This is a genomic window from bacterium, from assembly GCA_024742285.1.
Taxonomy (GTDB): Bacteria; Myxococcota_A; UBA9160; order UBA9160; family UBA4427; genus UBA4427.
In genome coordinates this window covers 57,672-114,099 of record JANSYR010000010.1, presented here as the reverse complement: position 1 = coordinate 114,099, position 56,428 = coordinate 57,672, and the positions used below count along the sequence as shown (strand labels likewise).

General features: G+C 69.4%; 53 protein-coding genes (2 of these 53 only partly in view). 25 read left to right on the top strand and 28 right to left on the bottom strand.

The features are described from left to right. Positions 1–104: the 5' portion of a DUF3820 family protein gene (locus NXI30_18290; protein ID MCR9096180.1), read on the bottom strand. It extends 199 nt beyond the left edge of the window; the window shows 104 of its 303 coding nt (coding positions 1–104); its start codon is at positions 102–104; its stop codon lies beyond the left edge, outside the window. A gap of 144 nt (positions 105–248) precedes the next feature. Here NXI30_18290 and NXI30_18285 point away from each other — a divergent pair, with 144 nt between their 5' ends. Next, on the top strand, positions 249–1,724 hold the full coding sequence (locus NXI30_18285) for an FAD-dependent oxidoreductase (protein MCR9096179.1): 1,476 nt from the start codon (positions 249–251) through the stop codon (positions 1,722–1,724). Between the two features lie 22 nt (positions 1,725–1,746). Here NXI30_18285 and NXI30_18280 read toward each other — a convergent pair whose 3' ends face one another. Further along, a complete protein-coding gene (locus tag NXI30_18280; protein MCR9096178.1) occupies positions 1,747–3,585 on the bottom strand; it encodes a carboxylesterase family protein in 1,839 nt (612 codons plus the stop codon). A 170-nt stretch (positions 3,586–3,755) separates the two neighbouring features. On the opposite strand from NXI30_18280, the gene NXI30_18275 reads away from it, so the two are divergent. Then, a complete protein-coding gene (locus NXI30_18275) occupies positions 3,756–5,075 on the top strand; it encodes an acyl-CoA dehydrogenase family protein (protein ID MCR9096177.1) in 1,320 nt (439 codons plus the stop codon). A gap of 122 nt (positions 5,076–5,197) precedes the next feature. Then, positions 5,198–5,938 carry an outer membrane beta-barrel protein gene (locus NXI30_18270; protein MCR9096176.1) on the top strand — a complete coding sequence of 247 codons (741 nt, stop codon included), beginning with the start codon at positions 5,198–5,200 and terminating at the stop codon, positions 5,936–5,938. A gap of 138 nt (positions 5,939–6,076) precedes the next feature. On the opposite strand, the gene NXI30_18265 is transcribed toward NXI30_18270, so the two are convergent. The 5 genes from NXI30_18265 to NXI30_18245 form a co-directional block, all read right to left on the bottom strand. Then, positions 6,077–7,153, bottom strand: a complete 1,077-nt coding sequence (locus tag NXI30_18265; GenBank protein ID MCR9096175.1) for a phosphotransferase — start codon at positions 7,151–7,153, stop codon at positions 6,077–6,079. Between the two features lie 5 nt (positions 7,154–7,158). Next, a complete protein-coding gene (locus NXI30_18260) occupies positions 7,159–8,058 on the bottom strand; it encodes an NAD(P)-dependent oxidoreductase (protein ID MCR9096174.1) in 900 nt (299 codons plus the stop codon). A 56-nt stretch (positions 8,059–8,114) separates the two neighbouring features. Then, positions 8,115–9,869, bottom strand: a complete 1,755-nt coding sequence (locus NXI30_18255) for an amidohydrolase family protein (protein ID MCR9096173.1) — start codon at positions 9,867–9,869, stop codon at positions 8,115–8,117. 133 nt (positions 9,870–10,002) lie between these two features. Continuing rightward, a complete protein-coding gene (locus tag NXI30_18250; protein ID MCR9096172.1) occupies positions 10,003–10,665 on the bottom strand; it encodes an NIPSNAP family protein in 663 nt (220 codons plus the stop codon). Positions 10,666–10,672: 7 nt separating this feature from the next. Then, positions 10,673–11,215, bottom strand: coding sequence for a nitroreductase family deazaflavin-dependent oxidoreductase (locus NXI30_18245; protein MCR9096171.1), 543 nt, complete (start codon positions 11,213–11,215; stop codon positions 10,673–10,675). A gap of 113 nt (positions 11,216–11,328) precedes the next feature. Here NXI30_18245 and NXI30_18240 point away from each other — a divergent pair, with 113 nt between their 5' ends. Next, entirely contained in the window at positions 11,329–12,078 is a 750-nt protein-coding gene (locus NXI30_18240) for a Coq4 family protein (protein ID MCR9096170.1), read from the top strand. 21 nt (positions 12,079–12,099) lie between these two features. Here NXI30_18240 and NXI30_18235 read toward each other — a convergent pair whose 3' ends face one another. Genes NXI30_18235 through NXI30_18225 form a run of 3 tightly spaced genes read right to left on the bottom strand, consistent with a single transcriptional unit; the run spans position 12,100 to position 14,220 of the window. Next, complete coding sequence (locus tag NXI30_18235; GenBank protein MCR9096169.1) at positions 12,100–12,459, bottom strand: transmembrane 220 family protein; 360 nt, start codon at positions 12,457–12,459, stop codon at positions 12,100–12,102. Between the two features lie 18 nt (positions 12,460–12,477). Continuing rightward, entirely contained in the window at positions 12,478–13,398 is a 921-nt protein-coding gene (locus tag NXI30_18230; GenBank protein ID MCR9096168.1) for an isoprenylcysteine carboxylmethyltransferase family protein, read from the bottom strand. Positions 13,399–13,449: 51 nt separating this feature from the next. Next, complete coding sequence (locus NXI30_18225; GenBank protein MCR9096167.1) at positions 13,450–14,220, bottom strand: SDR family oxidoreductase; 771 nt, start codon at positions 14,218–14,220, stop codon at positions 13,450–13,452. A gap of 283 nt (positions 14,221–14,503) precedes the next feature. On the opposite strand from NXI30_18225, the gene NXI30_18220 reads away from it, so the two are divergent. Next, positions 14,504–14,998, top strand: a complete 495-nt coding sequence (locus NXI30_18220) for a hypothetical protein (GenBank protein MCR9096166.1) — start codon at positions 14,504–14,506, stop codon at positions 14,996–14,998. A 338-nt stretch (positions 14,999–15,336) separates the two neighbouring features. Here the strand turns inward: NXI30_18220 and NXI30_18215 are convergent, their stop codons facing one another. Then, the gene (locus NXI30_18215; protein MCR9096165.1) at positions 15,337–17,445 is read right to left on the bottom strand and encodes a sodium-translocating pyrophosphatase; all 2,109 of its coding nucleotides are present in this window, start codon (positions 17,443–17,445) and stop codon (positions 15,337–15,339) included. A 691-nt stretch (positions 17,446–18,136) separates the two neighbouring features. Beyond that, positions 18,137–19,762, bottom strand: coding sequence for a caspase family protein (locus NXI30_18210; GenBank protein MCR9096164.1), 1,626 nt, complete (start codon positions 19,760–19,762; stop codon positions 18,137–18,139). A 201-nt stretch (positions 19,763–19,963) separates the two neighbouring features. On the opposite strand from NXI30_18210, the gene NXI30_18205 reads away from it, so the two are divergent. Continuing rightward, positions 19,964–21,460 (top strand): AMP-binding protein, encoded by a 1,497-nt coding sequence (locus NXI30_18205; protein ID MCR9096163.1) that lies wholly within the window; start codon positions 19,964–19,966, stop codon positions 21,458–21,460. A gap of 35 nt (positions 21,461–21,495) precedes the next feature. Here the strand turns inward: NXI30_18205 and NXI30_18200 are convergent, their stop codons facing one another. Continuing rightward, positions 21,496–22,113: a hypothetical protein gene (locus NXI30_18200; GenBank protein ID MCR9096162.1), complete on the bottom strand. Its 618-nt coding sequence runs from the start codon at positions 22,111–22,113 to the stop codon at positions 21,496–21,498. Positions 22,114–22,226: 113 nt separating this feature from the next. Here NXI30_18200 and NXI30_18195 point away from each other — a divergent pair, with 113 nt between their 5' ends. Beyond that, on the top strand, positions 22,227–22,610 hold the full coding sequence (locus NXI30_18195) for a DoxX family protein (GenBank protein ID MCR9096161.1): 384 nt from the start codon (positions 22,227–22,229) through the stop codon (positions 22,608–22,610). A gap of 10 nt (positions 22,611–22,620) precedes the next feature. Next, positions 22,621–23,097, top strand: coding sequence for a cell wall hydrolase (locus tag NXI30_18190; protein MCR9096160.1), 477 nt, complete (start codon positions 22,621–22,623; stop codon positions 23,095–23,097). 30 nt (positions 23,098–23,127) lie between these two features. Here the strand turns inward: NXI30_18190 and NXI30_18185 are convergent, their stop codons facing one another. From NXI30_18185 to NXI30_18175, 3 genes are read right to left on the bottom strand one after another with little or no spacing between them, the layout of a single operon-like run. Next, positions 23,128–24,264 carry a sodium ion-translocating decarboxylase subunit beta gene (locus NXI30_18185; protein MCR9096159.1) on the bottom strand — a complete coding sequence of 379 codons (1,137 nt, stop codon included), beginning with the start codon at positions 24,262–24,264 and terminating at the stop codon, positions 23,128–23,130. Next, the gene (locus NXI30_18180) at positions 24,264–26,045 is read right to left on the bottom strand and encodes a biotin attachment protein (GenBank protein ID MCR9096158.1); all 1,782 of its coding nucleotides are present in this window, start codon (positions 26,043–26,045) and stop codon (positions 24,264–24,266) included. Before NXI30_18180 ends, NXI30_18185 begins: the two co-directional genes overlap by 1 nt. A gap of 23 nt (positions 26,046–26,068) precedes the next feature. Beyond that, complete coding sequence (locus NXI30_18175; GenBank protein ID MCR9096157.1) at positions 26,069–26,296, bottom strand: OadG family protein; 228 nt, start codon at positions 26,294–26,296, stop codon at positions 26,069–26,071. 246 nt (positions 26,297–26,542) lie between these two features. On the opposite strand from NXI30_18175, the gene NXI30_18170 reads away from it, so the two are divergent. Beyond that, the gene (locus NXI30_18170; protein MCR9096156.1) at positions 26,543–27,589 is read left to right on the top strand and encodes an aldo/keto reductase; all 1,047 of its coding nucleotides are present in this window, start codon (positions 26,543–26,545) and stop codon (positions 27,587–27,589) included. Positions 27,590–27,617: 28 nt separating this feature from the next. On the opposite strand, the gene NXI30_18165 is transcribed toward NXI30_18170, so the two are convergent. After that, a complete protein-coding gene (locus NXI30_18165; protein MCR9096155.1) occupies positions 27,618–28,103 on the bottom strand; it encodes a nitroreductase family deazaflavin-dependent oxidoreductase in 486 nt (161 codons plus the stop codon). Positions 28,104–28,216: 113 nt separating this feature from the next. Here NXI30_18165 and NXI30_18160 point away from each other — a divergent pair, with 113 nt between their 5' ends. Further along, positions 28,217–29,446 (top strand): cytochrome P450, encoded by a 1,230-nt coding sequence (locus NXI30_18160; GenBank protein MCR9096154.1) that lies wholly within the window; start codon positions 28,217–28,219, stop codon positions 29,444–29,446. On the opposite strand, the gene NXI30_18155 is transcribed toward NXI30_18160, so the two are convergent. Continuing rightward, positions 29,443–30,894 (bottom strand): FAD-dependent oxidoreductase, encoded by a 1,452-nt coding sequence (locus NXI30_18155; protein MCR9096153.1) that lies wholly within the window; start codon positions 30,892–30,894, stop codon positions 29,443–29,445. The two genes, NXI30_18160 and NXI30_18155, sit on opposite strands and share 4 nt — an antisense overlap. A gap of 243 nt (positions 30,895–31,137) precedes the next feature. Between NXI30_18155 and NXI30_18150 the strand changes: the two genes are divergently transcribed. The 9 genes from NXI30_18150 (at position 31,138) to NXI30_18110 (ending at position 39,321) form a co-directional block, all read left to right on the top strand. Beyond that, the gene (locus NXI30_18150; protein ID MCR9096152.1) at positions 31,138–31,551 is read left to right on the top strand and encodes an OB-fold domain-containing protein; all 414 of its coding nucleotides are present in this window, start codon (positions 31,138–31,140) and stop codon (positions 31,549–31,551) included. A gap of 167 nt (positions 31,552–31,718) precedes the next feature. Beyond that, entirely contained in the window at positions 31,719–32,879 is a 1,161-nt protein-coding gene (locus NXI30_18145; GenBank protein MCR9096151.1) for a thiolase family protein, read from the top strand. 140 nt (positions 32,880–33,019) lie between these two features. Beyond that, positions 33,020–33,955, top strand: a complete 936-nt coding sequence (locus NXI30_18140; protein ID MCR9096150.1) for a hypothetical protein — start codon at positions 33,020–33,022, stop codon at positions 33,953–33,955. A 7-nt stretch (positions 33,956–33,962) separates the two neighbouring features. Then, positions 33,963–35,165 (top strand): thiolase family protein, encoded by a 1,203-nt coding sequence (locus tag NXI30_18135; protein MCR9096149.1) that lies wholly within the window; start codon positions 33,963–33,965, stop codon positions 35,163–35,165. Between the two features lie 10 nt (positions 35,166–35,175). Next, positions 35,176–35,616, top strand: coding sequence for a Zn-ribbon domain-containing OB-fold protein (locus NXI30_18130; GenBank protein ID MCR9096148.1), 441 nt, complete (start codon positions 35,176–35,178; stop codon positions 35,614–35,616). Continuing rightward, positions 35,613–36,044, top strand: coding sequence for a nuclear transport factor 2 family protein (locus NXI30_18125; GenBank protein ID MCR9096147.1), 432 nt, complete (start codon positions 35,613–35,615; stop codon positions 36,042–36,044). Before NXI30_18130 ends, NXI30_18125 begins: the two co-directional genes overlap by 4 nt. A 146-nt stretch (positions 36,045–36,190) precedes the next feature. Next, positions 36,191–37,873, top strand: coding sequence for an acyl--CoA ligase (locus tag NXI30_18120; GenBank protein MCR9096146.1), 1,683 nt, complete (start codon positions 36,191–36,193; stop codon positions 37,871–37,873). Positions 37,874–37,927: 54 nt separating this feature from the next. Further along, a complete protein-coding gene (locus NXI30_18115) occupies positions 37,928–38,623 on the top strand; it encodes a hypothetical protein (protein MCR9096145.1) in 696 nt (231 codons plus the stop codon). Further along, a complete protein-coding gene (locus NXI30_18110; protein MCR9096144.1) occupies positions 38,557–39,321 on the top strand; it encodes a DsbA family protein in 765 nt (254 codons plus the stop codon). Before NXI30_18115 ends, NXI30_18110 begins: the two co-directional genes overlap by 67 nt. On the opposite strand, the gene NXI30_18105 is transcribed toward NXI30_18110, so the two are convergent. Further along, positions 39,318–40,268: an LLM class flavin-dependent oxidoreductase gene (locus NXI30_18105; protein MCR9096143.1), complete on the bottom strand. Its 951-nt coding sequence runs from the start codon at positions 40,266–40,268 to the stop codon at positions 39,318–39,320. The two genes, NXI30_18110 and NXI30_18105, sit on opposite strands and share 4 nt — an antisense overlap. A gap of 91 nt (positions 40,269–40,359) precedes the next feature. Here NXI30_18105 and NXI30_18100 point away from each other — a divergent pair, with 91 nt between their 5' ends. Then, the gene (locus tag NXI30_18100; protein ID MCR9096142.1) at positions 40,360–41,724 is read left to right on the top strand and encodes a beta-lactamase family protein; all 1,365 of its coding nucleotides are present in this window, start codon (positions 40,360–40,362) and stop codon (positions 41,722–41,724) included. 30 nt (positions 41,725–41,754) lie between these two features. Here the strand turns inward: NXI30_18100 and NXI30_18095 are convergent, their stop codons facing one another. Continuing rightward, complete coding sequence (locus tag NXI30_18095; GenBank protein ID MCR9096141.1) at positions 41,755–42,573, bottom strand: thioesterase family protein; 819 nt, start codon at positions 42,571–42,573, stop codon at positions 41,755–41,757. 52 nt (positions 42,574–42,625) lie between these two features. Then, entirely contained in the window at positions 42,626–43,813 is a 1,188-nt protein-coding gene (locus tag NXI30_18090; GenBank protein ID MCR9096140.1) for an LLM class flavin-dependent oxidoreductase, read from the bottom strand. Positions 43,814–43,924: 111 nt separating this feature from the next. Between NXI30_18090 and NXI30_18085 the strand changes: the two genes are divergently transcribed. From NXI30_18085 to NXI30_18070, 4 genes are all read left to right on the top strand, one after another. After that, on the top strand, positions 43,925–44,464 hold the full coding sequence (locus NXI30_18085; GenBank protein ID MCR9096139.1) for a VOC family protein: 540 nt from the start codon (positions 43,925–43,927) through the stop codon (positions 44,462–44,464). A 1-nt stretch (position 44,465) separates the two neighbouring features. Continuing rightward, positions 44,466–45,320, top strand: coding sequence for an SDR family oxidoreductase (locus NXI30_18080; protein ID MCR9096138.1), 855 nt, complete (start codon positions 44,466–44,468; stop codon positions 45,318–45,320). A gap of 100 nt (positions 45,321–45,420) precedes the next feature. Continuing rightward, positions 45,421–46,896 carry a GMC family oxidoreductase N-terminal domain-containing protein gene (locus NXI30_18075; GenBank protein MCR9096137.1) on the top strand — a complete coding sequence of 492 codons (1,476 nt, stop codon included), beginning with the start codon at positions 45,421–45,423 and terminating at the stop codon, positions 46,894–46,896. After that, on the top strand, positions 46,893–48,152 hold the full coding sequence (locus tag NXI30_18070) for a cytochrome P450 (GenBank protein MCR9096136.1): 1,260 nt from the start codon (positions 46,893–46,895) through the stop codon (positions 48,150–48,152). Before NXI30_18075 ends, NXI30_18070 begins: the two co-directional genes overlap by 4 nt. Positions 48,153–48,162: 10 nt before the next feature. Here NXI30_18070 and NXI30_18065 read toward each other — a convergent pair whose 3' ends face one another. Next, positions 48,163–49,947, bottom strand: coding sequence for a hypothetical protein (locus NXI30_18065; GenBank protein MCR9096135.1), 1,785 nt, complete (start codon positions 49,945–49,947; stop codon positions 48,163–48,165). Positions 49,948–50,180: 233 nt separating this feature from the next. Between NXI30_18065 and NXI30_18060 the strand changes: the two genes are divergently transcribed. Further along, positions 50,181–51,464: an ATP-binding protein gene (locus NXI30_18060; protein MCR9096134.1), complete on the top strand. Its 1,284-nt coding sequence runs from the start codon at positions 50,181–50,183 to the stop codon at positions 51,462–51,464. Here NXI30_18060 and NXI30_18055 read toward each other — a convergent pair. The 6 genes from NXI30_18055 to NXI30_18030 all read right to left on the bottom strand — a co-directional run. Further along, positions 51,461–52,543: an aminoglycoside phosphotransferase family protein gene (locus NXI30_18055; protein ID MCR9096133.1), complete on the bottom strand. Its 1,083-nt coding sequence runs from the start codon at positions 52,541–52,543 to the stop codon at positions 51,461–51,463. The two genes, NXI30_18060 and NXI30_18055, sit on opposite strands and share 4 nt — an antisense overlap. Next, on the bottom strand, positions 52,540–53,451 hold the full coding sequence (locus NXI30_18050) for a sterol desaturase family protein (protein ID MCR9096132.1): 912 nt from the start codon (positions 53,449–53,451) through the stop codon (positions 52,540–52,542). The genes NXI30_18055 and NXI30_18050 overlap by 4 nt, the downstream gene beginning before the upstream one ends. A 52-nt stretch (positions 53,452–53,503) precedes the next feature. Then, entirely contained in the window at positions 53,504–54,379 is an 876-nt protein-coding gene (locus tag NXI30_18045; GenBank protein ID MCR9096131.1) for a TIGR03619 family F420-dependent LLM class oxidoreductase, read from the bottom strand. An 83-nt stretch (positions 54,380–54,462) separates the two neighbouring features. After that, the gene (locus tag NXI30_18040) at positions 54,463–54,762 is read right to left on the bottom strand and encodes a hypothetical protein (protein MCR9096130.1); all 300 of its coding nucleotides are present in this window, start codon (positions 54,760–54,762) and stop codon (positions 54,463–54,465) included. A 99-nt stretch (positions 54,763–54,861) separates the two neighbouring features. Next, complete coding sequence (locus NXI30_18035) at positions 54,862–55,497, bottom strand: gluconate 2-dehydrogenase subunit 3 family protein (GenBank protein ID MCR9096129.1); 636 nt, start codon at positions 55,495–55,497, stop codon at positions 54,862–54,864. Continuing rightward, positions 55,497–56,428: the 3' portion of a GMC family oxidoreductase gene (locus NXI30_18030; GenBank protein ID MCR9096128.1), read on the bottom strand. 724 nt of this gene lie beyond the right edge of the window; the window shows 932 of its 1,656 coding nt (coding positions 725–1,656); the start codon falls outside the window, past its right edge; it ends in the stop codon at positions 55,497–55,499. Before NXI30_18030 ends, NXI30_18035 begins: the two co-directional genes overlap by 1 nt.

Here is a 56,428-nt window from a genome sequence, read left to right as displayed (position 1 = left end):
CGCCGCCCCTGGTAGCGCCCGAAGGGCATCTCCATCCGCGCGATCTGGAGGAGCACCTCCGGGTCCGGCTCCACCGGCGTCCCTCTCGCTCGCTCTTCGTCCATCCGCCCATTCTGTCGCAGCTCGGTCCCGCTCGCTCATCGAGAACCGATCCGTCAGGTGGATCCCGCTCCGCGCGCTCGTCGGCTAGAATCGTCGCCCGCCCGCCGGGACGGACCGTCCGATCCGAATCGAACCGAGAGAACCAGATGAGCCAGATCAGCCCGACCCACCCCCGCCGACTCGCCGACGTCGCGAGCTTCGACCTCGAGACCGACGTCGCCGTCGTGGGCTTCGGCGGTGCTGGCGGCTGTGCCGCGATCGAAGCGAGCGACAACGGCGCGGAGGTCACGATCTTCGAGGTCGCCAGCGCGAGCGGCGGCTCGACGGCGCTGTCGAGCGCCGAGATCTACATGGGCGGCGGAGGCGGCACCCGCGTGCAGCAGGCCTGCGGCTACGACGACTCGACCGAGGCGCTCTTCGAATACCTGAAGCTCTGCATGGGCGACGTCGGCGACGAGGAGAAGATCCGCTGCTACGCGGAGGGAAGCCGCGACCACTTCGACTGGATCGTCGGCCTCGGCGTGCCCTACAAGGATACGGAGTACAAGGACAAGGCGATCGTCGCGATGACCGACGACTGTCTCCTCTACACGGGCAACGAGAAGGCCTGGCCCTTCCGGGACGTCGCCGCGCCCTGCCCTCGCGGCCACAACCTCGAGATCGAAGGAGACAACGGTGGCCCCCTCTTCATGGAGATCGTCACGCGGAACGTCGAGGAGCGGGGGATCCGCGTCGAGTACGACGCGCGGGTCCTCCGGCTGATTGCCGACGAGGAAGGCGCGATCCACGGCCTCGTCGTCCGGATCGACGGCGAGGAGAAGAACGTCCGCACGCGCCGCGGCGTGATCCTCTGCACCGGCGGATTCGCGATGAACCAGGCCATGTGGGAGCACTACAGCCCCGGGGTCGCGAAGCGCGCCCAGCCGATCGGCAACCCCTTCGACGACGGGGGCGGCATCCGCATGGGCCAGGGTGCGGGGGCTTCGACGCTCCACATGAACCAGAGCTTCGTGACGATCCCGTTCTACCCGCCGTCGAGCCACACCTTCGGCATCCTCGTGAACAGCCAGGGCCAGCGCTTCATCAACGAGGACGTCTACCACGCGCGGATCGCGTCGAACAACCTGAAGCAGCTCCAGACCGGAGAGAAGGTCTTCCTGATCATCGGCGAGAAGCACTGGAAGCAGCCCAACATGCTCGGCGGCGAGATCGCGAGCGCGGCGGAGACGATCGAGGAGCTGGCCGAGGACATCGGCCTCCCCGCCGCGAACCTCGCGCACACGTTCCACCACTACAACGAGTACGCAGCGAAGGGCGAGGACCCGCTCTTCCACAAGCAGGCGGAGTGGATGGAGCCGATCGAGGGAACGATCGCGGCGGTCGACATCACCCCCGGCGAACACGGGATCTACGTGGGGTTCACGCTCGGCGGGCTCGAGACGAAGCCGACCGGCGAGGTCCTGACGATGGACGGTGACGTGGTCCCCGGGCTCTACGCCGCCGGACGCGCGACCTGCGGCATGCCGCGCACCGCCGAAGGCTATGCGTCGGGCATGTCCGTGGGCGACGTCACGTTCTTCGGGCGCAGGGCGGGACGACAGGTCGCCGAACGCAAGGATTGATGCGCGGCGCGAGCGCCCCTCCTCACTCGGCGGGGTCGTGGGAGAGGGACGGGAAGTCCAGCCGCGAGCCGATCGGGAAGGGCTCGCACATCCCCTCTCCGATCGTCGTGTAGGCCTCCGGCGTGAGCGCCTCGCTCCACTGGACCATGTTCTTGTAGACGCGACAACGCTCTTCGTCGCTCAGCATCCGCGGATCGGTCATCGCGCGCGAAACGACCCAGGCCTGGTCGATCTGGTCTCGCTCCATGCGGAGCCCGTCGCCCGCGTCCGTGTCGAAGACGATGTACTTCGGATCCTTCGACCCGTCGCCCCAGGGTGCCCAGTCGGGGAGGTCACCGCCCTGCCCTCGTCCGGGCCGGTACGTGTAGGCGAAGTTCGCCCAGTAGGAGCGCATGCGTTCGGAGAGGAGCGTCGCGGATTCGGGGTCTTCGAAGATGAAGCGATTCGCGAAGCCCAGATCCGTCAGGCCGAACACGAAGAAGAGCTCCATCGCGTGGGCCGCCCCGAGCAGCTTCGACAGATCGGTCCCCAACACGACCGGCTCCTCGTCCCAGTCGAACCGGTAACCCCAGACGGTCGGTCCCTGACTCTTCCGCATCGCCGCGAGCGGCTCGTCCGCGCCCATCGCCCGCCACACCAGCCCTCCGTACTCGCCTTCGACGTCGTACATCCGAAGGTTCGAGAAACCGCTCGGCAGCCCGAAGGTCCGCTCGACGTGCGGCGAGTCGAAGGCGACGAAGAGCTTCGACTCTTCGCGGTTCGTCCCCGCGATGAAGGGCACCGCGTTGTAGGCCCCCGGCGTCGCGAAGAGGTCGATCGGCTCGCCCCGACGAACGACGTGACCATCCTGGAAGATGTTGGGCACGATGTACATCGGCATCGACGCGTCGCCGACCTCGTCGACGAAGGGCTGGAGGAGCTCCGCCGCCGAATGACCGCGCAGGAACGCTTCGATCTCGCCGAGCTCCATTTCCGCCGCGACCGCCTTCGCCGAGGCACGATCCTCTGCGCGACCGGCCTGCTGGAGGAGCGCGATCAGGAGCTCCCCCGAAGAGCCGGGCAGCCCGGGCGCCTCGGCGTCGTCCGTGTAGTGGTCCGATTCGTCCCGCGTCATCGTCGTCGGCGAACCGCTCTGCGCGATCGCCGCGTGGAAGAGGTCCTTCGCGATCGGGGAAACGAGCATCGAGAACACGTTCAGGCCGCCGGCGGACTCGCCGAAGATCGTCACGCGTCCGGGGTCGCCTCCGAACTGCGCGATGTTCTCCTGGACCCATTCGAGGCCGCGGATGATGTCGAGGGTCCCGAAGTTTCCGGACGCGTCCTCGGGTCCGGACGCCCCCGCGCGGAGCGCGTCGTGGGAGAGCCAGCCGAAGAGCCCGAGGCGGTAGTTGATGGTCACGAGGACCACGCCGTTGTCCCGCGCCAGCGCCTGCGGCGGCATCATGTCCCCGGAGCCAAGCGTGTTCCCCCCACCGTGGATCCAGTACATGACCGGCAGGAGGTCGGCGCCCTCCTCGGCCACCGCGGCCGGCGCGAACACGTCGAGATAGAGGCAATCCTCCGAGCCCTGGAGCGGGTCGCCCCCGAGCTGCGTACACACCCCACCCGAAGCCAGCGTCTCCCGAACGCCCTCCCAGGACGCCGGCGGTCGGGGTGCACGCCAGCGGAGGTCGCCCGTCGGCGGCGCCGCGAAGGGAATCCCCTTCCAGGCGAGTACGGCGCCATCGTCGATCGAGGCACCGACGATCTCGCCCTGCGCGATCGTGCGGCGGGTCGCCGGATCGGCTTCCGGCAACGACTCGCCGCAGGCGGCGAGCAGGAAGGGAACGAGGGCGACGAGCAGGCGGGGGAACCGGGTCATGCGACGACTCCTGGATTGAAGCGCGCGGCGCTCCTGGCGCTCGGCGCGGGCGTTCCAGCGCGCGGGTTCGCGCGAACGGCGGCCGACGCTAGCACAGGGCCGCGAGCTGCTTCGGGCACTTCGCCGTCGCGAACCGTACCATTCGCTTCACGAAACCGAGGGAGCAGATCATGGCCTGGGACTTCACGACCGAACCCGAATTCCAGAAGAAGCTCGATTGGATCCGGGAGTTCGTGGACGAGACGATCATTCCCCTGGACCTGCTCTGTGATGGTCTCGACCAGGCGCAGCTCGACGCACTCTGGGCCCCGCTCAAGGAAGAGGTCAAGAAGCAGGGACTCTGGGCGCCCCACCTCGAGCCCGAGGACGGCGGACAGGGAATGGGACAGGTCCATCTCGCCCAGATCCACGAGATCCTCGGCCGCCACTCCCTCGCCCCGGAGATGTTCGGCTGCCAGGGGCCCGACTCGGGAAACATGGAGCTCCTCGCGGTCGGCGCGACGCCGGAGCAGAAGAAGCGCTGGCTGGACCCGCTGATCCGGGGCGAGGTTCGCAGCACGTTTTCGATGACCGAGCCCTTCACGGCGAGCTCGAACCCGACGGAGATGACGACCACCGCCATCCGCGACGGCGACGACTGGGTGATCAACGGTCACAAGTGGTTCGCCTCGAACGCGTCGGTCTCGGACTTCACGCTGCTCTTCGCGGTCACCGACCCCGAGGCCCCTCCCCACCAGCGCGCGTCGATGTTCGTCGTCGAGAAGGGCACGCCGGGGATGACCGTCGTTCGCGACGTCGGTTCGATGTCCCACCCCCACGCATCCGAACCGGGCCTGCTCTACGACCGGATCGGCGGCCACTCGGAAGTCGTGTACGAGGACTGTCGCGTCCCGGACGAGCACATGATCGGCGCGCCCGGCGAGGGCTTCCTGCTCTCGCAGAAACGACTCGGGGGCGGACGGATCCACCACGCCATGCGCTGCATCGGACAGGCCCGGTACGCCTTCGAGATGATGTGCGAGCGCGCGGCGTCGCGGCAGACCCGCGGTCGGCCCCTCGGCCAGATGCAGATGGTCCAGGACATGATCGCCGAGTCCTACACCCAGCTCGAGACGGCGCGCCTCGTCGTGATGCGGGCGGCCTGGGCGATGGACCAGGGCAAGGACCACGGGTCGAGCGCGCGGACCGAGATCTCGATGATCAAGTACTACGTCCCGAAGCTGACCCTCGAGATCATCGATCGTGCGATCCAGATCCACGGCGCCCTCGGTTACACGACCGACATGCCGCTCGAGCACATGTACCGACAGGGACGCGCGCTCCGGATCGCCGACGGCGCGGACGAAGTCCACAAGCAGGCGATGGCGCGTCAGATCCTCAAGGACGTCGCGCCGGTGGAGGGATGGCCGAGCGAACACCTCCCCACGCGCCGCGAGGCCGCGCGCGCGAAGTTCGGTGCACTCGTCGACGCGGTCCGGGAGCGAGGCTAGGCGGCCCCGATTCGTCCGCCTCGCGGCGAAATGACGCAGAGTCGGGGAGTCGGACGAAGCCCGGGATCTCGCCTATCCTCGGAGGTTGCCGAGCGTCCCCGCCGGCCTACCGAGGAATCCACGTGACCCCGACGCGCCCCGCCCAGCACCCGCCCGTCCGCCACCTGCTGCCCACCCTGGCAGGCCTCTTCACACTCGCCCTCTTTGCTGGTGTTGCCCTTTCCGCCGGCGATGCCCTCGCCGACGACCACGAGGAAGAGGGAACGCTCTGGTACTTCGAATTCCAGACCGGCGTGGCCCACGTGCCGAACCAATCGATCGACGCCGGCTCCGCCGCGACGGGTCTCGGCAGCGTCCAGCCCGACGAGGTCGGCGTCCACTTCGGCGGCGCACTCGGTCGCAAGATCACCGACCTCTTCCGCGCCGAGATCGCGATCACCCATCGCGAGGCCGACATCGACCAGGCCGGCCTCGTGAGCGGCACCCAGGCCGACGGCGACCTCTCGCTCTTCGCGGTCATGGCGAACGGCTACGTCGATCTCGACCTCGGCGACGACTTCTTCGGGATCACCCCGTGGATCGGCGCCGGCATCGGCGGCGGTAGCTACAAGATCGACGTCTACCAGACGACGGACGGCGCCTTCGAGATCGACGACGGCGACCCGGTCTTCGTGTACAACGCCATGGCCGGCGTGATCGTCCCGGTCTCCGACGTCGTCGCCTTCAACTTCGGCTACCGCTACATCGCGATCGCTGGCGAGAAGGGCTCGGGCGCGGTGATCGCCCCGTCGACCCGGACCCAGGAGGTCGAAGACGAGTTCGACGCGCACGAGGGCATCATCGGCATCCGCTTCAACTTCTGACTCATCCTTCGCCTGCGGGCGCTCGGCTCATCCTTCGCCTGCGGGCGCTCGGCGAGCTGGGTGCCGAGAAGAAGCGCCGAGCCGGATCCGCCGCCTGCGGGCAATCGGCTCATCCGTCGATCGCGGACGCGCGGAGGGTCAGGCGCCGAGGGTGCGCGCGTACTCCAGCGCGCGATCGGCCAGGGGAATGGCGGAGGCGCCGAGGGCCTTCGCCTGATCGCTGGCGGCCGTCCCCGCCTTCGCGCGACCGGCGATGCCGAACATGATGCCGGCCGTCCGGAAGAGGTGGAAGGCCAGGTAGAAATCGAGGTCGGGAAGGTCGTCCAGACCGGTCCGCTCGCAGTAGCCCTTGACGTACTCCGCCTGGGTCGGCAGTCCCGCCGCGCGGAGCGCTGCATCGTCGACATCCTGGAAGGGGCTCGTCGGGAAGAGCCGCGCCGACAGGTGGTAGGTCACATCGGCGAAGGGGTGGCCGAGGGTCGAGAGCTCCCAGTCGAGGACCGCCGCGATCCGAGGCGCCGTCGGGTGGAGCATCAGGTTGTTGAGCCCGAAATCGCCGTGGACGATCGTCGTCGTGTCGTCCGCGGGCACGTTCTCCGGGAGCCACTCGATCAAGCGCTCCATCGACGCGCAACGTTCTTCGGGCGCCGTGTGGGACGCCGCGTACTGCTTGCCCCAGACGTGGATCTGACGCGCGAAGTAGTTGCCCCGCTTGCCGTAGTCCCCGAGACCGACGGCCTCGAAGTCGACGCGGTGGAGCGCGGCCAGCACGTCGAGCTGGGAAGCGTAGAGGGACCGTCGCTCGTCCGGCGTCCAGTCCGGCAACGTCTGGTCGACGAGGATGCGCCCCTCGACCCGGTCCATCACGTAGAACTCGGTCCCGATCACCGATTCGTCGTCGCAGTAGAACCGCACGCGCGGAACCGGTACGTCGGTCCCCGCGAGCGCGGAGAGGATCCGGAACTCGCGATCCGTCGCGTGGGCGGAGGAGACGAGCTCGCCCGGCGGCTTCCGGCGGAGCACCCACGACCGCGTACCATCGGAGAGCAGGTAGGTCGGGTTCGATTGCCCACCGACGAACTGGCGGACCTCGAGAGTCCCGTCGAACTCGTCGAGCTCTTCGCGCAGGCGATCCTCGAGCCTTGCGACGTCGAGGGCGTGCCGGGGATCGACGTCCTCGATCCCCGTGCGCAGCGTCGGCCGGGCGGGCGCCACGTCCGTCAGACCAGCCAGTCCGGGTGGCGTTCCTCCACCATGCGCCGCAGACCGTCCCTCCAATCGACCTCGCACGGACCGACCAGCGCCTGCATCTTGGCGTTGTCGGTCTTCACGCTCTCGAGGGTCGCGTCGGTGAAGTCGAACTTGGGCTCGACGCCGATCAGCTCGCCGAGATAGGCGCACCAGGTCTCGATGGCGACGTGCTCCTGACCGCTCCAGTTCACGATCCGAGCCGGGATCGTCGCGGACTGGACGAGTCCCGACACGGTCCGGTTGATGTCGTCCTGGTGGATCAGCGTGTACTCGGAAGGCGCGTTCGTGTGGACCGGAATCGGCGTGCCGTTCTTGATCATCATCAGGTGGTAGTAGGGCCAGCCCCCGTTCGACCCGTAGGGCGTGTTCAGCCGGGTGATGACGGTGGGCAGGTCGAACTCCTTCGCCGCGAAGCGGGCGACGACCTCCGCACCGATCTTCGAGATGCTGTAGGTCGGTGCCATCACCCGGTGGTTGTCCCCGAGCGGGCTCTCCTCGGTGAACGGATTGTGGTCGTCCGCCTCGTAGACCCCGGTCGTCGAGCAGGCGAGGAAGCCCTTGGCCCGACGGCAATGACTCATCAGGCGCCCCACCCCCTCGCCGTTCGCGACCAGGTCCGTCTCGAAGTCGGGGGTCCGCGAGCACGCGAAGTGGAGCACGTAGTCGAAGTCCTCGGGCAGCTCGGAGAAGTCTCCGGTCCCGAGGTCGCTCTTCACGCAGGTGATGCCGGTCGCCTCGAAGGGGCCTCGCTTCGAGTCGTCGGTAAAGCGCGAGGTCGCCCAGACCTCGTTGTCCTGGGCGAGGTGGTGGGCCACCGGCCCGGCGACCTGACCGGTCGGTCCGGTGACGAGGATCTTCTGGTCCTTCACGAAACTTCCCTCCGAGCGCCGATCTCTCGACGCGATTCATGGCGATGTCGAACGACCTAGGCGGGCGCCGGCTGGCTCCCGCGGATCAGCTTGCCGCCGAGCACACCGGTCGGCTCGCCGCCCTCGAAGGCGACCTTGCCGGAGACGATCGTCTTCTCGTAGCCCGTGGCCCGCTGAACCAGTCGCCGACCGTCGGCGGGCAGGTCGTAGACCACCGTCGGCGGATGGAGCGTGAGCCCCTCGAAGTCGATCACGTTCACGTCGGCCTTGTAGCCGGGCGCGAGGACGCCGCGGTCGAAGAGACCGACCAGCTCGGCGGTCTCCTTCGTCTGCATGCGGACGAGCCGCTCGAGCGGCAGCTTCTTGCCGCGGCTTCGATCGCGCCCCCAGTGTTGGATCAGCGTCGTCGGAAAGCTCGCGTCGCAGAGCACGCCGCAGTGAGCGCCGCCGTCGGAGAGGCCGAAGACCGTGTGCGGGTGTTCGAGCATCTTCTCCACGTAGTCGAGATTTCCCGGCAGGTAGTTGAAGAGCGGGTGGTAGAGCAGCGCCTGCCCCTCGTTCTCGAGCATCAGGTCGTAGGCGACCTCCTGCGGCGAACGGCCTTCCCGCTTCGCGATTCCTTCGACCGAGTCTTCGGGCGCGGGCTCGTAGTCGACCGGGTCGCTCATCGGGAAGAGCTTGTGGAAGCTCGACACGATCTCTCCGATCAACGGATTCGGGGCCTCGGCCTGCGGGACCTCCGCCAGGATCGCAGCGCGAACCTCGGGCTTGCGGAGGTTTTCGACCCGCTGCTCGAGGGGGAAGGCCTCGAACTTCTCGAGATCGAAGATCGCGTCCCGGAACGACGTGCAGAACGAGAAGGGGTTGAGGGTGGCGGTGAGGCCGAGGAGCACGCCCGTCGCACGGGGCGGAACCTGTCCCCGCATCTCGAGACCATCGGCCTGCGCCCGGGTGACGGCGTCGAGCAGCTGATGCCACCAGTCCGGGCGCGCGTCCTGCTGCTCGACCGTGATCGAGCATGGCCGCCCGGCGGTCTCCGCCATCTTCCGGAACATCGAGAACTCCTCCTCGAAGTCGTAGAAGTCGGAGATGCCCTGGAGGACGCCCTTCCCCGCGTCGCGGAGCGCCGTCGCGATCCCCGTCAGCTCGTCGGCATGCGCCGTGATCGACGGCGTGACCTCGCCGTCGACGTCGCGGTGCTTCTCGGTTCGCGAGGTCGAGAAGCCGAGGGCGCCGGCGTCGATCGCCTCGCGCACGACCCGCTTCATGCCCTCGATCTCTTCCGGCGTCGCGACCTCGCGGGCCGGGCCACGCTTGCCCATCACGAACGCCCGTACCGCGCCGTGGGGCACCTGCGTTCCGACGTCGATCGCGAGCGGCGTCTTCTCGAGCGCGTCGAGGTACTCGGGGAAGGTCTCCCAATCCCACTGGATGCCGGCGTGGAGCGCCGTTCCGGGAATGTCCTCGACGCCTTCCATGAGTCCGATCAGCCAATCGCGCTGATCCGTGCGGCAGGGGGCGAAGCCGACGCCACAGTTCCCGGTCACGATCGTGGTGACGCCGTGGTAGGTGGACGGCGAGACGAAGGGATCCCAGGTGATCTGGCCGTCGTAGTGGGTGTGGGCGTCGACGAAGCCCGGGGTCACGATCCGGCCCGTCGCGTCGATCGTCTCCGTATCGGGTCCGACGAGCGCGTCGTCCAGCGCACCCACCGCGACGATCCGGTCACCTTCGATCGCGAGATCGCCGTCGAAGGCCGGCGCGCCCGTTCCGTCGTAGATCTCGCCGTTGCGAATCACGAGGTCGTACATCGAAGGGGTCTCCTGGAGGCTGCGGATCGCAGGCTCCGCAGTCTACCACCGGTGACGCCGGCCGCTGCGAGATCGCCGCCCCCCCGATCTGCCGGCGGATTGCCGATCGCCCCGGCCCCGGGGCGCGCACGGGTCAGCGCAGCTTCGAGAAGCGCGTCGGCTCGATTGCCCGCCGCTCCCGCTCCGGCGCCAGCCTCGCGAGCTCGGCCACGAGCGCCGGGTCGACGTCGTCGATGGGGCAGACCCCGCGATCCGCGGGTACCCGCCAGATCTCGACGAGATCCATGACCGGGCCGACGATGTACTCGAAGCCCACCACGAGGGTCCCGCCGCCGGCCTTTTCCGCCTCGTCGCGCTGGCGTTCGAGGAGGGCGAAGGCCGCGGGCCGCTCGTTTCCGCCGCAGCGCCTCACGTGGCGGACGAAGCGATGCGCGCCCTCCCCGCCCGGCGCGGCGATCGCGTCGTCGAGGCGCGACTCGGGTGCATGGGGGAGATGGAGCGCGATCCCCCGCGTCTCCTCGATTTCCAGAGCCGAGAACGTCTCGAGAGTCGCCTGGAGCGCCTCGCCGTCGACGGCGTAGCTCCGCATCGACGCCTCGATCTCCGCCATCGACGGATAGCGGTAGAGCGCGAAGTCCTCGTTCGTGGGGCCGTCGAGGTAGCGGAAGCCCGCGACGACCTCGAAGTAGTCCGAGGGCGGCGCGACCACGTAGCGCGCGTAGTAGTCGAGGAAGCGAGCGTGGGCTTCGGGGGTGAGCGGGTGGGTCCGGTGCCAGACGTCGATGTAGACGCTCAAGGCGAGCTCAGATCGGTCGCAGGACGACGAGGGGCAGCTCTCGCGGCGCGCACATCCGCTGGTACTGCCCCGTCGAAGGGCTCATCGCGTCGAGCTTCTTGAAGAGCACCTCGCGCTCCTCGCCGCTCGCGACGTGCGCGTGCACCGCCTTCGTTCGCCCGCGCACCCGGATCTTCGCGTCCGGGTTCGCGCGCACGTTGTGGCACCAATGCGGGTCGGTCGGTCCGCCGCCGTTGCTGCCGCGGACGACGTAGGCGCCGTCGACCTCGAAGTAGGGCAAGCCGCATCGCCGCTTCTTCCCGGTCTTCGTGCCGGTCGTGTAGAGCAGGAGCGTAGGGCTGTAGGCGACCCCGTTGGCGACGGCGTACTGCTTCGTCATCAGGGAGTAGCCGGTCGACCAGAGGACGAACGTGTCGATCGCGAGTCCCCACTTCCCCCGCAACAGGATCAGGTGACGATTGCCGCCGGAAGAGAACGCTTCCTTCTCCGCGGTCGTCTGCGGTCGTTCGTGGGTCGTGCTGCCCTCTTCCGGCAGGTTCCTCGAAGTCATGGCGTCCTCCCGAGAGGCGTGTCCGGCGAAACCGTGCGTCGCGCTCGTGAGTCAGGTTAGACACGGGTCCGCCCCCTGTCTATTCTGGCCGGGAACCCGCGGAGCGGCGCGCCATGCCCCTTTCGACGCGATTCGAGAACCTGCGCTCGGCCATCCGGAAGATCCGCCTCCAGGGCAAGGACCCGGAAGCGGTCGCCCCCGCCGTCCAGAGCTTCGACGCGCTCTCGCTCGCGCTCGGACGCGGCGACGCGACGATGCTCGCCCGGATGCGCGCCACGACACTCGGACGACGACTGCTCGACGAGCGCCACGACGCACTCGCCCTCGTCGCGGATCGCGATCGCTTGCGCGCCATGCCCGAGGGCAGTCTGGGACGAACCTACTGCGCGTTCGCGGAGGACAACGGCCTCTATCCCGAGCACCTCGCGGAAGAGGTGCGCGTCGCACGCGCCGAGACCGAAGGATTCGTGCCCGACGCCTCCCCCGAAGTCGCGTACCTGCACGACCGCTTCCGCGATCTGCACGACCTCTGGCACGTCGTGACCGGCTACGGAACCGACATGGCCGGCGAGCTCGCGATCGTGAACTTCCAGGCCGTCCAGGTCGGCTACCGCGCGATGACGATCTCGTCCTGGCTGCAGTTGATCGGGATCGCGCTCAGGACGGGCCGCTTCGACGTCCTCGTGACCGGCTTCCGCGGACGACGTCGTGGACGAGGGGCGGACTACCTCCTCGCGGCGGACTGGGAGCGGCTCCTTCCTCTTCCGCTCGAAGAGGTCCGAAGGGAGCTCGGCGTGCCTCCGCTCCGCCCCTATCGCCCGTGGGACCACCGGACGCCGAAGGCCGCCGAAGCCCACGCGTGAGGCGGCCGGCCACGGGGGGACTCAGTCCTCCCGAAGCGCCGGCGATCTCGACCGGAACGCGAGGACCGCGCTCCACACGCTGAGCAGCCCGAGGCCCACGGCTTCGCGCGGCTCTTCGTGACTCGTCTCGCGCATCTGGAACGAAGTGAACGCCTCGTCCGGGGCATCGGGGATCGTCGCGGCCAGGGCCGCGAAGCCCATCCCGAAGACCACCGCCGCGAGGGCGTTCGCCAGGAACGACGGCTTGCCGAGCGCAGCCTGGAGCGAGAGTCCGGCGCCCAGGAGATACGCGACGATCCAGGCGATCGGATCCGGATCGTTCCACTGGACCGCGGCGCCCACGAGAAAGAGCGCCGTGAACACGAAGCACGCGATTCGCATCGACCGGTTCTCCTGCCTCTACGCGAACGCGCCGAGCGCCCGCGCCCCGAGCATCGCCCCCGCGACGAGACTCCCGAGCGCAACGGGTCCCAGATAGCGCCAGCGTACCCGCGGCGTGCCGGCGTCCGTTCGACGCGCCGCGAACTCGTCCAGCAACGCGAGCCCCGCCCACCCCGCCGCGAGGATCGCGAGCGGTGCCTGGTCCGGAGCGAGCCACAGCGCGAGACCGACGAGTCCCGCCGCCAGCGCGAGCCGCCCGCTTCGGGCGAAGGCCGTGCCGACCAGCGCCGATTCGGGACGGCGGAACGCTTCGGCGATCGCGAGCTTCCACACCCAGAGCGAGGGGAGCGCGACGAAGCTCGCGAGGCGCACCTCGTTGCCGGACGCGAAGACCTCCACGCCGTCCCGCCGAAGCACGGCGCCCGCGACGACCACCGCGGGCCCCAGGGCGATTCCGACGAGCCGGGCGTACTCCTGCCCCCGCGCGAGTCCGTCGTTGTCCCAGCTGAAGTGACCGGTCACGGCGGCGCGCGGCCAGGCCGAGCCGTTCGGAACGAGGCGCGGCACGGCGGCGACATAGCGCGGATACTCGTCGGGGAAGAGATCGGCGAGCTTGCGCTCCTCCCCGTCGATCGTGTCGCGATAGGCGAGGAGCCAGAGGACGGCGAAGAGGGCCGCGATCCAGACGACGCCGACCACGACGCAGAGACCCGCATCGATCAGCGCATTCGCCAGATAGAAGGGATTGCGGACGTAGCGATAGGGACCGGCGGTGATCAGTCGCCGGTTCTGCTCGAGGCAGCCCTTCGACCAGAGGTGGAGCGCTCCGCCGAGCGCGATCAGCGCGCCCCCCGCGACCAGCCCGCCGGTGGACGGTGCGCCGAGCACACAGCCCACCGCAAGGAGGCCCTTGCGCAGGTTCCGGCGGCCGATTCGCATGCGTCTGTCCGCCTCGCGTCCGTCTCTGCGCCCGCGTCCGGAGGGTTCCGCCTACTTCGGGGGCATGCGGATGCCGCCGTCGACGCGGATCGTCTCTCCGTTCATGTAGTCGTTCTGGAAGAGCTCGAGCACCATCGAGGCGAGCTCTGCGCCGACGCCGAGGCGCTTCGGGAAGAGCACGCTCTGACCGAGATGGGCCTTGAACTTCTCCGAGCCCTCGCCCTCGCCGTAGATCGGCGTATCGATCAGGCCGGGGGCGATGCAGTTCACCCGGATGCCGACCGCGGCGAGGTCGCGCGCGATCGGGAGGGTCATGCCGACCACGCCGCCCTTCGAGGCCGAGTAGGCGCACTGGCCGATCTGACCGTCGAAGGCCGCGACCGAGGCGAGATTCACGATCGAGCCCCGCTGGCCGTCGTCGTCCACCGGATCCTGCTTCGACATCGCCGCCGCGGCGAGGCGGGTCACGTTGAACGTGCCGATCAGGTTCACCTTGATCACGAAGGAGAAGTTGTCGAGGTTGAAGGGGTTGCCCTCGCGGTCGACGGTGCGACCGGCGCTGCCGAGGCCCGCAGAGTTCAGGACCGTGCGGAGGGGACCGAGCTCGAGCGCCGCGTCGACGGCGGCCTGGGCCTGCGCCTCGTCGGAGACGTCGGTCTTGACGAAGACGCCACCGAGCTCGTCGGCGACCGCCTTTCCCTTCTCTTCGTTGAGGTCGGCGACGACGACGCGACCGCCGAGGGCCGCGACCTGCTTGGCCGTGGCGAGGCCGATGCCCGACGCACCGCCGGTGATGATCGAGGAAGTGGCGTTCAGATCCATGACGCGTGGAGACTCCTGCTGACCGCGGCAGGTCGCGCGCGGCGGATGGGGCTGAGGTGTAGAGGGAGGGGCCGGGGCCCGGAGCGCGCGGAGGATAGGCGTTCGGCCCCCGCTTGTGTAGCGACGGCGACGGAACGCGGAGACCGCTCGAGGCCGCCGGGCCCCACGCGCCTCGCTCCCGCCGGGGAGACGTCGCCCGGCTCGAAGCGCGGTTCGGCGGCTGGCGCGCCGCGCTTCCCAGGCGGCCCGAAGGTCGAGGCGCCGGTCGGCCGATTCCGCCCTCATGTCCGCCAAGCGCCTCCTCCTGATCCCCGTTCTCGTGTACGTCGTCTGGCTCGTCTTCGACTACGACTATCACTTTCTCGACGGCGTGAACCTGCTCTTCCACGAGGCGGGTCATGTCTTCCTGGGCTTCTTCGGCGAGACGCTCCACTTCCTCGGCGGCACCTTCGGCCAGCTCTTCTTTCCGGTCGCCTGCGCCCTTCACTTCCTGCGTGCCCGCCAACTCTTCGAGGCCTGGCTGATGGGCATCTGGCTGGCCGAGAGCCTGATGAACACTGCCCGCTATCTCGGTGATGCGCAGGCCCAGGCGCTCCCGCTGGTCGGCGGCCACATCCACGACTGGAACTGGCTGCTCGGCCGATGGGGCCTCCTCGAACACTGCGAGGGGATCGCCGCGGGCCTTCACGGGTTCGCCGCGCTGATCGCGGCTGCGTGCGTCGTCGGCGCGTGGAGCTCGGCCGTGGCCGAGGAAGTCGAGCCGCTCGCCCTCGGCTGATCCAAAGTGGACCGAGGAATGCACCCGCGCTGCCCGCTCCGCCGGAAGCCGTGGAAGCGAGTACCGCGATCCACGATCCGCGAGAGAAACGAGACCCGCCGTTCTCGACCTCGAGCGAATCAGACGACGAACTCGCGCGATCTCGGGAGGGTGCAATCGTCGGTCCACCTCTCCGGGCCGGCTCGCGTCGGCGGGGAGATTCGTCCCCACCGCCACGCAGAACGCCCCGGCCGGGAGATCCCGACCGGGGCGTTCGTCATTCAGTCAGACGCAGGCGGTTCTCCGCCGAGCGCCCGCGGCCCGACCGAGCGCCTGCGGCTCAGCCGAGCTCCTGTGACCTAACCAAGCGTCGCGATGAGCGGCGCGATGAGCAGCGAGACGACGCTCATCACCTTGATCAGGATCGCTACGCCGGGGCCCGAGGTGTCCTTGAAGGGATCGCCGACCGTGTCGCCGATGACCGCCGCCTTGTGAGCGTCGGAACCCTTCGGATGACCCTCGAGGCCGCCCGCTTCGATGAACTTCTTGGCGTTGTCCCAGGCGCCGCCCGCGTTCGCCATGAAGAGCGAGAGCGAGGCGCCGACGGCCACCGCGCCGGCGAGCATGCCGGCGAGCGCCTTCGGGCCGAGGACGAAGCCGATGGTCACGGGGGCGAGGATCGCCACGCTGCCCGGCAGCACCATCTGGCGGAGCGCCGCGCGGGTCGCGATGTCGACGATCGCCGTTCCGTCCGGGTCGGCCTTGCCTTCGCGGAGACCGGGGATCTCGTTGAACTGGCGGATGATCTCGTCGATGATCGACTGCGCGGCCGCACCGACCGCCGTCATCGTCGACGCGCCGACCGCGTAGGGCAGACACGCGCCCAGCAGCAGGCCGATCAGGATCCGCGCCTCGTCGAGCTTGAGGACCATGGCCTCCATGCCCGAATTCACGCGCACGTGGTTCACCTCGAGGATGAACGCGCTGAAGAGCGAGAGGACAGTCAGGGTCGCCGAGCCGATCGCGAAGCCCTTGCCGATCGCCGCCGTCGTGTTGCCGACCGAGTCGAGCTCGTCGGTGATGTCGCGGACCTCGCTGCCGAGCTCGCTCATCTCCGAGATGCCGCCGGCGTTGTCCGAGATCGGACCGTAGGCGTCGACCGTCATCACGATCGCGGTACCGGCGAGCATGCCGACCGCGCCCATCGCGATGCCGTAGAGTTCCATGCCCCCGGGCATCACGTAGGCGGCGAGGAAGCCGACGACGGCCACGATGAAGAGCGAGACGACCGTCGATTCCATGCCGACCGCGAGGCCGGAGATCACGCCCGTACCGGCGCCGGTCTTGGACGACTCGGCGACGCGCTCGACCGGGCTCCACGCGGTGTAGAACTCGGTGATCAGACCGATGATCGCGCCGCCGATCGCGCCGGCGGTGATCGCCCAGGTGACCGCCTGGGAGACGTTCAGCATCGGCATGATCACGAAGGACACGATCGAGATGATCAGCGAAGGCACGACCAACGCGGCCCGCAGAACCATCGCCGGGGAGTTCTGGCGGAGCGCTCGGGCGATGAAGATGCAGACGATCGACACGGCGAGTCCGACGCCGGAGAGGAAGACCGGCAGCGTGACCGCCAGCGCGCGGGTCTCGACGTCCGACATCGAGGCATCCGTGAAGAGGCTGCTGACGTAGCTGGCGTCCGCGGTCAGCGCGATCGCCATGGCCGCGACGACCGCCGCGACCAGCGACTCGTAGATGTCGGCGCCCATGCCGGCCACGTCGCCCACGTTGTCGCCCACGTTGTCGGCGATGCCGCCCGGGTTCCGCGGATCGTCTTCCGGGATGCCCTCGACGACCTTGCCGGCGATGTCCGAGCCGACGTCGGCGGCCTTCGTGTAGATGCCGCCGCCGATGCGCGAGAAGAGCGCGATCGACGAAGCGCCCACGGCGAAGGAGTGGAGCACCGTCGCGAGGTGCGGATCGCCCGCGTAGATGTAGTAGAGAATCGCGAGCCCCATCACTGCGGTGGCCGCGACGAAGAGGCCCATGACGGCGCCGCCGTCGAGGGCCGTCAGCAGCGCGTTCGGCTTGCTGCCCTCGCGGGCCGCCTGGCAGGTCCGGACGTTCGCGTAGGTCGCCGCCTTCATGCCGACGAAGCCGGAGAGGAGGGAGAGGAAAGCGCCGAAGAGGAAGCAGCCACCGGCGAGGAGGCCCATGCCTTCGCCCTGACCGTTGAACGCGAAGAAGAGGAACGCGAAGACGGCCACCGAGTAGACGGCGAGGACGCGGTACTCGCGCATCAGGAAGGCCATCGCGCCTTCGCGGATGAAGCGAGCGATCATGTTCATCGTGTCGTTGCCTTCCGGGAGACCCTTCACCCGGAAGTAGAAGAACACCGCGACCGCGAGACCGACCACGCTCGCCACCAGCGACACGGTCGTCAGTTGTCCGATCAATTCACTCATCGTCGATTCCGTCCTCTTGGGTTTTCGCCCCGGGTCCGGTTCGGCCCGCGGCTCGAGGAGCCGGCGGGGCGAAGACCCGTCGCATCATGTGCACGTCATCCGGATCGGGTGGGGCTCCCGGCTCGGATGCGGCTTCGTCCTGCTCAGATGTTCGGTCCTGCCCGGCTCTCGCCGAATCGCGTGCACACTCTCGGGCCGTCCGGCGGATCCGGTCCACGCCCCCTGCTTCGCGACGCCCTCGGGCCGACGCGTAGGGACGCGCCGCCCACGCTCGACCGGGTTGGTCTCCGGGGGGCAGTCGGACCCTTCGTCCCGTCGCCCTGGCTCGGCGCGACGCGCCGTCACCGCGGTCCGCCCCGGCGCCCGACGGGCTGCGCGGAGTGGGTCGGCGACAGCCCGGTCGACAAGCCGAACGCCGCGGCTCCCGGGCGGGGGCCTGCGGCGCTCGATCGGCGCTGCGGGGTGAACGATCCCGGGCGCTTGAGTAGCGATTCCCCCGGGCCGGGGCAACCAAATCGCCCGGATTTCCGGGGCGTTGCGGCCAACCCGCGCGGGTCTCGACCGGCATCGCACGAGCGCCTCGAACCCGCCCGGGCGCGCACAACGCGATCTCGCTCCCCGTCCGCCTCGATGCCCCGGCGGGGCCCCCGAGCGCCGGCGCGCCGGATCTGCGCGGCCGGAAAAGTGCCCGTTAGTACGCACCCTTGCGGACGAAAAGAAAGTCCCCACCGTCATGTCCGGCCAGCCGGATGTCCGCGTACTCGGGAATCTGGTCCGCGTTGGCCATGACCGGCCGCCGGATCCGCGAGAAGATCGTCGAGCCGTCGACGATCGCCTCGTTCTCCTCGAGGGCCGCCATGAAGGCCGCGGCGAAGACCGAGTGCCCCCCTCGCCCGCCGGCGTCGTAGACCGGCTCGAGGCCGCCCGAGGACATCACGACCCGGGCCCGGCGCTCCGCCATCCGAGCGAAGTAGTCCGAGGGCCGGGTCCCGACCTTGATCCCACGGACGAGCTTCCCCGAATAGCAGCTGTCGGCCACGACCATGACGTGCTTCGCCCGGAGCGCCCGGAGCTGAGCGGTGATCGTGTCGTTCGAGATCCAGTTCGTGGGGTCCTCGCGGTCCGCGTCGCTCGGGAGCCAGTAGCCCTCGTCCGCCTCCGGATCGAGCCAGCCGTGACCGGCGTAGTAGATCAGGAGGTTGTCGTCCTCGGAAAGGGTCCTTCGGAGGCCGACCAGGGCCTTCAGGATGTCGGCACGCCCCGGATTCTCGAGGGTCGTGACCTCGTAGCCGTAGCCCTGTTCGAGGAGTGCGCCGACCGCGCGGGCATCTCGCACGGCGTTCCCGAGCGCCGGCAGGTGGTCGTACCGGTCGACGCCGATCACGAGCGCCGAATAGCGGCCGAAGCCTCCCGGCGGCAGGACGATCGGCCCGGCGTCCGTCCGGGTCGGCCGAGACGGATCGGGAACGGCCCCGCTGCCGGCGATGGACGGCGGCGTGGGCGGGGTCAGGGAATTCGTCGTCCACTGGCCCGGGTTCTGGTTCTCGTTCTGATTCTGGTTCTGGGGTTGCCGAGGCGAAGGCGACGGTTTCGGCACGAACGCCACCCGCTCGGAGACCCGACCGAGGAGCGCGGCTTCGAGGGCCGCGTGCGCCGCCTCTCCGAGCCGGGATCCGACCCGCCCGACGAAGCGACGCTCCGCGGCGGCCATGAACTCCATCGGACCACAATCGACGCCCGGAGCGAAGCCCGTCCCGTTCAGGAAGCGGGGGGCACGATCCTCCCACTGGATCGAGATGTCCGCGATCGCCCCGATCTCCCGGGTCCCGTAGGCCACGCGCCCCGGGTCGAACTGCGCGACCACCGGCAGCACCGCCGGCATCGGATCATCGCTTCCCGCACAACGCTCGAAGCTGGGCGTCGCCGTCGGATCGAAGCGCAGCGACACGCGGACCTCCGGCGGGTCCTCGACCGGCGAGCCCGAGAAGAACCCGGTCGCCTGCAGGTACCGAACGACGTCCTCGTCCGGGCAGCGCACCGGCGCATCGACCTCGACGTAGCCCCCGAGCGTGCTGCCCCGCATGCGATCGAAGTCGCAGTCGACGTCGAGGTCCGCATTCGACGGGAGTGCGCCCGAATCGATCCGTCCGGTCGGCGGCTGGAGTCGCGGCCGCACCTCGCTCCGCCCCCGATCGACGACGCCGAGCCCGGAGCCCCCGATCGAGATGCAGCCGCTGGACAGCACGAGCGCCAGCGCCACGGTCGCGACGCGAATCAGTCGTGAGGGAAGGGGTCGGACGGCTTCGTCAGCGGGCATTCGGAGCGACCTCGGGCCGTTCATCGGGGTTCTTCACAGGGATCGGGCGCACCCACCGCCGCGCACGCAGGGAGCGGCCGTGTTCCCGCTCGAAGAGGGCCACGCAGCGCGCGACCGGTTCCACCGAAAAAGGTAGAGCCCTCGCCGGGATCGCGCTCCGCAGGGCCGGCGAGGCACGCCCCGGGTCCGTATGATCGCCGCGTGCCCACCCCGATCCACACCGTTCGCAATGCCTCTGCCCTCGCCGGCGCCGCCCGCTTCTCCCGCGCGCTCGACGCCGCGGGGGTCCCCACCCGAGGCGCCGTCGCCTGTCTCTCGGCGAATACGCCGGAGACGCTCTTCACCTACCGCGGGACGACCTGGTCCGGACGTCGCTACACGCCACTCTCTGGACGCTGGCAGGCCGACGACGTCGACTACGTGGTCGGCAACTGCGAGGCCGACGCCTTCGTCGTCGACGCGCGCTACGGCGACCTCGTCGGCGACGCCGCCGAGCGGATCGATCCGAGCCGTCGCTTCGCGATCGGCGGCACGATCCCGGGCTTCCGTCCCTGGTCCGACGTGGCGGCCTTGTCGGGGGACGCCTACGAACATCCCCTCGCCGGCGAGAACATGCTCTACACGTCCGGCACCACGGGTCGACCCAAGGGTGTCCTGCGGGCGAGCGCGAGCGACGGGCCACCGCCGACGCTGACCGCCGCCGCGGGCGCCGCGATGATGCAGGCCTTCCTTCCGGTAGGCGCCAAGGACGGCGTCCATCTCGTCGCGGCGCCGCTCTATCACGCCGGACCGAACACCTACTGCGACGGCGCCCTGGTCCTCGGCGCGGACGTGGTCCTGATGGAGAAGTTCGACCCCGAGGCGTTCCTCGCGACCGTCGAAGAGACGCGCGCGACGTCGACGTTCCTCGTCCCGACCCACTTCGTGCGCCTGCTCCGCCTGCCCGAAGAGATCCGCCGACGCTACGACGTGTCTTCCCTCCGCCTCGTCTGCCACGGGTCGGCGCCGGTCTCCGTGCCGGTGAAGCGCGCGATGATCGAGTGGTGGGGGCCCGTCCTCTACGAGTTCTACGGGGGCACGGAAGGTGGCGGCGCGATGATCGGTCCCGAGGAGTGGCTCACGAAGCCGGGCTCCGTCGGCAAGCCACGACCCGACGTCGAGATGGCGATCCTCGACGAAGCCGGCGAGGCGGTCGCGGCGAACGTCGAGGGAACCGTCGCCTTCGCCCTCGACGAGTCGCCCTTCGAGTACAAGGACGACGCCGAGAAGACCGCGGAAGGACGCGTGAAGCCCGGCTGGTTCACGATGGGCGACATCGGCTTCGTCGACGAGGACGGCTACCTCTTCCTCTGCGACCGCCGCGCCGACGTGATCATCTCCGGCGGCGTGAACATCTACCCCGCCCAGATCGAGAGCGTGCTCCTCGAGCGGCCGGAGATCGCCGACTGCTGCGTCGTCGGGGCGCCCAACGAAGAGTGGGGCGAAGAGGTCCGCGCCGTCGTCCAGCTCGTCGACGGCCTTACCGAAGACGAGGACGCCGTCGCGGCGATCCTCGACCACTGCCGCGCGCATCTCTCCGGCTACCAGGTGCCCCGCGCCGTCGACTTCGACGCCGCGCTTCCGCGGACGGAGACCGGCAAGCTCGCGCGGCGGACGATCCGCGCGCGCTACTGGGCGGGTCGCGAGTCGCGGGTCTAGTCGCCCGCCCGGCGAGTCGGCGCGGCGCGGCGCGATCAGTCGTCCTCGCAGCCCTCGGGCTCGGGATCGGGGGAAGCGCCGAGGTCCTCTTCGCCGAAGGCACCGAACTCGACCGACGACGTCGAGTCCCAGCCCTCGGCCGGGATCGTCGGCGAGAGGTCGAGGGCGGGGACGGCCGGGGGATCGGCGGCAGCGGGATCGAGCGTGATTTCGCCGACGCTGGACACGACCACCGCGCCCAGCGTGACGCGGGCGTCCGACACGGCGACCCGCTCGGCCGGGACGACGTGCGGAACGGGCCGCGGCTCGAAGCTCGCCACGAAGGCGTCGCTCCCGATCTCCGCATCGGAGCAGGCGAGCGCGGAGGCGGCCAGCGCCGCGCCCGCCACCGCCGCCGAGCGTCGCGCAAGGGGGTGATCACGCGCGAGGATCGTCCCGTCCGGGAGGCGCGCCAGACGGACGCAGACCTCCTCCGCGGAGTCGAGCAGGGTCTCCACCTCCGCGCCGCTCATCGCCTCGACGTCGTGCACCGTCTTCCGACAGTGACCACAGAAGGATCCGCCGGGATCGCGTCCTTCCGCGGCCCAATCGACCGGGCAAGGGCGGGAGATGCGGAGACGGGGGTCGGGTCGATCGGGATCGTCTTCGGGCATGGGCGCTTCCTCGAACCTCCCTCTGCGACGACGCTCGAGCGCCTGCGGTTCCGTGGCCAGTGCGGGGAAGCGGCGCCATCGACGCGACCGTCGAAATGGGAAATGCTCTCGCCGTGCACCGCTTCAGACGTCCGCTTCTCTACCTCTTGTCGCTCCAGCTCTGTACGGCCGGGTTCATGCACCTGCTGGTGCCCGACTTCTTCGTGGCGATCGTGCCGGCGAAGCTCCCGAATCCGGAATGGCTGAACGTGATCTCCGGCCTCTTCGAGATCGTGATCGGGGTCTACCTCCTCGAGCCCAGAACGCGCGTACTCGCCGCCTGGGGCGCGATCGCCCTCGCGATCGCGGTCTTCCCCGCGAACGTGAACATGCTGATCGAGAACATCGGGCCCGAGGGCCCGGGTACCGGCAACCCGATCGCGAACTGGATTCGCATGCCCTTCCAGGGACTCTTCATCCTCTGGGCGTGGTGGTTCACGCAGCCGGATCCGGAGTAGCGTTTCGCCGATGCGCTTCCGGATCCGAAGGCTCCTCGTCGCCCTCTCGGCGCTCGGCTGGCTCACGCCCGCCGCGCCGGCTCGCGCCGAGCTCGTCCCGATCGATGCGCGCCAGGCCGAGTGTCTCGCCCTCGCGATGTACTTCGAAGCGCGAGCCGAAGGTCGAGAAGGCATGCGCGCGGTCGGGCACGTGATCCTCAACCGGCGAGACGATGCGCGCTTTCCCGCGAGCGTCTGCGGCGTCGTCCGTCAGGGCGGCGAAGGTCGCGGCTGCCAGTTCTCCTGGTACTGCGACGGTCGCAGCGACATCCCGACCCATCGCCGCGCCTGGCGCTCCGCGGGCGCCCTCGCCTATCAGCTCCTCGCCGACCGCCTGGAAGACACCACCGGCGGCGCGCTCTTCTACCACGCGACCTGGATCGAGGTGCCCTGGAAGCGGCCTCGGGAGAAGACGCGCGTGATCGGGAACCACGCGTTCTACCGGTAGACTCGACCCGAGCCGTCTCCGTCGCGTGCCCTACTTCGTCAACGCGAGGAGCACCCCGGCCGCGACGGCGGATCCGAGCACGCCGGCGACGTTCGGCCCCATCGCGTGCATGAGCAGCACGTTGTGCGGATTCGCTTCCTGACCGACCCGGCTGACGACGCGGGCCGCCATCGGAACCGCCGAGACGCCAGCCGCCCCGATCAGCGGATTGATCGGATCCCGCGACAGGGCGTTCATCAGCTTGGCCAGCAAGACGCCCGACGCCGTCCCGATCGCGAACGCGATCAACCCGAGGGCGAGGATCCCGAGCGTCTCCGCGGTCAGGAACTTGTCCGCCGCGAGCTTCGAACCGACGGCCAGGCCGAGCAGGATCGTCACGATGTTGATCAGCTCGTTCTTGGCCGCGCCGGCGAGTCGATCGACGGCGCCACATTCGTTCAACAGATTGCCGAACATGAGCGCGCCGACCAGGGGCGTCGCGTCCGGGATCAGCAACGCGCACAGGATCACGACGGTGATCGGGAACACGATCCGCTCCGCCTTCCGAACCGGGCGGAGCTGGGCCATGCCGATTCGTCGCTCTTCCTCGGTCGTGAGCAGGCGCATGATCGGCGGCTGGATGATCGGGACCAGAGCCATGTAGGAGTAGGCGGCGATCGCGATCGCACCCAGGAGATCCGGGGCGAGGCGGCCGGCGAGGAAGATGGCAGTCGGCCCGTCGGCGCCACCGATGATGCCGATCGCCGCCGCGTCGCCGAGATCGAAGTCGATGCCGTCGACGAAGCTCGAGAGCGCGATCGCGCCGAGCACGGTCGAGAAGATCCCGAACTGGGCGGCCGCGCCGAGGAGCGCGGTCCTCGGACGGGCGAGGAGCGGTCCGAAGTCGGTCAGGGCCCCGACGCCCATGAAGATGAGGAGCGGGAAGAGCCCGTTCGCGATGCCATTCGCGTAGATGATCCCGAGGAAGCCCTCCGGCCCGGCGATGTCGGCGACGGGGACGTTGGCGAGCAGGCCCCCGAAACCGATCGGGACGAGGAGCAGGGGTTCGAAGCCCCGTCGGATCCCGAGATAGAGCAGGACCAGACAGACGGGGAACATCACGAGCTGACCGAACCCGGCGGAGTTCGCGATCCCGGTCGCGGCCCAGACCTCGGCAAAGGTCTCCATCAGGCGAGCTCCACGAGTCCGTCACCGACGGCCACGGTCTGATCCTTCTCGACGAGCATCCGCGCCACGCGGCCTGCCCGCGGCGCCTTGACTTCGATCTCCATCTTGAGGGCCTCGAGGACGATCAGGACCTCTCCCTCCGCGACCTCTTCGCCCTCGTCGGCGACGAGGCGCAGGACCTGTCCCGCGAGCTCGGCCGCGATGACGCTGCCCGCCGCGCCGCCCGCCTTCCCGGGTTGCGTCGACGAAGCATCCGCGATCGCGTAGTGCACGACCCGACCGTTCACGGTGGCGTGGCCGTTCTCGAACGCGACGTCGTAGCGCCGGCCTCCGATGTCGACGGCGTAGGCGGTCGGGGCTTCGCCCGAAGCTTCGGCCGCCTCGGGCTGGACCTTCCGCACGCCGTCGGGTCGCTCCCCTTCGAGGAACGCGAGGCCCTTGTCGCCGAGCGCAGAGGCGATGAAGATCGATTCGTCGGTGATGTCGAGCCCGCGTTCTTCGAGCGCCGCGCGCGCCGCCGGGATGCCCTTCGTGGGATCCTCGTCGTTGATCTCGCGCGGATCGCGGGTCGTCGGCTCGAGGCCGAGCTGTTCGCTCGCCAGCTCGACCACGTCCGGATCCGGCGGGACCGGGGTCTTCCCGAAGTAGCCGAGGACCATCTTGCCGTACCCCTCGGCGATCCGCGCCCAGGGCCCGAGGACGACGTTGTTGTAGGCCTGCTGGAAGTAGAACTGGGAGACCGGCGTGACCGACGTCCCGAAGCCGCCCTTCTTGACGGCTTCCGTCATCGCCTGGATCACCTGCGGAAACTGATGAAGGGTGCCTGCGTCCCGCATCATCTGGGTGTTCGCCGTGAGGGCGCCGCCCGGCATCGGTGCATACGGGATCAACGGCTCGACCGCGGTCGCCTCCGGCGGCACGAAGTAGTCCTTCATGCTGTCCTTGAAGACCGCCTCCGCCTCGCGAACCCGGTCGACGTCGATCTCGTCCTCGTCGTTCCCGAGCACGTAGTCGGTCCCGCGAAGCGCGTGCCACATCACGATGAAGTCGGGCTGGGACGTGCCGCCGGAGACCGGCGCGAGCGCCAGATCGATGCCGTCGGCGCCGGCATCGAGGGCCGCGATGTACGCGCTGACGGAGACGCCCGCCGTCTCGTGGGTGTGGAGCCGGATGTGGACGTCGTCCCCGAGGCGCTGCCGGGCGAGCTTGATCGTGTCGTAGACCTTCGACGGCACGGCCGTGCCCGAGGCGTCCTTGAAGCAGACCGAGTCGAAGGGGACGCCGTCGTCGAGGATTGCCTCGAGGGTCTCCATGTAGAACTCGGGCGTGTGCGCGCCGGAGCACCCTGGCGGCAGCTCCATCAGCGCGATCACGACTTCGTGCCTGAGTCCGGCCTCCGTGATGCAACGCCCGGAGTACGACAAATTTCGCACGTCGTTCAGCGCATCGAAGTTCCGGATCGTCGTCATCCCGTGCTTCTCGAACATGCGCGCGTGGAGATCGATGATGTCCGAGCTCTGGGAGTCGAGGCTCACGACCGAGACGCCGCGGGCGAGGGTCTGCAGATTGGCGTCGGGACCGGCCGTCGCCCGGAACGCGTCCATCATGTCGAACGCGTCTTCCTGGCAGTAGAGGTAGAGCGACTGGTACCGCGCCCCGCCCCCCGCCTCGAAATGCGTGAAGCCCGCTTCGACCGAGGCTTCCAGCGCAGGCAGGAAATCCGCCGTCTTGACCCGCGCGCCGTACACGGACTGGAAGCCGTCCCGGAAAGCGGTGTTCATGACGTTGATCAGCTTCTTCTGGCTCACGCCGACGCTCCCCGGCCGAGTCGCCGCGCGTGCGCGATCGCGATCGCCAGCGCGACTTCGTCGTCGTCCGCCGGCGGCGCTTCCCCGGACGCCTCGTCCGCGAAGCGGCCCGAGAACGCCCGGAAAAAGGCGGCCTGGGCGGCCATCAAGGCGACGAGAACCGTCAGGAAGCCGAAGACGGTGACCATTCCGATCGCCATCAGTCGGATGCCATCGGCGAGCATGCGACATCCCCTCCACAACTCGAGAACGCGCCGATCCGGAGATCGCGCGCTGGATCGACCTCGCCGTTCCGGCCAGCGAATCGATCGACCCTGCTTCGTTGGGGGGTGATCGGGACGTCAGGACGAACAATCCCTTTCCTCCGCAAACGGAGGACGCCGTCAGTGTAGACTATTCCGAGCCGGAGCTCGCCCCGCGAACGCACGAAAGTGTCGTGCGAGGCCCCGATCCGGTCCGGAGGACCCACGATGAGCGATGCGCGATCGACCCGACGAACCTTCCTGACCGGCCTCGCGGCGATGGGACTCGCCGGCCAGACGCTGCTGAAGACCGGAGACGCCGGCGCGGCGGTCCACCTCGCGAAGAAGGCCGCGGGAAACGACACCCCGCTGGCCCACCCGGGCCATCGCCCACTCGGACGGACCGGCTTCACGGGCAGCCGGCTCGTCTTCGGATGCGGCGCCGCCCTCTCCCGGCGCCGCCGCGACGACCTCCTCGAGGCCGCGCTCGAGTCGGGGATCAACGTCTTCGACAACGGCACCCGCCGCTACTACGCCGACGCCGAGGTGAACCTCGCCCCCTTCCTCGCCCGCCACAAGGCGAAGCGCGACGAGATCTTCCTGATCTCGAAGGCGATGACCTACATCGACGTGGGGCCGAACGACGCGATCACGACGTCCCAGGCGCGCGAAGGGGCGGCGACCTGGCGCGGGCTGATGGACCAGAGCCTGCGCGAGCTCGGCGTCGACCACGTCGACGCGTACTACGTGATGGCGGCCCACAACCCGGACATCGTGAAGAGCGACGAGATGCGTAGCGCCTTCGAAGCCGCCCGCGACGCGGGCAAGGTGAAGTACTGGGGGCTCAGCACCCACCAGAACGCCCAACGCGTGCTCGAAGCCGCGATGGAGACCGGCGCCTTCCATCTGGCGCAGATCGCGATCACGCCCGCCGGCTGGTACGACTGGGCGGACAAGAACATCCTGCCGGGCAGCGCGACCATGAAGGACCTGCGCCCCTTCCTCGATCGGGTCCGCGCGTCCGGCATCGCCCTCGTCGGCATGAAGGCCGGCCGCTACCTCGCCGGGCGGAAGTTCCTCGGCTGGGGCAAGCCGACCGCCTTCGACGAGCACTACGACGACGCCGTCCTCGCGAGCGGCCTCTCGCCCTTCCAGCGGAGCTACGCCTACGTCCTGGCCCACGGCCTCGACGCGGTGAACGCCGACATGCAGAGCTTCGCCCATCTCGAGGAGAACCTCGCGGCGGCGGCCGCATCCCCGACCGCCTTTGCCTAGGACCGCTTCGGCGTAGGGCCGCGCGTCGCTACGCGGTGATCGGCGAGAGCACCATGACCGGGATCTTCCGCTCGGTCGCGCGCGCCTGGTAGGCGGCGAAGTTCGAGTACGTGGTCGCCATCGCCTCGAAGAGCTTGTCCCGCTCCTCGCCGACCGCCTCGCGCGCGACCCGGTCCTCGACGCCGGCGCGGGTCTGGACCACGACCCGCGGATCCGCCTTGAGGTTGTGGTACCAGGCGGGATGGTGGGGCGCGCCGCCCTTGGAGGCGATGATCACCATGTCGTCGCCGTGCCACATGAAGGCGAGGCTCGCCTTGCGCGGCTTGCCGGATCTCGCGCCGGTCGTGGTGATCAGGACGGTGTTCCCGGGCGGGCCCATCGAGAGACGACCCTTCGTGAGAGGGATCAGCACGGTATCGATCCGTCGACACACGACGTGGTAGAGGATCCCGCCGATCTTCGACGAGCTCGCCGCGGTTCCCCAGCGTTCGAGGGTGTCTGCGATTCCAGCCATCGGGGTGCCTCCCGCGTGATCCCCCCGACTCCTCGGGGCGGGGTCCGAGCATACGAGATTCCATGTAGAATCGCGGTTCGCCCCATTCGGAGCGCCTACGGAGAGCAGACACGATGGCCACTTCCGTCGCCCCGCCCAGCCACCCCACCGGCGCGCAGCTGACAGTCTTCGACCCGGTCTTCCGGGAGGACCCCTACCCGGTCCTCGCCGAGGTCCGTGAGAACGCACCGATCCACTACAACGCCGAGATGGGGATGTGGGTCTTCACCCGTCACGCCGACGTCCACGCGATCCTGCGCAACCCCGACTTCTGGAGCGACCCGCGCCGGGCCAACCCGGACAGCTTCTATCACAAGGCCCTCGGCGGCGACCGGGACGAGGAGCCGTCGATGCTCCTGATGGACGACCCGGGCCACCGCCGCCTCCGCGAGCTCGTGCGACACCCCTTCACGCCGCGCGCGATCGAGAAGTGGCGCGACCGCGCCCGTCTCGTCGCCCGCCGACACGTCGACGCCATCGAGGACGAGGAGTTCGACCTGATCGCCGAGGTCGCGAACCCGATCCCGACCGTCGTCATCGCCGAGCTGCTCGGCGTCGACCCGGAGCGCCACGGCCAGTTCAAGACCTGGTCCGACACGATGATCAAGACGGCGTTCACGCCCTTCGGCGCGCCGGAGGACGTCGCTGCCTCCGAGCAGGCCCGGGAAGAGATCGCCGCCTTCTTCCTCGAGGAGATCGAGAAGCGTCGTTCGACCCCCGACGAAGGCCTCGTGACGGAGATGGTCCGCGCCGAGGAATCCGGCGACAGCCTGACCGACGAAGAGATCGTGATGCAGTGCATCCTGCTGCTGCTCGCCGGCAACCTCACGACGAGCGACCTGATCGGCAATGCGGTCATGGCCCTCGCCCGCAATCCCGACCAGCAGGCGCTCCTGCGCGACGACCGTGGGCTCATGAAGAACGCCGTCGAGGAGGTCCTCCGCTACGACTCGCCCGTGACCAACTCGGGCCGGATCGCCCACGAGGACTTCGAGTTCGACGGCTTCGCCATCGAGCGGGGACAGGCCCTCGGCGTCTCCCTCGCCGCGGCGAGCCGCGACCCGGCGGTCCATCCCGATCCGGACCGCTTCGACGTCCGCCGCGAGCACATCCACCTGATGTCGTTCGGCGGTGGCCGCCACTTCTGTCTGGGCGCCCACCTCGCCCGCCTCGAGGCCGCGGAGACCCTCGACGCCCTGCTCGATCGTTTCTCGCACCTCGAGATGGGGTCCGGGCCGTACACCTACGCCATGAACGCGAGCTTCCGGGGCCTCTCGACCTTCGCGGTCCGCGGGACGCGCTAGGCGCGTGCCGTCATCGCGTGGCGCCCCGCCGCGCGGCCGAAGAACGAGCCGTCGCCGAGGGACATGCCGCTGCTGTAGCCCTGCTTGGCGACGCCGCTGGTCGTGCGCCCCGCCGCGTAGAGCCCGGGGATCGCTTCGCCCGCCCCCGTCTGCACGCGCCCGTGCGGGTCGATCCACAAGCCGCCCAGCGTGAACGCCGAGTAGACCATGTTCTCGGTCGTCAGGTCGATCACGCCGAAGGGCGGGTTCACGATCGGCGCCAGCCAGTCCGCTCGCTTGTGGAACTGCGGGTCCTCGCCCTTCGCGGCGTGCTCGTTGTAGTAGGCCACGGTCCTGACGAGGGCACCGGAAGGCATGCCGAGCTCCGCCTCGACCTCCTCGATCGTCTCCCCCGCGGCGGCGATCTCGACCGGGAAGTTCTCGGGTCGGCCGAAGTGCTCGTCGTCGACGAGCAGGTAGACCCGTCCCTCCTGGTGCAGCAGTGCGTATTCCCCGAGCCGGCCGAAATAGACGTCCTCGTTCAGGAAGCGCTGCCCCTGCTCGCTCACGCAGATCCCGAAGCGCAGGTCGTTCGGCGGGAAGACCGCGAGGCTGACGTCGCCGGTCTCCATCCGAATCGCCTCGCCGCCGGCGGCGACCCCGAGCCGGATGCCCGAGCCGTCGTCGGTCTCCGTCCCGACCTTGTACTTGCACTGCTGGAGGAGGGGCGCGTAGCGGCGAAGCATGTCGTCGTTGTAGATGAAGCCGCCGGCGGTCAGCACGAGGCCCTTGCGAGCACGAACGCGCTTTCGCCCCTCCACCGTGTGGGCGATCGCGCCGACCACACGGCCGTCACTCGCCTGCACCAGGGACTCGACCCGCGTCCCGAAGGACGTCCGGACGCCCGCCGCCTCCGCCGCTGCGATCAGCTTGTTCATCAGGAGCGCGCCCTTGTCCCGGATCGTCATCGGCGCATGCCCGCGCGGCGCCGGGGTCGCGATCTCGTCGAAGGGCCAGGCGAACTCGCTGCCCGAGTAGACGAGGCCGTCGTCGGAGTGGAAGGGTTCGTGGGCCCCGGGAAAGAAGCTCTCCTTGTAGGGAACGCCCCTGGCCAGGATCCAGTCGAAGTGCGCGACGCTGCCTTCGCAGTACGCCTGGATCAAGGCCGCATCCGGCTCCGGCCCACAGGCGGCCATCATGTAGGCGTACATGTTCTCCGCGGAGTCCTCGTAGCCGAGCGCCTTCTGGAGCACGGTGCCGCCGCCGCAGTAGAGGAAGCCACCGGAGTTGATCGAGGTGCCCCCGGGACCCCCGGCGCGTTCGAGCACGAGCACGTCACCGCCCTCCCCGCGCGCTTCGAGGGCCGTACAGACACCGGCACATCCGTAGCCGACGACCACCACGTCGGCCTCGGCGTCCCACGCCGCGACGTCGCGCTCGTCCACGCGCAGCCCGCTCTCCTCGCTCATCCCGTCGTCCCTCCCCGGGGTCGCGTCGTGCCCCGCCCGGACACGGTAACAGCCCGTCCTGCCTAGGAACTTCCGGTCAATCGCTTGGCGAAGCGACCCTGGGGTGGCCTAGAGTCGAGGCTTGGGTTTCCGACCTGCGACGCGCGTTCGGGACCGCCCTGATCTCCCCCGACCCCACCCCCCATACTGGCGGCGACCGCGAACGCGGCGTCCACCGACGGGGGCGAACGACGGAGCCTCCACGTGTCCGAAGAGACTCTCACCATCAAGCCCTACCTCAAGGCGCCCGCCGGCGGCGACCCGTACCTCGAAGGCCAGAAGTGCAGCGCCTGCGGTGCGATCTCGCTCAAGAAGCGGATGGCCTGCGCGAGCTGCGGCGCGCGGGACACCGTGGCGCCGGTCAAGCTCGCCAACACCGGCAAGCTCCACTCCTTCTCGATCATCCACCGGGCCTTCCCGGGAATCGAGGTGCCCTTCGTCTCCGCGATCGCCGATCTCGACGGCGGCGGCACGATCAAGACCAACCTGGTCGGCATCGAGCCCGACCCGGACAAGATCACCCTCGGCATGGACGTCACGGTCGACTTCCAGACCGCGCCCCGCAAGGACGCCGAAGGCAACGAGTACCTGACGTTCGTGCTCAAGCCTGCCGCTTAGCGGCGGGCTCGAGCACGAACTTCGTGCGCTACGCGCACGACAGGTTCGACTCTTTACCCACGTCGAATACGCTGGCGCGTATTCGACCCCAGTCCGAGTCACGACGGACCGCCTGAAGAATTCGACCTCCGCGGCAAGTCAGCGCGGACGGCAAAGGAGCTGAAACCATGGGCAGCGAAGACGTCTACATCACTGGCATCGACATGATCAAGTTCGGCAAGTTCCTCGACCGCTCGATCGCGAGCCTTGGGGCCGAGGCCGCGCTCGGCGCGATGGACGACGCCGGCGTCACGATCAACGACATCCAGGCGCTCTACAGCGGCAACCTGATGGCCGCGGCCGGCATGGTCGGCCAGCAGATCCAGGAAGAGATCGGCCAGACCGGCATCCCGGCGATCAACGTGTCGAACGCCTGCGCGACGGGCGCCACGGCGCTGCGCGAGGGCTACATCGCCATTCGCGCCGGCATCTACGACACGGTCCTCGCGGTCGGCGTCGAGAAGCTCGCCGGCGCGGGCATGCTCGGCGGTGGCGGCGGTGCGCCGAAGGGGCTGCACCCGGAAGGCCTGCTCGGTTCGGGCTCGATGCCCTGTGTCTTCGCCGAGGCCGGCATGGCCCACGCGAAGGAGTACGGCACGACCTTCGAGCAGTTCGCGATGGTGTCGGTCAAGAACCACCACCACTCGACCATGAACCCGAAGGCGCGGTACCAGATCGAGACCCCGCTCGAAGAGGTCATGAACGCGGAGATGATCTCGTACCCGAACACGAAGCTCATGTGCTCGGCCAACGTGGACGGCTCCGCCGCGGCGGTCCTCATGTCCGAGAAGGAGATGAAACGACGCGGCCTCCAGGGCCAGGCGGTCAAGATCCGGGCTTCGGTGCTCACGACCGACCCGTGGACGGACCGCGACGAGGTCATGCCCGACGTGAACACCTGCACGCGGAACGCCGCCTCGCAGGCCTACGAGATGGCGGGTGTCGGCCCGGAGGATCTCGACCTCGTCGAGCTCCACGACTGCTTCGCGACGGCGGAGGTCCTCCACTACGAGAACCTGCAGCTCTGTGGCGACGGGGAAGCCGGCAAGCTCATCGACGAGAAGCAGACCTGGATCGGCGGCCGCATTCCGGTGAACCTGTCCGGCGGCCTGCTGTCGAAGGGCCACCCGATCGGCGCGACGGGGATCGCGAACCAGTACGAGATCGCGATGCACCTTCGCGGCCAGGCCGGCAAGCGCCAGGTCGAGGGCGCGAAGATCGGCCTCGCTCACGTGATCGGCCTCGGCACCTGCTGCGGAATTCATATCTTGGAGGGACCGTCGGCCTAGCTGAGGGTCGGTTCTGGCCAACCGGCGATGGGTGAGCCGTCATTCATCGGGAGCGCGTGGCCAGGGCGATGACGATCGATGGGGGTCGGCGGGCGTGAGCTCGCCGGCCCCTTCGTCTTTCCGGAGCGGGATGGAGCGAGATGGAGCGGGAATTCAGCGACGAAGAGCTTCGCGTGCTCGGGCTGCGGTCCGTCGACGCGCTGGCGGAGGCGCTCGAAGCGGGCGACCGGGTGGCGGCGCTCGGCTTCGTGAAGCGCCTGCGACGGGAAGTGCTCTCGATGATCCGGAACTACGCGGGCTGGGAGGAGACCCTGCTCTCCTGGGTCGACCGGACGCTCGGAGGCCACGACCGCCATGAGGTCCTCGCGGCGATCGAGGATTTCGTCGCCGCCCCGGAGCGCGGTGGCGACGGATCGGATCCGGTCCCGCGCTGGAAGGACGAGGCGGCGGCGATCGACGCAGCGATCGCCGCAGGTGAGAACGACGCGGCCCTGCTCCGGGCCCGCGCGCTCCACGACGAGGCCCTCGTCCGACACGACCGTGGCATGTCGCGCGTCTCGGCGATCCTCTCGTGGATCGGCCGAAACGCCGGGATCCCGGGAATCGAGGCCGCGCTCGGCGAAGCGATGTCCGGCGACATGATCGGGAACGCATCCTTCCGCGAGCGGGCGGAGGCGCTGACCCACTTCACGCGGGTCCATCTCCAGCCCGTGCCGCTCGAGGAAGACGACGAGAAGCTGACCTTCGCCTGCACGCGCTGCCCGAGCGGCGGTCGCATGATCGCCGCGGGGCACTACGCCACACCGCGCAACGACCTGGTCGTGCGGGGACCCCATCCGCTCACGTACGGGCGCGACGAGATCCCGGTCTACTGCTGTCACGAGCCGATCATGGAGATCGATTCGATCCGCCAGACCGGCGCGCCGCTCTTCGTCGTGGAGCCCGCCGAGCGCCTTGGCTTCGAGACCTGCAAGACCTATCTCTACAAGCGGCCCGAGGACGTGCCGGCGAAGTACTACGCGCGGCTCGGCCTCGAGAAGCCCGGGCCAGGGAAAGCGCACGGACGAGGGGAGTAGAACGGGCATGGGACTGAAGGGAGAGGCCGCGATCATGGGCGTCGCGGACTGGAAGCCCGAGCGGAAGTTCTCGGGTCGACGGGCGCCGATGGTCGAGCAGTGGGCGGAGCTCGCCCGCGAGGCGCTCGCCGACGCGGAGATCGACGCCGCCGAGGTCGACGGCCTCGTCACGCCGATGATCACCGAAGCCCGCGGCTTCGTTCCGGCGACGGTCGCGGAGTACCTCGGCCTCGAGGTGAACTTCGCCGAGAAGGTCGACCTCGGCGGGGCGAACGCCGTCGGGATGGTCTGGCGGGCCGCCGCGGCGATCGAGCTCGGGCTCTGCAACGTCGTGCTCTGCGCGATCCCCGCACGACCGATCCCGCACGATCCGCGCCCCGGCCAGCCCTTCGACGACCGGATCATCTACGGCGCCAGCTCGAACTCCCACGGCTCGCCCCAGGCGGAGTTCGAGATCCCGTACGGCCACCTGGCCCAGAACGCGGGCTACTCGATGATCGCCCAGCGCTATCGCGCGGTGCACGGCTACGACGAGCGCGCGATGGCGAAGATCGCCGTCGACCAGCGGACGAACGCCTGCGCCCATCCGGACGCGGTCTTCCACGGCCAACCGATCACCGAAGACGACGTGCTCGCGAGCCGCATGATCGCCGACCCGCTCCACCTGCTCGAGATCGTGATGCCCGTCGCCGGCGGTCATGCCCTGGTGGTCGCCCGACGGGACCGAACGACGAGCCCGGCCCATCGACCGGTCGTCATCGCGGGGTGCGGCGAGCGATTGACGGTCAAGTCACCACCCAATGCGCGCGACCTGCTCGAGACGCCGGTCGGGGTCGCCTCCGAGCTCGCCTTCTCGATGGCCGGCGTGTCGCGCGACGAAATCGATCTCGCCTGCGTCTACGACTGCTACACGATCACGGCCCTGCTGACCCTCGAAGACGCCGGCTTCTGCAAGAAGGGCCAGGGACTCGCGTTCGTGCGCGACCACGACCTGACCTTCTCGGGCGACTTCCCGCTGAATACCCACGGCGGGCAGCTCTCGTATGGGCAGGCGGGCGGCGCCGGAGGCATGTCCCAGGTGAACGAAGCCGTCCATCAGCTGCGCCACGAGGCCGGCGATCGACAGGTCGCGAACTGCGAGACCGCCTTCGTGTCCGGCACCGGCGGCGTGATGAGCGAGCAGTCCGCGCTCATCCTGCGCGGCGGTTGAGGAGGAAGACATGGCGAATCCCTTCGAGGGCGTTCCGAAGCCCCTTCCCGTCGCGACCGAGACCTCGGCGCCCTTCTGGGCCGGGCTCCGCGACGGCGAGGTCCGGATCCAGCGTTGTACCGACTGCGGCCGCTGGATCTTCTACCCACGCTCGAACTGCCCGGGCTGCCTCTCGAACGCCCTCGCGTGGGAGACGGTGTCCGGGCGCGGCGTCGTCCATACGTTCACCGTGGCCCACCAGCCGACCAATCCCCTCTTCTCGGACGAGACACCCCAGAAGCTCGTGATCGTCGAGCTCGAAGAGGGCGTGCACATGGCGTCGACGCTCGTCGACGTCCAGCCCGAGGCGATCGAGATCGGGATGGCGGTCGAGCCCGTCTTCGAGGCGACCGACGGCGGCGAGGGAACGCTGCTGCGCTTCCGACCTGCCCGTTCCGGAGACGACCGATGAGCGACGCCGCAGACGACCGATTCGCGATCATCGCGACCCTCGACCGCTACGCCGAATGCCTGGACCAGCGGGACTGGCCGGGCCTGGCCGACGTCTTCACCGACGACGTCGAGATCGACTGGGTCGAGTGGCAGCAGCAGGGACGGGACGCGGCCACGACGTCGATCCGCAGCTACCTCGACGGCTGCGGTCCGAGCCAGCACCTGCTCGGCAACTACCGGATCGAGCTCGACGGCGACACCGCCCGGAGCCGGCACTACTGCCGGGTCATGCACATGGGCAAGGGCGAGCACGCGGGCAAGACCTACGAGAGCTGGATCGAATACAAAGACGAGCTGATCCGGACGCCGGCGGGCTGGCGCTCCCGGCGGCGGGTCTGCCGCGCGATGATGGAGCAGGGAGACCGCTCGGTCCTGGGCCCCGGCTGAGCCCCGGACACCCGCTCGCTACCCTGCGAGCACACGGCGAGCTACCCATCCGCTCCCGCCCGGGGATCTCATCCCTGCCCATCGAGTTCGCGCCCTCCCGGAACGTGAGCCCATCGACCGCTCCCCGCGATCAGGAGTCCTTTCGAATGTCCAGCGACGCCCCCGCCCTGCTCTCCCTCGAAGAGGCCGAAGCGCGCCTCCTCGCCCCCGGCAGCCCCTTCGAGCTCGCCGAGGAGGAAGTCCTCGGGGAGACGATGCAGGTCTACAAGAATCGCGCGAAGTCACTTCGGGAGCTGCTGCAGGCCTCCGCCGCCCACGGCGACAAGGACTACATGGTCTTCGCCGACGGCCGCCGATGGACCTACGACGACCACCTCGCCGACGTCGCGAGCGTCGCGGCCGCGTTCCGCGAGCGCTACGGGATCGGCAAGGGCGACCACGTCGCGATCCTCGCGGCCAACGCCCCGGAGTGGATCCTCACCTACTGGGCCACGGTCTCCCTCGGTGGCGTCGTCATCTCGATGAACGGCTGGTGGCAGGGCGACGAGATCCGCTACGGCCTCGACCTGGCGAAGCCGAAGCTCCTGCTCGTCGACGAACGTCGGAAGGAGCGTCTCGCCGAAATGGAGGGCGAGCCCGGCATGCCCGTCGTCTCCTTCGAGCAGGACTTCGAGACGATCCGGACCTTCGCGCCGGACGCCGCCCTGCCGGACACGCCGATCGCGGAGGACGATCCCTGCCTGCTCCTCTTCACGTCGGGCACGACCGGCCGGCCGAAGGGCGCGCTCGTCTCCCACCGGACGCTGGTCGCCTTCACGATGTCGAGCTTCTTCATCGGCGCGCGGCGCATGATGACCGAGCCGCCGGCGGGAAGTCCCGGTGCGGTTCTGGCGCCCTTCCCGCTCTTCCACCTCTCGGGCACGATGGGCAGCACGACAGCGACCCTGGCCGGCGGCGGCACGAGCGTCTGGCCCATGGGCCGTTTCGACCCGGCGCGCATCATCCAGCTCTCGATCGACGAGGACATCACGAGCTGGAGCGGAGCCACGACCCACGTCTTCCGCCTGATCGACCACCCCGACATGGAGAAGCTCGACACGAGCCGTTTCTCCAGCGTCGGCGTCGGCGGGTCGGCCTCGACCCCGGAGCTCCTACGGGCGGTGGCCGAGAAGTTCCCGCAGCTCGAGGGAGCCGTGGGCTCGGGCTACGGCTCGAGCGAGACGGGCGGACTCGTGAGCTATGCGAACAACGCGATGCTCCGCGAGGCCGAGAACTGCGTCGGCCCGCCGCTCCCGACCGTGCAGATCCGGATCGTCGACGACGAGGGCAAGGACGTCCCCGACGGCGAGGCGGGACGCGTCTGCGTTCGCAGCCCGCTGGTCATGCTCGAGTACCTGAACAACCCGAAGGCGAACGAGGAGAACTTCCTCCCGGGCCGCTGGGTGGACACCGGTGACCTCGGCCGCCTGATCGATGGACGACTCCACATCGAGTCCCGGATGCGCGACATGATCATCCGCGGAGGCGAGAACATCTATCCCGCCGAGATCGAGAACCGGATCGAGCTCCACCCCGATGTCGCGGAGGTGGCCGTCCACGGCGTGGACGATCGCGAGCTCGGCCAGCGCGTGAAGGCCGTCGTCGTTCCGAACGAAGGCGCATCGCCTACCGAAGAGGCGATTCGCGACTTCTGCGCGGAAACCCTGGCCTACTTCAAGGTCCCGGAGTTCGTCGAGATCCGCCGTGAGCCGCTCCCGCGCAACGCGACCGGCAAGGTCATGAAGCATGTCCTGGAAGGCCTCGGCGAGAACACCTTCGTCGAGGAGTAGTCGAGGAACAGCCGAGGAATAGCCGAGAAGGAAAGGCGCACCGGGAGTCCGATCATGGAAGAAGCAGGCACCCGCAACGACGATTCCGCTCAGCCCGGCGCCGCCAGCCGCCAGGACACCCCCGACGCCGTTCGCATCCTCATGCGCAACGTGATGCGCGTCGTACCGAAGGTGCGCCGCGCGCGTCAGGGCGTGGCCGAGCGTCTTCGACGGCTCCGCGGTGCCCCCCACGTCGTCCATCTCTTCCACCAGGTCGACGACGCCTACAGCGAACTCGCCATCCAGGCGGCCGCCGAGCTGGCCGCTCGCTTCGAGATCGAGTTCCGCTTCCACCTGGTCGGCCAGGCGGAGAAGCTCTACGCCCCCGAGCCCGACCTGCTGGCGGCCTACGCGAGACGCGACAGCGCGAGCGTCGCCCCCCACTACGGCCTCTCCTTCCCCGCCGACGCGGACGCGCCGCCCGTGGAGCGCGTCGCCCGGGTCGAGGCCCTGCTCACCGACCTCCGCGCGGATCCGCGCTTCCTCGACGTCGCACTCGAAGCGGGCCGCGCGTTGTGGCGCGGGGACGAGGCGGGCTGGCGGAGCTCGAGGCGCGCATCCCCGCCGCGAGCGAAGCCGCCCGGCGCGCCGCCATCGAAGCGGGCAACGCGCTGCGGACGCGCTGGCGCCACTATTCCGGCGGAATGTTTCTCTACGGGGGCGAGTGGTACTGGGGCGTCGACCGCGTCTACCTCCTCGAGCGGCGCCTGAGCCGCTACGGCGCACGGCGATCCGGGAGCGACGACGCGATTCGCTTCGATCGCCCGCCGCTGGATCCGGGCACCGTCCAGAACCGGGGCCGCCTCCGCCTCGAGATCTACCCCTCCCTGCGCTCGCCCTACACCGCCGTCATCTTCGACGAGAGCATCGAGCTCGCGAGGCGCGTCGGGATTCCGGTCGAGCTCCGACCGGTCATGCCGATGGTCATGCGGGGCGTACCCGCCCCCGCCGCGAAGGGCCTCTACATCATGAGCGATGCCATCCGGGAGGCGGAGCACATCGGCGTCCCCTTCGGCGACATGTACGACCCGATCGGCGAGCCGGTCCTTCGCGGGTTCTCGCTCTGGCCCTTCGCGCGCGACGCCGGTCGCGGCGCCGAGTACCTCTCGTCGTTCCTGCGGGCCGCCTTCGCCGAAGGCCGCAAGACCGGCGACGACGCGGGGCTCCGCTTCGTGGTCGAGCGCGCCGGCCTCGACTGGGAAGCCGCCCGCGAGCATCTCGACTCCGACGCCTGGCGCGAGGAGCTCGAGACGAACCGGCAGACGATGTACGAAGAGCTCGGTCTGTGGGGCGTACCCAGCTATCGCCTCCTCGACGCGGAGGGACGGACCCTGCTCTCCGTCTGGGGGCAGGATCGGCTCTGGCTGGTGGCCGCGGAGATCCGCCGACGTCTCGGGGCCGTCGACTAACGTGTGGCGACCAGTTCCTGACGCAGGATCGGGAGGAGCTCCTCGCCGACCCGCGCGATCTGTTCGTCGACCCGCGAAGGCTCGATGCCCTTCACGTGGACGCGGAGGTTGAACGCATCCGCGCCGCCCTCGCGCGCCACGCGGAGCAGGCCCGCCGCGACCTCTTCGGCACCCTCCGCCGCGATCATCTGCTGGCCGTCGCCCCAGTGCTCCTGAGCGGCCTCCGGTGCGTAGCTCCGGTAGAAGGCCATCTGCTCGGCGACCTCCTCGGAGGGCGCCGGGCCGAGCCACACGCGACGGATCGCGATCCGCGGGCCGGAGCCGCCCGCCTCCTCGTAGGCGTCGCAGAGCGCCCGCATCCGAACCAGCGTCTGCAGCGAGTCGAAGAGGACACCCGTTCCCGCCGCCGCCGCCCGCGCGACCGCCTTCGGCCCCTGAGCGGCCGACACGACCGGAATCGGACGCTCCCGGGTGGCGGCGATCGCGGCGTCCTCCGAGAGCGGCGATTGCGCCTCGCCCCGGAGCGCCTCCGCCAGGAGCGGAAACGACGCGCGGAAGACCGCACCCCGGTCTTCGTAGTCGAGGCCCGCCATCTCGAAATCCTGGGCGAGGCCGCCGACCGCCACGCCGACGCCGACGCGCTCGGGAAAGCGCGCCGCGAGCCACGCGACCTGCTCGGCGACGTGGGACCACGCGTAGAGGGGGAGCAGCAACGGACAGGCCGCCGCCCAGATCCGATCGGTCGCCTCCAGGAGCCAGCCCGCGAGCTGCAGCGGGTTCGGCACGTAGTCGGGAAAGCCGCCGTGATGCTCGCTCGTCATCAGACCGTCCCAGCCGGCACGTTCCGCCACCCGGGCCTGGGCGAGCATCTGCTCCACCTGCTCGACCGGCGGAAGTCGGTGGGGATAGAGGCGCAGTGAGATCTGACCCGGAGCGAGCGGCGTCACGCCACGACGGTAGCCCCTCTCGCCGCGCTGCGACCCTCGTTCGCAGACATGCGCTTGGGCGGGCACCGCGGACCCACTAGCCTCCCGCCCCATGTCGAAGACGCGCATCGCTCTGGGCCTCGGCCTCTTTCTGCTCGTCCTGCTCGCCGCGCTCGTCGTCTGGCAACGCGACGTGCCGATCGCGGGGACGGGCTGGGTGGCGAAGCGGCTCTGTAGTGCCGTCTTCGTCTCGGGGCGCACGCCCGAGGACGCGGTGGAGGTCAGCCTTCCCCTGCCCGTGCCGATCCCGATCCCGGGCGTCGTAGACGACGAGGCGAGAACCGTCACCGCCTGGTTCGCGAACGCCTTCGCCCCGAGCACGGCGCGTTATCGCGAAGGTCTGGGCTGCACCCTCGATGATCCGAACGGCGGGCCTTCGCCGCTGGACGACGTCGGATTCGCCCCGCGGCCCGGCCCGATCCGGCCGCTGCGCGTCCTCGACCCGGACCCCACGCTCGACGCGGCGGTCGCGACCGCCTTCGACCCGGAATCGGCGCCGGGCTACGGGACCCGCGCCGTCGTCGTGTTCCATCGCGGTGCCCTCGCCGCCGAAGCCTACGCAGAAGGCTTCGATCACCGGACGCCTCTGGCCGGATGGTCGATGACGAAGAGCGTGACGAGCGCGATGGTCGGCCTCCTGGCAGATCGAGGTCGACTCGACGTGAATGCACGCGTCCCCCTCGCGGACTGGCCGCCGAACGATCCCCGCCAGGCGATCACCTGGGACGAGCTGCTCCGGATGAGCAGCGGCCTCCGATTCGACGAGAGCTACGACGCGCCCGGCTCCGACGCGATCCAGATGCTCTTCGGCCACGGGCGGGCGAACCGCGGTCGATATGCGGCCAGCCGTGGCATCGCCCGCCCGCCCGACTCCTTCTGGAGCTACTCGAGCGGGACCACCAACCTGCTCCAGTACGCCATGCTCCAGGTCGCCTTCGAAGGCGACCTCGCGGCCTACCTCCGGTTCCCGCACGAGACCCTCTTCGGTCCGACGGGGATGGCGAGCGCGGTCCTCGAGCCGGATGCGAGCGGCGTGTACGTGGGCTCTTCCCACATGCTCGCGACCGCCCGGGACTGGGCCCGCTTCGGGCAGCTCTACCTCGACGGAGGGCGGGTCGGGGGCCGGACGATCCTCTCGCCGCACTGGATCGAGTACACGCGTACGCCGACGCCGACCAACACCGAAGGGATCTACGGCGCCCATTGGTGGCTGAACACCGACCCCGCCGAAGGCGAGCGCCGCTGGCCGCAGCTCGATCCGGACGTATTCGCCGCGACGGGCTTCGAGGGACAGTACGTGATGGTCGTCCCCCGGCACGACCTGGTGGTCGTTCGGCTCGGCGTGGACCGCGGTCCCCGGATCGACATCGAGGGGCTCGTCGCTCGGATCGTCGACGCGGTCGCGACGCGGAGCTAGCTCGGGAGCCGATCCGGAAGGCCGGGACGCCTAACGCGTCTTCTCCCGGATCAGGACTTCCTGCGCGATGGTCGCCAGGTGGACGCCGCCCCGGGCGTAGACCTGCCCGATGCCGAGCCCCCGCGCCCCCGTCACGCCGTGCCCCATGAAGTCGTGGAGCACCCACTCGTCGTGGCGGCCCGGGCGATGGAACCAGATCGCGTGGTCGAGGCTCGCCCCGACGAAGACGTCGCCGTAGTTCTCCGCGTCGTGGTAGGGATCGGGGCGCTTCGGATGGGCGAGGCTCGCGGCCTCGGTCGGGATGTCGTCCGAGGCGTAGGCGAGCCCACAGGCCTGGAGGATCGGATCCTCCCCGATCTCCTGCGCGATCTTCAGCCAGGCCGCCGAGTGCGGTACGCCCTTCTCGGGCTTGATCGATCGCCGCGAGAGGATCGGTCCCCAGTGGTCCGGCTCGAGGTCCTCCGGCGCCGCCACGCGGGGCATCGACTGGGTCTGCACGTCCGACTGGTTCGACTCCCGGACCTGGAACGACGCCGACAGGTTCAGGATCGGCCCGATCGACTGGCGCGCGACCACGCGGCGGGTCACGAAGGAACGGCCGTTGCGGATTCGATCGACCTCGAAGCGGATCGGCTCCTCGGTGTCTCCCGCGCGGATGAAGTACGCGTGGAGGGAGTGCGGCAGATGGTCCGCGTCGACGGTGTGACAGGCGGCGCGAAGCGCCTGCGCCACGACCTGCCCGCCGTAGAGGCCGCCCCAGGGATAGGCCGGGCCGATCCCCACGAAGACGTCGGGTCCGTGGGATTCGAGCGCCATCAAGCTCTGGAAGTCGGTCACGTCGTACGGCATGGGCGCGCAGGATAGCGGCGACCGGCCGGCCGGAAAGGCGACGCCGGTTCCTTCAGGCGAACTTCGGAATCAGGTGCTCACCCGTCAGGCGGATGCTGCGCATCACGCTCTCCTGACTCACGTGTCCCATCTGCATGAGGCACATCAGCCGGTCGCATCCGATCGACTGGTAGCCGCGCAGCTTGGCCTCGCAGGCGTCGACGTCACCGATCACGACCGACGGAATCGGTTCCATCACCTCGAAGACCTCCTCCGGATCGAGCGGCTGCCCGGCGAGCTGCCGATTCAGGAGCGCGATCACCGGAATCGGATCGTTCAGGTCGAGGTCGTCGTAGATCTCGGGTGCGTCGAGCGCGGCATCGCTCGACGGCGCCGAGTCCTTGAGGTCGCCTCGGATCGCGTCGATCCACGTATCTCTCGGGACGTGGAAGACCGTCGGCGCAGCGTTGATGAACCAGAGCACCGCCTCCGCGGCCCCGGACTCGATCGCGTCGTCCCGCGAATCACAACAGTGCATGAACGTGAAGACCGAGCGCTGGGCGTTCACGAATTTCCCGACCGGCTTCGCCGACTCGAGCCCCTTGTCGTACTCCCGGAGCATCAGAGCCAGGGTATCGAGGGGAGACACGAGGGTCGTCGCGAGGGCGCCCACGCCGAGCTCGCCCGCCATCCGGAACGACTCCGGGCTCGTCGCCGTCTGCCAGAGCGGCGGATGCGGCGACTGCACGGGCTTGGGCACGACGTTCCTCGGCGGGATCTTCACGTGCTCGCTCTTCCACTCGAACGCGTCCTGGGTCCACATCCGCGGGATCATCGTCAGCGCTTCCCGAAGCTGATCGCGCGACGAGTCCGGATCGACCTCGAAGGCTTCCCACTCGGTTCCGCCGGAACGCGCCAGTCCGAGCTCGAGACGCCCGCCACTCACCTGGTCGAGGAACGCCGCGCGCTCGGCGACCCGGAGCGGGTGGTTGATGTTGAAGGGGGCGAGCACGCCGGAATGCCCGAGATGGATCCGTTCCGTGTGCTGGGAGAGGACGGCGAGCATCATTTCGGGGGACGAGCTGTAGGAGAATTCGGTCGCCCCGTGGTGCTCGACGGTCCACCAACAGCCGAAGCCCAGCGCGTCGGCGAGCTTCGCCTGCTCGATCGCGTCTTCGAGGATCCGCCCCTCGAAGGCCGCGTCGGCGACCTGACCAGGGGGCAGCGCGCGCTGCAGCTCGGAGAAGATGTCGAGGATCAAGGGCGCACCTCCAGCTCCCACTCTACCGGAACGAATCCGGTCCGCACTCGCGAACACCGCCCCATCGCGCGAAGATCGAGGCCGGACACCGGAACGAAGGAGGAGCGGGCGATGGGCGGAGACCGAGCGCAGTCGTGGGAGGTGCAATCCCTCTTCCACTTCGTGGTGAACGCTTCGAATTTCGAGCGCTCCCTCGCGTTCTACACGCGGCTCGGCTTCCAGGTCCTGCGCGACAATCGCGACGTCGTCTGGCCCGACTACGTGGGCAGCAACTTCGGCATGCGTCGCGCCCAGGGCCGAGGCGCCCTCCTCGGCCTCGGCACCTCCGAGCATCACACCCGCCTCGACCTGATCGAGTGGCTCGAGCCGAGGTGGAAGAACCCGGACGACCCAGCGGATCCGGATCGCGTCCCGCGCGTGATGGCGCTCCGGACCCGCAACCTCCGCGCTGCCTACGAGGAGCTGCGCGGCGAGGGCTTCGACTTCATCGGCGCGCCGATGGACCCGAATCCGACGACCGGGGTCGAGTCCGTCGTGTGCCTACGCGATCCCGACGGGTACGTCGTCGAGCTGATCGAGTACATGGGCGACCGACTCGGCAGCCGGGTGGACGAGCTCGAGACGCGCCCGGCTTCGGACGACGAGGACTAGCATGCGCACGCCGGAGGTGGGTCTGGGTCTCGAGGAACGGATCGTCTGGGTCGTCGGCGCCGGCGGCGGCGGGATCGGGAGCGCGACGAGCGTCGCGCTGGCCGCGGCTGGAGCCCACGTCGTCGCCCTCGACGTGAACGAGGAAGCGCTCACGCCGACCGTCGACGGCGCAGTCGATGCCCCGGGCACGATCGAACCGCTGGTCGTCGACGCGACGGATCGCGCAGCGATCGAAGCGCTCGTCGATGCGCGCAGCACGGGCGGATCCCTACCGCACGGGATCGTGAACGTCGTCGGCGGGCTCGGCCTCGAACGCTTCGACCGGATCACCCGGGTAGAGGACGACGTCTACGATGCGATCTTCGAAAGGAACCTGCGCGCGACCTGGCTCGTCTCCCAGACCTTCGCGAAGGCGGCGCTACCGGTCGGCCACTCCGCCAGCCTCGTTCACGTCGCCTCGATCGTCGGACTCCAGGCGATGCCCTTCGGCGCGCCCTATGCGATGGCGAAGGCGGCGCTCCTGTCCCTCGCGCGGACACAGGCGCTCGAATGGGGTCCTGGCGGTCTGCGCGTGAACGCCATCGCAGCCGGCACGATCCGGACGCCCCGCGCCACCGACAGCGACGCGACCCTCGATCGACGGACGCTTCCCCTCGGTCGACGCGGCACCCCGGAAGACATCGCTCGTGCCGCCCTCTTCCTCCTCTCGGACCTCTCGACGTGGATCACCGGTCAGGTGATCGCCGTCGACGGCGGCGCTTCGATCAAGCCCAGCTACCTGGACGACGACGGGCTGCCCGTCTTCGTGAACGACGACGCGCTGCGGGCGCGACTGCTCGGAGACGACGCCGACTGAGCGGGCACCCTCGGCGGGCTCGCTATGCTCGATCGCCTCTCGCGGATCAGGGCGCCGCAAGCTCGTACAGAACGCCGCAGGCTCAGCAGGAGACGACCGAATGAGTTGGGACACGATCATCGTGGGCGCCGGATCGGCCGGCTGCGTCCTCGCCGCCCGTCTCTCCGAGGACCCGGGCCATCGCGTCCTCCTCCTGGAAGCGGGCCCGGCGCACGACCCCGGTGCCCTCCCCGAGCAGGTCGAGTACCTCGGCCGCGGCTACGCCTGGCCGATCGAGTGGGGGGAAGAGGTCGACTCGAGCGACGGCCGGCGACTCCCCTACCTGCGCGGGCGCGGGGTCGGCGGATCGTCGAGCATCAACGGCGGCGTCGCCATGCGCGCGGAGCCGGCGGATCTCGCGAACTGGCCGAGGGGCTGGCAATGGGACGAGATGCTGCCCTGGTTCCGTCGGCTCGAGACCGACGTCGAGTTCGGGGACGCCGACTATCACGGCGATGCGGGGCCGATTCCGATCCGCCGCTGGGCCGAGGCCGAGTGGGATCCGACCTACCGCGCCTTCTATGAAGCCTGCCTCGGGCAGGGGATCAGCGAGTGCCCCGACCAGAACGCCCCGGATACGACCGGGGTCGGCCCGATCCCGATGAACCGCGACGGCAAGCGGCGACTCTCCGCGGGACCGACCCACCTCTTTCCCGCCCTGGACCGCGACAACCTCGAGGTCCGCGCCGAGACGCTGGTCGAGCGTGTCGTCTTCGACGGCGAGCGGGCGACCGGCGTAGCCCTCCCCGCTGGCGAGATGCTCGAGGCGAGCCGCGTGATCCTCTCCGCCGGCGTGCTGCACACGCCGCTCCTGCTCTGGCGATCGGGGATCGGTCCCGCCGACGCGCTTCGCGCACGGGGACTGCCGACCTTCGTCGACCTCGCCGGCGTCGGCCGCCACTGGACCGACCACATGGTGATCCAGCTCTCCGCCCCGCTCTCGGCTCGCTTCGAACAGCCCGGCAGCGACGGCATCCAGATCCTCGCGCGGGTCTCCGCAGAGGGGTCGCCCTGGGAGAACGATCTCCAGATCACGCCCTGGTGCGAGCGGGTCGCGCGCGACGCCTACCAGCTGAACCTGAGCGTCTCGCTCCAGCAGCCCTTCGGCGAGGCGCGCGTCGAGACGACGAGTGCCGAGGCCTCCGCGCGCGGACGATTCGACTGGCCCTTCCCGAGCGAAACGGGCAACGTCGAACGCCTCCGCTTCGGCTACCGCCTCGCCGCACGGATCCTCGCGGAGAGCAAGGTCTCCGACGACGCGGCTCCGCTCCGCGCGCTGGGCGACCAGAGCGACGAGGAGATCGACGCCTGGATCGGCGCGAACCACGGCGCCTTCTATCATGGCGTCGGGAGCTGCCGCATGGGCGAAGACGATGACGCTCCGGTCGACCTCGACCTGCGCGTCCGCGGAACCCGAGGACTCTACGTGATCGATGGCGCGACGATTCCGCGGGTCACCCGCAGCAACACCCACATCGTGATCGCCGCCCTCGCGGAGCGCGGCGCCGCGATGCTGCGGGGAGCCGGAAGAGCATGAAGCGAGCCCCGCTCTACTCCTCGACCGCCGACGAGATCCTCTCGCCCGAGGCGATCGAGGAGCCCCAGAAGATCTACGCCCGGCTGCGCGAGCAGCATCCGCTCGCCCGGATCGGCGACTCCGGGGTCCACGCCGTCGCGAGCTGGGCGCTGATCGACGAAGTCCTGGGCCGCGAGGACGATTTCTCCGCGAATCTGACCGGCGTGCTCTTCCGCGGCCCGGACGGCGAGCCCGCGGTCTTCCCCCTCGCGACCGGCGGCAACGCCGTGATCGCCACCGCCGACGAGCCCCACCACGCCGTCCATCGCGCGACGGCGCAGCCACGCCTCGACGCGCGACGCACGACCACGCCCGAGATGGAGGAGCGGGTGCGCGGATGGACCCGACGGGCGCTCGCCCCCTGGCTCGACGCGGGCGGCGGCGACGCCGTCCCGATCGCCGAAGTCGTCCCCGCCCTCGCCGTCGCGTACCTGCTCGGCCTCCCGGAAGCCGACGTCGCCGACTTCCGAACCTGGTCGATGATGGGCGGCGACATCCTCGCCGGCGAAGCCGACCACGGCCGGCTGACCTTCCTCGCGACCGAGTCCGCGAACATGGCGCGCTACCTGGCGCGCCACTTCGACGTCCTCGACTCCCCGGACCCCGCGCCCGACGCGCCGCTCCTGAACGCCCTGGCCCTCGCGACCCGGGACGGACGCATCGCGCGAGACGAAGCCATCGGGATCGCGATCGTGATGTTCGGCGCCGGCGGCGAGTCGACGGCGGCCTTGATCGGCTCGACGCTTCGCGTGCTGGCGGAGGATCCGGCCCTCGCAGATCGGCTTCGCGCAGACCCGACCCTCGTCCCGCGCTTCGTCGAAGAGGTCGTGCGCCTCGAGCCGCCGTTCAACTTCCACTACCGCGCGGTGCGCCGGGACTGCAGCCTCGGCGGATACGATCTCGCGGAGGGCGATCGGCTGATGCTGCTCTGGGCCTCCGCGAACCGCGACCCGGCCGTCCTCGACGACCCCGACTTGCTTCGCCTCGACCGCAAGCATCCCAAGAAGCACATGAGCTTCGGACGGGGGGCCCACTTCTGCATCGGCGCGCCGCTGGCACGCCTCGAAGCGCGCGTCGTCGTCGAGGAGATCCTCGCCGCGACGAAGCACGTGGCGCCGGATCGCCCCGAGCGTGGTCGCCCCGCCTGGGCCCGCTACGCGAAGAGCATCTTCATTCGACGCCTCGAGGGTCTCGACCTGGTCGCCGAGCGCCGCTGAGACAGCCTCTCTAGCGCCCGAGGAAGCGGCCGATGCCTTCGCGGAGCGCGTCCTCGGTGGCCTTGCGATCGGCTTCTTCCGCCGCGCTCCCCTCACCGTCCTTGCGCTTGCCGAAGATCTTGTCGGTCAGCGCTTCCGCCGCCCGGTTCTTGAGCTCGTCCTTCGCCTTGCCCGAGAGCGCGGTGAGGTCCGGGGCAATGGTCGGGGAGTCGGTCGTCCCGCCGATGTGAAGCGGGAGCACGACGATCCCGTCCTGCCCGAGGACGGACTCGAGTCGATCCGCCTTCGCCAGGATCTTCTCCGAGAGCGCCTCCGAGAAGCGGAAGCTCCCGTCCGCGGACAGCGCTCCATCGAGCCCGACCTTCCCGACCGCGTCGATCGCGAAGTCCCGCGCCGCGATCTGGAGGTCTCTCGCGTGGATCGTCCCATCGAGGATCTCGAGGGCCATGCCGATCCCGTCGAAGGGTGTGCGGTCGCCCGACAGCGCTTCGGGCACGACGTCCCGGATCGAGGTCGCCGCGAGCTGACCGATCCCCGGATCCGCGGAGAGCCGACCGACGAGGGTGTTCAGCACGTTCACCTGTTCGAGCGCCCCCGCGCCGACGTCGAGGCGAAGCTTGCCCACGAGACTCTTCTTGAGCGACTCCCATTCGAGGCTGTCCCCGGCCAGGTCGACGTCGCCGCCCAGGGTTCCGGTCACCGCCTCCGCCGGCACCCCCATCAACACCGCGGCCAGCTCCCCGGCGTCGAGGTCCCGCATCTTGGTCTTCAGATCGAACGGCGACGCCCCGGGCGGGCCGAGGAGGACGTCACCGGTCAGCTCGATCGTCCCGCTGGCCAGGCCGATCGCCACCTGGTCCAGGGTGACGGCGGAACCGGTCGCGACCGACCGGTAGTTGACGTCGATGGCGATGTCCGAGAGGTCGAAGCCGGCGAGGCGGGCCTCGCGCGAGCGGATCGAGACCGGATAGCCCTCCGTCGGCGGATCCGGGGTGAGCTCGACGTCGATGCGCAACGCGTCGAGGCGCTCGATCGTCTCGCCTTCCTCGAGGCGGACGCCGAAGAGCGCCGGCAGCAGAGAGGGGCTCTCGAGGACGACCGTCCCGTTCAGCGGATCCAACGCCGCGAGTCGGACTTCGCCCTCCACTTCACTCGCGAGCCCTTCGTCCGCGGGCTCCGAGGAACGGACCCGACCGGAGAAGTCGATCGCGATCGGGCCGTCCAGGGTCAGGTCGGTGCCCGTACTCATGAAGTCGTCGATCACGAGGGCGAGGCCGTCGGGGCTCGTGCGGTCCTCGTAGACGAGGGTTCCTCCATCGATCTCGAGGGCGGCGATCGCGAGGGCCATCGAGCCCGAGGCCCCCGACTCCTCCTCGGGCGGCGGCGCCGGAGCGGCCTCCCCGCCCCCACCGAGGCTCGCGAAATTGAAGCCCTCCGCGGTCTGGATCACACGAATCGACGGCGCATCGAGTCGGATCCCGCTGACTTCGATCCGTCCCGAGAGCGCCGGCAGGATGCGGACGCCGACGTAGGCGTCGTCGAGGGAGAGGAAGTCGGGCTTGCCGAAGCGCGGATCCTCCGAGACCCGGAGTCCGGCGACCCGAACCGCGAGCCCCCCGGAGAAGGCGACCTCGGCCTTCTCGAAGGAGACGTCCCGCCCCGCCGCATCGCTGGCGATCCCAGCAAGGGTGTCCCGGTTCTCTTCGAGATACCCGTTCAGGTTCGACACCGCGACGAAGACGACGACGATCAGGACGACGAACACGACGGCCAGACCGATCAGGAGCTTCCGCATCCATTTTCCCCCATTCGCGTGGTCGGCGTCGCTCGAGGAACGCCCCACTCCGGCGTAGAGTGCGGGATCCCGCGGATCGGATCAATCGCGGGCTTCCCGGGGAGAAGACCCGCGCTGGAAGACAGGTGTTCCCCCGGCTTCGGCGAACACGGGTCAGCGATCGCCCACGCGGGACGGATGACCTCGGGCCGACGGCGTGCGAGGATCCAGGCTCCCCGGACAGGAGGCCCGGATTGTCCCAGCGACGTGACTCCGAGCACGCCGAACGGCCCGACGCGCATGCACTCGGCGGCCGACCGTCGATCGAGGACGACGACCGGCCGACTCGCTCGGACCGCGACGCACTCGTCGAAGCGATGATCGAGAGCGAGGCGCGCTATCGGACGATCTTCGAGTCGGAGCCCGCCTGCGTGAAGCTCGTCGCGCGTGACGGTTCGCTTCTGTCGATGAATCCCGCCGGACTGGCGATGATCGAGGCCGATCGCGAGGAAGAGATGATCGGGGCGTGCGTCTACGACCTCGTCGTGCCCCGCGATCGCGCGGCGTTCATCGCGCTGAACGAGCGCGTCTTCGAGGGAGAGCACGCGCGGCTGGAGTTCGAGATCGAGGGCTGCAAGGGCACCCATCGCCAGATGGAGACCTTCGCAGCGCCGCTCGAGGACGAGAATGGCCGGATCGTGGCCCAGCTCGCCGTGACCCACGACATCAGCGACCGAAAGCTCGAGCAGGCGGAGCTCGCCGCGTACCGTGAACGCCTCGAAGCCCTCGTCGCCGAACGGACACGTGAGCTCGAGGCCTCCCGAGAGGACGCACGCCGCAACGAACAGCTCGCCGCGCTGGGCACCCTCGCCGCGGGCCTCGCACACGAGCTGAACAACCCCCTCGGTACGATCCTGATCGGAACCGAGATGGCGGCCCTCACGACCGACGAGGAAGAACGGGACGAGGCCCTGGCCGGCATCCGGCGGGACGTCGAGCGGTGCAGCCACATCGTGAAGAGCATGCTGCGCTTCGGTCGCAACGAGTCCTCGGAGAAGCGCTCGATCTCGATGAACGACGTCGTGCGACGCGCGCGCGACGACGCACGCCACCAGACGCGCGGTGCGGGTGTCGAGCTCGAGGTCGACCTCGACGCGAGTCTCCCCGCGATCGACGGGAACGCCACGGAGCTCGCGCAGGTCCTTCTGAACCTGATCCAGAACGCTACGAACGCCAGCTCGGCCGGCGGCCGGATCGAGATCACGACGCGTTGGATCGCAGACGACCTTCGCACCGAGGTCGAGTGCACCGTCCGCGATCACGGGATCGGCATGTCGAAGGACGTGCTCGCGCGCGCCCGCGACCCGTTCTTCACGACCCGATTGCACGCAGGTGGGACCGGACTCGGGCTCTCCGTCTCGCACGGCATCGTCGCCGACCACGATGGCCGGCTCACGATCGACAGCGACGAGGGACGCGGGACCCGCGTGACCGTCGCGCTCCCCGCCCGCGGCGCTGAAGTCGCGCGCAGGCCCTAGGCCCCATCCTCGACGGGGAAGACCGACTCGAGGATCGAGACGCGCGCATCGCGGCAGCTTCGCGCGGCCTCGACGAGGGAGAGCTGGCCTTCCGTTCGCACGAGGTTGTGATCCGTCGCGCGACGGAACCGGTCGCGATCCCAGGCGAAGTAGGATTCCTCGAGTGCGTCCGTCGCGTAGCGCGTGGCCAGCTCCAGGGCGATCCGCTCCGTCGCATCGACGAGCGAATCGCGCTCCGCGCGATCGATCGGGCGACCGTAGCCCTGGGCGAAGCCCCGAATCGACGCCTCGAAGACCTCGAGGTCGAAGACCGCTTCCCGCTCGTCCTCGCCTCGCCGGTTGCACCACGACCGCCAGGCGTCCCCCCACTCGCTGTGGAGCGGCGCCCGCATCAGCGTGTCGAAGTCGATCAACGCGACCGCCTCGTGGCGGGCCGGCGGCTCCTGGCCGGCGAAGAGGACGTTCGAGATCTTGAGGTCGGCGTGGATCACGCGATCCCGCGTCGCGGGGACCTCCCCGAGCGCCGCGAAGCCCGCCTCGATGCGTGCGTGCAGGCCCGCGACGTCCGCCCGTCGATCGTGATCCGCATGCGCCGAGAGCGCCTCGACGAGACGCCGGCGATAGAGGGGCGTGTCTCGAAACGGAATGCCCATCGGCGCCAGGGGAGCGTCGAAATCGTCGAGGGCCGCGTGGAAGCGACCGACGAGCGCCCCGGCGGACCGGGCCTGCGGGGTGGATTGCAGGCGGTGGAAGCTCACGCCCTCGAGTCGCGTCAACAGGCGGAAGCGCCCCGCCGCGCCGAGATCCAGGCTGAAGTTGCCGTCGGTCGTGGCGACCAGCTCGAAGGTCTCGAAGCCGCGCGACGCCAGGTGTCGCGTCACCGCCACGATGTTGTCCTGGATCGCCGGCGAGAAGACGTCGCTCACGCGCTGGAGCACGAAACGCCCGCCCGCGTTCGCATTCAGGCGGACGGTCTGATGGAGCAGACCCGTCACGCCCGGCTCGACCTCGAACCCGCCCGAGAGCGCGCTCCACGCGCGCTCGAGCTCGACCGACGGCAGGCTCGCCTCCTCCGTCACAACCCCGCCTCCGCCCGGAGCGTCTTCGCCCGCTCGTCCGGTCCGTCGTGGCTCCAGCCGGGCGCGTCGAAGAAGTAGCGGAGCGCCTTCCGGAGGCTCCCCGCCCGTCGCATGTCGCGGAAGAGCGACGCGTGACCGTGGACGAGCACCGTCCACGGGTCGAAGGTCCCGAGGTTCTTCGTGAGGCCGTACACGACCGGCTCCTCGTCGAGCTCCGGACTGAAGGTGCCGAAGAGCTTGTCCCAGACGATCAACACCCCGGCGTGATTCCGGTCGAGATAGCGCGTGTTCGAACCGTGGTGGACGCGATGGTGAGACGGGGTGTTGAAGACCGCTTCGAACCAGGCAGGCAACCGACGGACTGCCTCGGTGTGCGTCCAGAACTGATAGGTCAGATTGACGCCCATCATGAGCAGGATCATCGCCGGATCGAAACCGAGCGCCGCGATCCAGAGCCAGAAAGCGGGCTTGTACACCCGCTCGACGACGCCCTGTCGGAGCGCCGTGCCGAAGTTCATGTACTCCGACGAGTGATGATTCACATGACCCGCCCAGAAGAACCGGACCTCGTGGTTCAGGCGGTGGAACCAGTAGTAGGTGAAGTCGTCGAGAAGGAAGAGGACGACCCAGGCCCAGGGCTGTCGACCGACGACGTCCCGCAGCGGACTCCATTCGTGGATCAGGGACATGAGCGCGATCAGCAGCGTCTTCGGCACGATCTCGATCAGGACCGAGCCGATCAGCATGCACTGGGACGCAATGAAGTCGCGGCCGTGATACAGGCCCCGCCTCGCGCGCGCCGACCAGATCGCCTCCACCACGATCGCCAGAAAGAAGATCGGGAGCACGTACTGGATCAGCTCGTCGTCCAGCAGCGTCTGAAGGGCGGTCTCGATTCGGGACGTCATGGCGGCGGGATGATGCCCCGGCGTGCCGGGCGCGGCCAACGCCGCGCCCGCGCTAGCGCACCTTGTGGATGACGTTCTCCGCGAACCAGTTGATCTGGGCGATCTTCTCGTCGAGGGTCTGCGTGTCCGGGGTCCCGTCGTACGGGTTGCGGAAGGCGAAGATCGCCTCGGTCACGCCGAGGTCCTCGAGCCGCTTCACACCGTCGACGCTGAACGCCTCGGCGCCCATCGACTGGTACTCGAAGGGCTCGTTCTCGCGCCCGTACTCTTTCCGGTAGCCGTCGATCTCGTCGACCATCGCCGCGAGGTCCTCGTAGGAGCCGCCCGCGTGGATGAAACCGTCGGCGACGCGCGCCGCGCGGCGAAGCGCCGGCTTCGCGTGGCCGCCGATCAGGATCGGAACCGGGACCTTCGGGACCGGCGTGACCTGCATGGAGTCGATCTGGAAGATCTCGCCGTCGTATCCGAAGTAGTCGCCCGTCATCAGACCGCGCAGGATGTCGAGCATCTCGTCGAGCCGCTTCCCGCGCTTCTCCCAGGGAATCTGGCAGGCGGCGAAGTCGTCGGGCCAGGGGCTGATCCCGACGCCGAAGGTGAAGCGACCAGGGAACATCGTCCCGAGCGAGGCGAGCTGCTTGGCTACGACGACGGGCTGGCGGATCGCGAGCTTGTAGACGGAGGTCGAGAAGCGGAGCTTCTCGGTCACCGCCGCCATGGCCGGTACCACGACGAAGGGTTCGAGAAAGGGCACGCCCTCGAGGAATTCCCGATCGCCGGTCCCGTTGTAGGGGTACTTGCTGTCGGACTCCTCCGGATAACAGATGCTGTCCGGAAGGGTGAACGTATCGACCCCCGCCTCCTCGCACGCGAGCGCGAGCGGCAGGTAGAAGTCGGGGTTGCACATCGTGGCGTGGTAGGCGAAGCGCATGGAATCTCCTGGAGCGCCGCACGGGCAGAACGGCGCCGAACCGAAACTCTAACGAGACGGCGGGCGGGTGGGGAGCCCCGGAGCTAGTGGATCTCGCCCTCGTCGAGAGAGAGGACTTCCGAGAGCTGGCTGGCATGGAGCAGCAACTGGTCGAGGAGCATCGCGACCGGCGGACTGAGATCGAAGCCCATGAACGCGCTCGCCGAGAGCTCCATGAAGGGCTCCGCGAGATCGACTGCGTCATGGGCGTTCGTCATGCCGGCGTGGATGCGCCCGAAGAACGCCGCCTGATCCGCCTTGCCCTCGGCTTCCGCGCTCTCGCGCAGGACGTCGAGGATCGGCACCAGCTGTTCCTGGGCGTATTCGAGGGGTTCGAAGGGCACGGGATGCTCCGGCGGCCATCAGGCGGCCTGCCGGACCCTAGGTTCCGGATCCCGCCTGTGAAGACCGCTCCCCTGCGCGCCTCGGCCACGCCCGCTGCCCTAGCGCTCCCAGACGGGCACGACCGGCGCCTTGCCCTCGACCTGATCCGGCGTGAAGCCGCCCCGGCGATGGCGGGGCCCGGGATAGCCGGCGACCCGCCAACCGGCGTAATCGGCGTTTCCGCCGTAGGACGGATCCGCGAGGAACCCCACGATCGTGTGCACCCGCAACGTCTCGAAGAACACGGGCGAGGGCAGCTGCCCGCCGATCGTCCATTCGGCGGCAGCGCCCTTCTCCAGATCCCCGAGCACCGCATCCTGCTCCGCCGGCGTGAGCTCGACGAACGCCTTCCCGTGACGGGTGCGGGCGACCCCGTCTAGGGCCGGGAGCCCACCCTTGTAGAGCGGAACGGCGGCGGCGTCCTCGTTCGCCAGGGCCTTGTCGATGAAGTTCACGCAGTTGGCCTCTTTCGCGCCGGGCTCTCGATCGGTCGGGATGATCCGCGCCGTCGCGGCCTCGAGGGTCGCCCATTCCGCCTGGGACAGGACGACCGGCGCGGTGCTCTCGGCGGCGGCCCGGGCCGCCTCGGGTCGCGGAAGGTGGAGCGCGACGAGCACGCCCGCGCCGTAGATCCCGCCCCGCTGGAGGAAGGCCCGCCGATCGAGAACGTCGCGTCGCTGGTCTTCGTGGGACATCAGATCGATCCCTTCTTCGCTTCGCGGATGAAGTGGTCCGCGACGCGATAGGCGTTGGCGAGGATGGTGAGCGTCGGGTTGTAACCGCCCGTCGTCGGCATGAAGCTCCCGTCGACCACCCACAGGTTCGGCACCTCGTGACTCCGGCACCACCTGTCGAGGACCGACCTCGAGGGGTCGTTGCCCATGCGTGCCGTCCCGTGATTGTGGGCATTGCCCTTCTGGGCCTGGGTCTTCGAGATGTGGACTTCGGGATTGCGACCGGGGGCGACGTGCTTCGCCCCGGCGGCCTCCGCCACCTCCATGAGCTTCTTCTCGTACCATTCGTACATCGCGAGGTCGTTCTCGTGGTGGCGCTTCGTGACGCGCGGGACGGCCAGCCCGAAACGATCCTCGACCTCGGGATCGAGGTCGACGCCGTTCTCCTCCATCGGCATCTCCTCCCCGATCAACGCCAGGGTCAGCGTCCGCGGAAACGCCCGGATCCGATCCTTGAGCCCGGCTCCCCAGCTCGATCCGAAGCGGTGATCCCCCGCGAGAACGACCGAGTAGGCGATCGGCTGATGGGTGAACGTGTTCAGCTCGCCGACCACGCCACCCCGGATGAAGCCGCGTTTCGGATCGCTCGCATGCAGGTCGTCGAAGGCCGCGTGGCTCTCGAAGCCGGCATAGGTCCGGAGGTCCTCGTCGAAGACGCCGACCACCGAGGGATGATGGTGGAACGTGAGATTTCGCCCGACCTGCCCCGAACCGTTGGCGAGGCCGTCCGGGAACCGGTTCGACTTCGACAGGAGCAGGAGCTGGGGCGTGCCGATCGCGCCGGCCGACACGATCGTGTGTCGCGCGCGCACTTCGTGGGCGTTGCCCTTCGCGTCGAGGTAGCGCGCCCCGGTCACGCGACCCCGGTCGTCGACGGGGAGCTCGTAGACCA

What these genes read in the sequence shown, in the direction of transcription:
- NXI30_18050 (MCR9096132.1), bottom strand. Translation starts at nt 53,451, where the DNA reads ATGACGTCCCGAATCGAGACCGCCCTTCAGACGCTGCTGGACGACGAG.
- NXI30_18065 (MCR9096135.1), bottom strand. Translation starts at nt 49,947, where the DNA reads ATGCGGAAGCTCCTGATCGGTCTGGCCGTCGTGTTCGTCGTCCTGATC.
- NXI30_18135 (MCR9096149.1), top strand. Translation starts at nt 33,963, where the DNA reads ATGGGACTGAAGGGAGAGGCCGCGATCATGGGCGTCGCGGACTGGAAG.
- NXI30_18190 (MCR9096160.1), top strand. Translation starts at nt 22,621, where the DNA reads ATGCGCTTCCGGATCCGAAGGCTCCTCGTCGCCCTCTCGGCGCTCGGC.
- NXI30_18125 (MCR9096147.1), top strand. Translation starts at nt 35,613, where the DNA reads ATGAGCGACGCCGCAGACGACCGATTCGCGATCATCGCGACCCTCGAC.
- NXI30_18155 (MCR9096153.1), bottom strand. Translation starts at nt 30,894, where the DNA reads ATGAGCGAGGAGAGCGGGCTGCGCGTGGACGAGCGCGACGTCGCGGCG.
- NXI30_18085 (MCR9096139.1), top strand. Translation starts at nt 43,925, where the DNA reads ATGGGCGGAGACCGAGCGCAGTCGTGGGAGGTGCAATCCCTCTTCCAC.
- NXI30_18235 (MCR9096169.1), bottom strand. Translation starts at nt 12,459, where the DNA reads ATGCGAATCGCGTGCTTCGTGTTCACGGCGCTCTTTCTCGTGGGCGCC.
- NXI30_18070 (MCR9096136.1), top strand. Translation starts at nt 46,893, where the DNA reads ATGAAGCGAGCCCCGCTCTACTCCTCGACCGCCGACGAGATCCTCTCG.
- NXI30_18230 (MCR9096168.1), bottom strand. Translation starts at nt 13,398, where the DNA reads ATGCGAATCGGCCGCCGGAACCTGCGCAAGGGCCTCCTTGCGGTGGGC.
- NXI30_18120 (MCR9096146.1), top strand. Translation starts at nt 36,191, where the DNA reads ATGTCCAGCGACGCCCCCGCCCTGCTCTCCCTCGAAGAGGCCGAAGCG.
- NXI30_18240 (MCR9096170.1), top strand. Translation starts at nt 11,329, where the DNA reads ATGCCCCTTTCGACGCGATTCGAGAACCTGCGCTCGGCCATCCGGAAG.
- NXI30_18045 (MCR9096131.1), bottom strand. Translation starts at nt 54,379, where the DNA reads ATGCGCTTCGCCTACCACGCCACGATGTGCAACCCCGACTTCTACCTG.
- NXI30_18075 (MCR9096137.1), top strand. Translation starts at nt 45,421, where the DNA reads ATGAGTTGGGACACGATCATCGTGGGCGCCGGATCGGCCGGCTGCGTC.
- NXI30_18140 (MCR9096150.1), top strand. Translation starts at nt 33,020, where the DNA reads ATGGAGCGGGAATTCAGCGACGAAGAGCTTCGCGTGCTCGGGCTGCGG.
- NXI30_18285 (MCR9096179.1), top strand. Translation starts at nt 249, where the DNA reads ATGAGCCAGATCAGCCCGACCCACCCCCGCCGACTCGCCGACGTCGCG.
- NXI30_18215 (MCR9096165.1), bottom strand. Translation starts at nt 17,445, where the DNA reads ATGAGTGAATTGATCGGACAACTGACGACCGTGTCGCTGGTGGCGAGC.
- NXI30_18170 (MCR9096156.1), top strand. Translation starts at nt 26,543, where the DNA reads ATGAGCGATGCGCGATCGACCCGACGAACCTTCCTGACCGGCCTCGCG.
- NXI30_18245 (MCR9096171.1), bottom strand. Translation starts at nt 11,215, where the DNA reads ATGACTTCGAGGAACCTGCCGGAAGAGGGCAGCACGACCCACGAACGA.
- NXI30_18110 (MCR9096144.1), top strand. Translation starts at nt 38,557, where the DNA reads ATGTTTCTCTACGGGGGCGAGTGGTACTGGGGCGTCGACCGCGTCTAC.
- NXI30_18160 (MCR9096154.1), top strand. Translation starts at nt 28,217, where the DNA reads ATGGCCACTTCCGTCGCCCCGCCCAGCCACCCCACCGGCGCGCAGCTG.
- NXI30_18100 (MCR9096142.1), top strand. Translation starts at nt 40,360, where the DNA reads ATGTCGAAGACGCGCATCGCTCTGGGCCTCGGCCTCTTTCTGCTCGTC.
- NXI30_18175 (MCR9096157.1), bottom strand. Translation starts at nt 26,296, where the DNA reads ATGCTCGCCGATGGCATCCGACTGATGGCGATCGGAATGGTCACCGTC.
- NXI30_18095 (MCR9096141.1), bottom strand. Translation starts at nt 42,573, where the DNA reads ATGCCGTACGACGTGACCGACTTCCAGAGCTTGATGGCGCTCGAATCC.
- NXI30_18115 (MCR9096145.1), top strand. Translation starts at nt 37,928, where the DNA reads ATGGAAGAAGCAGGCACCCGCAACGACGATTCCGCTCAGCCCGGCGCC.
- NXI30_18165 (MCR9096155.1), bottom strand. Translation starts at nt 28,103, where the DNA reads ATGGCTGGAATCGCAGACACCCTCGAACGCTGGGGAACCGCGGCGAGC.
- NXI30_18145 (MCR9096151.1), top strand. Translation starts at nt 31,719, where the DNA reads ATGGGCAGCGAAGACGTCTACATCACTGGCATCGACATGATCAAGTTC.
- NXI30_18185 (MCR9096159.1), bottom strand. Translation starts at nt 24,264, where the DNA reads ATGGAGACCTTTGCCGAGGTCTGGGCCGCGACCGGGATCGCGAACTCC.
- NXI30_18130 (MCR9096148.1), top strand. Translation starts at nt 35,176, where the DNA reads ATGGCGAATCCCTTCGAGGGCGTTCCGAAGCCCCTTCCCGTCGCGACC.
- NXI30_18080 (MCR9096138.1), top strand. Translation starts at nt 44,466, where the DNA reads ATGCGCACGCCGGAGGTGGGTCTGGGTCTCGAGGAACGGATCGTCTGG.
- NXI30_18180 (MCR9096158.1), bottom strand. Translation starts at nt 26,045, where the DNA reads ATGAACACCGCTTTCCGGGACGGCTTCCAGTCCGTGTACGGCGCGCGG.
- NXI30_18280 (MCR9096178.1), bottom strand. Translation starts at nt 3,585, where the DNA reads ATGACCCGGTTCCCCCGCCTGCTCGTCGCCCTCGTTCCCTTCCTGCTC.
- NXI30_18210 (MCR9096164.1), bottom strand. Translation starts at nt 19,762, where the DNA reads ATGCCCGCTGACGAAGCCGTCCGACCCCTTCCCTCACGACTGATTCGC.
- NXI30_18275 (MCR9096177.1), top strand. Translation starts at nt 3,756, where the DNA reads ATGGCCTGGGACTTCACGACCGAACCCGAATTCCAGAAGAAGCTCGAT.
- NXI30_18255 (MCR9096173.1), bottom strand. Translation starts at nt 9,869, where the DNA reads ATGTACGACCTCGTGATTCGCAACGGCGAGATCTACGACGGAACGGGC.
- NXI30_18200 (MCR9096162.1), bottom strand. Translation starts at nt 22,113, where the DNA reads ATGCCCGAAGACGATCCCGATCGACCCGACCCCCGTCTCCGCATCTCC.
- NXI30_18220 (MCR9096166.1), top strand. Translation starts at nt 14,504, where the DNA reads ATGTCCGCCAAGCGCCTCCTCCTGATCCCCGTTCTCGTGTACGTCGTC.
- NXI30_18035 (MCR9096129.1), bottom strand. Translation starts at nt 55,497, where the DNA reads ATGTCCCACGAAGACCAGCGACGCGACGTTCTCGATCGGCGGGCCTTC.
- NXI30_18225 (MCR9096167.1), bottom strand. Translation starts at nt 14,220, where the DNA reads ATGGATCTGAACGCCACTTCCTCGATCATCACCGGCGGTGCGTCGGGC.